The organism is Vibrio mangrovi (assembly GCF_024346955.1).
In the GTDB taxonomy this organism is placed as follows: domain Bacteria; phylum Pseudomonadota; class Gammaproteobacteria; order Enterobacterales; family Vibrionaceae; genus Vibrio; species Vibrio mangrovi.
In genome coordinates, this window is record NZ_AP024883.1 from 3,114,257 (window position 1) to 3,171,927 (window position 57,671).

At 43.8% G+C, this 57,671-nt stretch carries 54 protein-coding genes, 1 tRNA gene and 1 rRNA gene (2 of these 56 running past the window's edge); 23 read left to right on the forward strand and 33 right to left on the reverse strand.

Annotation, left to right across the window (positions count from 1 at the left end; genetic code table 11):
• The 3 genes from OCU74_RS13740 to OCU74_RS13750 form a co-directional block, all read right to left on the reverse strand.
• A 16S ribosomal RNA gene (locus OCU74_RS13740) occupies nucleotides 1-845 on the reverse strand; it reaches 697 nt to the left of the window's first position.
• Between the two features lie 320 nt (nucleotides 846-1,165).
• On the reverse strand, nucleotides 1,166-2,437 hold the full coding sequence (locus OCU74_RS13745; RefSeq protein ID WP_087482411.1) for an HD-GYP domain-containing protein: 1,272 nt from the start codon (nucleotides 2,435-2,437) through the stop codon (nucleotides 1,166-1,168).
• 184 nt (nucleotides 2,438-2,621) lie between these two features.
• On the reverse strand, nucleotides 2,622-3,443 hold the full coding sequence (locus OCU74_RS13750) for a hypothetical protein (RefSeq protein ID WP_087482410.1): 822 nt from the start codon (nucleotides 3,441-3,443) through the stop codon (nucleotides 2,622-2,624).
• 273 nt (nucleotides 3,444-3,716) lie between these two features.
• On the opposite strand from OCU74_RS13750, the gene OCU74_RS13755 reads away from it, so the two are divergent.
• Entirely contained in the window at nucleotides 3,717-4,874 is a 1,158-nt protein-coding gene (locus tag OCU74_RS13755; RefSeq protein WP_087482409.1) for an iron-containing alcohol dehydrogenase, read from the forward strand.
• Nucleotides 4,875-5,074: 200 nt separating this feature from the next.
• On the opposite strand, the gene OCU74_RS13760 is transcribed toward OCU74_RS13755, so the two are convergent.
• From OCU74_RS13760 to OCU74_RS13815, 12 genes are all read right to left on the reverse strand, one after another.
• Nucleotides 5,075-6,559, reverse strand: a complete 1,485-nt coding sequence (locus OCU74_RS13760; protein WP_087482408.1) for a hypothetical protein — start codon at nucleotides 6,557-6,559, stop codon at nucleotides 5,075-5,077.
• Nucleotides 6,560-6,736: 177 nt separating this feature from the next.
• On the reverse strand, nucleotides 6,737-7,402 hold the full coding sequence (locus OCU74_RS13765; RefSeq protein ID WP_087482407.1) for a 4'-phosphopantetheinyl transferase family protein: 666 nt from the start codon (nucleotides 7,400-7,402) through the stop codon (nucleotides 6,737-6,739).
• A complete protein-coding gene (locus OCU74_RS13770) occupies nucleotides 7,377-8,096 on the reverse strand; it encodes an N-acyl amino acid synthase FeeM domain-containing protein (RefSeq protein WP_087482406.1) in 720 nt (239 codons plus the stop codon). Before OCU74_RS13770 ends, OCU74_RS13765 begins: the two co-directional genes overlap by 26 nt.
• A 20-nt stretch (nucleotides 8,097-8,116) precedes the next feature.
• Nucleotides 8,117-8,890 (reverse strand): hypothetical protein, encoded by a 774-nt coding sequence (locus OCU74_RS13775; protein WP_087482405.1) that lies wholly within the window; start codon nucleotides 8,888-8,890, stop codon nucleotides 8,117-8,119.
• Nucleotides 8,891-8,904: 14 nt separating this feature from the next.
• Nucleotides 8,905-10,356 (reverse strand): AMP-binding protein, encoded by a 1,452-nt coding sequence (locus tag OCU74_RS13780; RefSeq protein WP_087482404.1) that lies wholly within the window; start codon nucleotides 10,354-10,356, stop codon nucleotides 8,905-8,907.
• Between the two features lies 1 nt (nucleotide 10,357).
• Complete coding sequence (locus tag OCU74_RS13785) at nucleotides 10,358-11,650, reverse strand: beta-ketoacyl-[acyl-carrier-protein] synthase family protein (RefSeq protein WP_087482403.1); 1,293 nt, start codon at nucleotides 11,648-11,650, stop codon at nucleotides 10,358-10,360.
• Entirely contained in the window at nucleotides 11,647-12,732 is a 1,086-nt protein-coding gene (locus OCU74_RS13790; protein ID WP_087482402.1) for a hypothetical protein, read from the reverse strand. Before OCU74_RS13790 ends, OCU74_RS13785 begins: the two co-directional genes overlap by 4 nt.
• Before the next feature lie 188 nt (nucleotides 12,733-12,920).
• Nucleotides 12,921-13,301 carry an acyl carrier protein gene (locus OCU74_RS13795; RefSeq protein ID WP_087482401.1) on the reverse strand — a complete coding sequence of 127 codons (381 nt, stop codon included), beginning with the start codon at nucleotides 13,299-13,301 and terminating at the stop codon, nucleotides 12,921-12,923.
• Nucleotides 13,298-14,023 (reverse strand): SDR family oxidoreductase, encoded by a 726-nt coding sequence (locus OCU74_RS13800; protein WP_087482400.1) that lies wholly within the window; start codon nucleotides 14,021-14,023, stop codon nucleotides 13,298-13,300. The genes OCU74_RS13795 and OCU74_RS13800 overlap by 4 nt, the downstream gene beginning before the upstream one ends.
• Nucleotides 14,024-14,831: 808 nt before the next feature.
• Nucleotides 14,832-16,331 carry a DHA2 family efflux MFS transporter permease subunit gene (locus OCU74_RS13805; RefSeq protein WP_087482399.1) on the reverse strand — a complete coding sequence of 500 codons (1,500 nt, stop codon included), beginning with the start codon at nucleotides 16,329-16,331 and terminating at the stop codon, nucleotides 14,832-14,834.
• Between the two features lie 9 nt (nucleotides 16,332-16,340).
• Nucleotides 16,341-17,513 (reverse strand): HlyD family secretion protein, encoded by a 1,173-nt coding sequence (locus tag OCU74_RS13810; RefSeq protein WP_087482422.1) that lies wholly within the window; start codon nucleotides 17,511-17,513, stop codon nucleotides 16,341-16,343.
• Nucleotides 17,514-17,538: 25 nt separating this feature from the next.
• Entirely contained in the window at nucleotides 17,539-19,029 is a 1,491-nt protein-coding gene (locus OCU74_RS13815) for an efflux transporter outer membrane subunit (RefSeq protein ID WP_087482398.1), read from the reverse strand.
• Between the two features lie 282 nt (nucleotides 19,030-19,311).
• Between OCU74_RS13815 and OCU74_RS13820 the strand changes: the two genes are divergently transcribed.
• Nucleotides 19,312-19,557 carry a hypothetical protein gene (locus OCU74_RS13820; RefSeq protein ID WP_143693291.1) on the forward strand — a complete coding sequence of 82 codons (246 nt, stop codon included), beginning with the start codon at nucleotides 19,312-19,314 and terminating at the stop codon, nucleotides 19,555-19,557.
• A 3-nt stretch (nucleotides 19,558-19,560) separates the two neighbouring features.
• Here the strand turns inward: OCU74_RS13820 and OCU74_RS13825 are convergent.
• A tRNA-Leu gene (locus OCU74_RS13825) sits at nucleotides 19,561-19,645 on the reverse strand.
• A gap of 193 nt (nucleotides 19,646-19,838) precedes the next feature.
• Here OCU74_RS13825 and OCU74_RS13830 point away from each other — a divergent pair.
• The gene (locus OCU74_RS13830) at nucleotides 19,839-20,330 is read left to right on the forward strand and encodes an RDD family protein (protein ID WP_087482397.1); all 492 of its coding nucleotides are present in this window, start codon (nucleotides 19,839-19,841) and stop codon (nucleotides 20,328-20,330) included.
• On the opposite strand, the gene lptG is transcribed toward OCU74_RS13830, so the two are convergent.
• Together lptG and lptF are read right to left on the reverse strand one after the other, a co-directional pair.
• Nucleotides 20,325-21,398 (reverse strand): LPS export ABC transporter permease LptG, encoded by a 1,074-nt coding sequence (gene lptG / locus OCU74_RS13835; protein WP_087482396.1) that lies wholly within the window; start codon nucleotides 21,396-21,398, stop codon nucleotides 20,325-20,327. The two genes, OCU74_RS13830 and lptG, sit on opposite strands and share 6 nt — an antisense overlap.
• Nucleotides 21,391-22,500: an LPS export ABC transporter permease LptF gene (gene lptF, locus OCU74_RS13840; protein WP_087482395.1), complete on the reverse strand. Its 1,110-nt coding sequence runs from the start codon at nucleotides 22,498-22,500 to the stop codon at nucleotides 21,391-21,393. The genes lptG and lptF overlap by 8 nt, the downstream gene beginning before the upstream one ends.
• Before the next feature lie 193 nt (nucleotides 22,501-22,693).
• Here lptF and pepA point away from each other — a divergent pair, with 193 nt between their 5' ends.
• The 3 genes from pepA to OCU74_RS13855 all read left to right on the forward strand — a co-directional run bounded on the left by pepA (nucleotide 22,694) and on the right by OCU74_RS13855 (nucleotide 27,689).
• Complete coding sequence (gene pepA / locus OCU74_RS13845; RefSeq protein ID WP_087482394.1) at nucleotides 22,694-24,202, forward strand: leucyl aminopeptidase; 1,509 nt, start codon at nucleotides 22,694-22,696, stop codon at nucleotides 24,200-24,202.
• 70 nt (nucleotides 24,203-24,272) lie between these two features.
• Complete coding sequence (locus tag OCU74_RS13850) at nucleotides 24,273-24,722, forward strand: DNA polymerase III subunit chi (protein ID WP_087482393.1); 450 nt, start codon at nucleotides 24,273-24,275, stop codon at nucleotides 24,720-24,722.
• Nucleotides 24,723-24,827: 105 nt separating this feature from the next.
• Complete coding sequence (locus OCU74_RS13855) at nucleotides 24,828-27,689, forward strand: valine--tRNA ligase (protein WP_087482392.1); 2,862 nt, start codon at nucleotides 24,828-24,830, stop codon at nucleotides 27,687-27,689.
• 64 nt (nucleotides 27,690-27,753) lie between these two features.
• Here the strand turns inward: OCU74_RS13855 and OCU74_RS13860 are convergent, their stop codons facing one another.
• The 4 genes from OCU74_RS13860 to rluA form a co-directional block, all read right to left on the reverse strand.
• A complete protein-coding gene (locus OCU74_RS13860; protein ID WP_087482391.1) occupies nucleotides 27,754-28,752 on the reverse strand; it encodes a M48 family metallopeptidase in 999 nt (332 codons plus the stop codon).
• Nucleotides 28,749-29,921, reverse strand: a complete 1,173-nt coding sequence (locus OCU74_RS13865; protein WP_087482390.1) for a YjgN family protein — start codon at nucleotides 29,919-29,921, stop codon at nucleotides 28,749-28,751. Before OCU74_RS13865 ends, OCU74_RS13860 begins: the two co-directional genes overlap by 4 nt.
• Nucleotides 29,922-30,068: 147 nt before the next feature.
• Nucleotides 30,069-31,031, reverse strand: a complete 963-nt coding sequence (locus OCU74_RS13870) for a D-2-hydroxyacid dehydrogenase (RefSeq protein WP_087482389.1) — start codon at nucleotides 31,029-31,031, stop codon at nucleotides 30,069-30,071.
• 107 nt (nucleotides 31,032-31,138) lie between these two features.
• Nucleotides 31,139-31,876: a bifunctional tRNA pseudouridine(32) synthase/23S rRNA pseudouridine(746) synthase RluA gene (rluA, locus tag OCU74_RS13875; protein ID WP_087482421.1), complete on the reverse strand. Its 738-nt coding sequence runs from the start codon at nucleotides 31,874-31,876 to the stop codon at nucleotides 31,139-31,141.
• Between the two features lie 308 nt (nucleotides 31,877-32,184).
• Here rluA and OCU74_RS13880 point away from each other — a divergent pair, with 308 nt between their 5' ends.
• Complete coding sequence (locus tag OCU74_RS13880; RefSeq protein WP_087482388.1) at nucleotides 32,185-33,462, forward strand: NRAMP family divalent metal transporter; 1,278 nt, start codon at nucleotides 32,185-32,187, stop codon at nucleotides 33,460-33,462.
• Between the two features lie 87 nt (nucleotides 33,463-33,549).
• On the opposite strand, the gene rapA is transcribed toward OCU74_RS13880, so the two are convergent.
• Entirely contained in the window at nucleotides 33,550-36,474 is a 2,925-nt protein-coding gene (rapA, locus tag OCU74_RS13885) for an RNA polymerase-associated protein RapA (protein ID WP_087482387.1), read from the reverse strand.
• A gap of 490 nt (nucleotides 36,475-36,964) precedes the next feature.
• Here rapA and OCU74_RS13890 point away from each other — a divergent pair, with 490 nt between their 5' ends.
• A complete protein-coding gene (locus OCU74_RS13890) occupies nucleotides 36,965-38,341 on the forward strand; it encodes a PhoH family protein (RefSeq protein WP_087482386.1) in 1,377 nt (458 codons plus the stop codon).
• 76 nt (nucleotides 38,342-38,417) lie between these two features.
• Here OCU74_RS13890 and OCU74_RS13895 read toward each other — a convergent pair whose 3' ends face one another.
• Nucleotides 38,418-39,335 (reverse strand): LysR substrate-binding domain-containing protein, encoded by a 918-nt coding sequence (locus OCU74_RS13895; protein WP_234993623.1) that lies wholly within the window; start codon nucleotides 39,333-39,335, stop codon nucleotides 38,418-38,420.
• Nucleotides 39,336-39,460: 125 nt separating this feature from the next.
• Here OCU74_RS13895 and OCU74_RS13900 point away from each other — a divergent pair, with 125 nt between their 5' ends.
• Entirely contained in the window at nucleotides 39,461-39,913 is a 453-nt protein-coding gene (locus OCU74_RS13900; protein WP_087482420.1) for a nuclear transport factor 2 family protein, read from the forward strand.
• A 210-nt stretch (nucleotides 39,914-40,123) separates the two neighbouring features.
• On the opposite strand, the gene OCU74_RS13905 is transcribed toward OCU74_RS13900, so the two are convergent.
• Nucleotides 40,124-41,008: a radical SAM protein gene (locus tag OCU74_RS13905; RefSeq protein WP_087482384.1), complete on the reverse strand. Its 885-nt coding sequence runs from the start codon at nucleotides 41,006-41,008 to the stop codon at nucleotides 40,124-40,126.
• A gap of 375 nt (nucleotides 41,009-41,383) precedes the next feature.
• On the opposite strand from OCU74_RS13905, the gene argF reads away from it, so the two are divergent.
• From argF to OCU74_RS13925, 4 genes are all read left to right on the forward strand, one after another.
• Complete coding sequence (argF, locus tag OCU74_RS13910; protein ID WP_087482383.1) at nucleotides 41,384-42,388, forward strand: ornithine carbamoyltransferase; 1,005 nt, start codon at nucleotides 41,384-41,386, stop codon at nucleotides 42,386-42,388.
• Between the two features lie 268 nt (nucleotides 42,389-42,656).
• Nucleotides 42,657-43,586, forward strand: a complete 930-nt coding sequence (pyrB, locus tag OCU74_RS13915; RefSeq protein ID WP_087482382.1) for an aspartate carbamoyltransferase — start codon at nucleotides 42,657-42,659, stop codon at nucleotides 43,584-43,586.
• A gap of 17 nt (nucleotides 43,587-43,603) precedes the next feature.
• Nucleotides 43,604-44,068, forward strand: a complete 465-nt coding sequence (gene pyrI, locus OCU74_RS13920; RefSeq protein ID WP_087482381.1) for an aspartate carbamoyltransferase regulatory subunit — start codon at nucleotides 43,604-43,606, stop codon at nucleotides 44,066-44,068.
• An 85-nt stretch (nucleotides 44,069-44,153) separates the two neighbouring features.
• Entirely contained in the window at nucleotides 44,154-44,540 is a 387-nt protein-coding gene (locus OCU74_RS13925) for a RidA family protein (protein WP_087482419.1), read from the forward strand.
• A gap of 106 nt (nucleotides 44,541-44,646) precedes the next feature.
• Here OCU74_RS13925 and OCU74_RS13930 read toward each other — a convergent pair whose 3' ends face one another.
• The 8 genes from OCU74_RS13930 to mlaF form a co-directional block, all read right to left on the reverse strand.
• Nucleotides 44,647-45,390, reverse strand: coding sequence for a 1-acylglycerol-3-phosphate O-acyltransferase (locus OCU74_RS13930; RefSeq protein WP_087482380.1), 744 nt, complete (start codon nucleotides 45,388-45,390; stop codon nucleotides 44,647-44,649).
• Nucleotides 45,391-45,475: 85 nt separating this feature from the next.
• The gene (gene murA / locus OCU74_RS13935; protein ID WP_087482379.1) at nucleotides 45,476-46,741 is read right to left on the reverse strand and encodes a UDP-N-acetylglucosamine 1-carboxyvinyltransferase; all 1,266 of its coding nucleotides are present in this window, start codon (nucleotides 46,739-46,741) and stop codon (nucleotides 45,476-45,478) included.
• A 9-nt stretch (nucleotides 46,742-46,750) separates the two neighbouring features.
• Complete coding sequence (gene ibaG / locus OCU74_RS13940) at nucleotides 46,751-47,005, reverse strand: BolA family iron metabolism protein IbaG (RefSeq protein WP_087482378.1); 255 nt, start codon at nucleotides 47,003-47,005, stop codon at nucleotides 46,751-46,753.
• Nucleotides 47,006-47,025: 20 nt separating this feature from the next.
• Nucleotides 47,026-47,334 (reverse strand): STAS domain-containing protein, encoded by a 309-nt coding sequence (locus OCU74_RS13945; RefSeq protein ID WP_087482377.1) that lies wholly within the window; start codon nucleotides 47,332-47,334, stop codon nucleotides 47,026-47,028.
• A complete protein-coding gene (mlaC, locus tag OCU74_RS13950; protein WP_087482376.1) occupies nucleotides 47,331-47,966 on the reverse strand; it encodes a phospholipid-binding protein MlaC in 636 nt (211 codons plus the stop codon). The genes OCU74_RS13945 and mlaC overlap by 4 nt, the downstream gene beginning before the upstream one ends.
• 3 nt (nucleotides 47,967-47,969) lie before the next feature.
• Nucleotides 47,970-48,479 carry an outer membrane lipid asymmetry maintenance protein MlaD gene (gene mlaD, locus OCU74_RS13955; protein WP_087482375.1) on the reverse strand — a complete coding sequence of 170 codons (510 nt, stop codon included), beginning with the start codon at nucleotides 48,477-48,479 and terminating at the stop codon, nucleotides 47,970-47,972.
• Nucleotides 48,480-48,481: 2 nt separating this feature from the next.
• The gene (gene mlaE, locus OCU74_RS13960; protein ID WP_087482374.1) at nucleotides 48,482-49,273 is read right to left on the reverse strand and encodes a lipid asymmetry maintenance ABC transporter permease subunit MlaE; all 792 of its coding nucleotides are present in this window, start codon (nucleotides 49,271-49,273) and stop codon (nucleotides 48,482-48,484) included.
• Nucleotides 49,263-50,066, reverse strand: coding sequence for a phospholipid ABC transporter ATP-binding protein MlaF (gene mlaF / locus OCU74_RS13965; protein WP_087482373.1), 804 nt, complete (start codon nucleotides 50,064-50,066; stop codon nucleotides 49,263-49,265). The genes mlaE and mlaF overlap by 11 nt, the downstream gene beginning before the upstream one ends.
• Nucleotides 50,067-50,717: 651 nt before the next feature.
• On the opposite strand from mlaF, the gene OCU74_RS13970 reads away from it, so the two are divergent.
• The 10 genes from OCU74_RS13970 to rapZ all read left to right on the forward strand — a co-directional run.
• Nucleotides 50,718-51,683 (forward strand): calcium/sodium antiporter, encoded by a 966-nt coding sequence (locus OCU74_RS13970; RefSeq protein WP_087482372.1) that lies wholly within the window; start codon nucleotides 50,718-50,720, stop codon nucleotides 51,681-51,683.
• A 21-nt stretch (nucleotides 51,684-51,704) separates the two neighbouring features.
• Entirely contained in the window at nucleotides 51,705-52,679 is a 975-nt protein-coding gene (kdsD, locus tag OCU74_RS13975; protein ID WP_200807778.1) for an arabinose-5-phosphate isomerase KdsD, read from the forward strand.
• A complete protein-coding gene (kdsC, locus tag OCU74_RS13980) occupies nucleotides 52,679-53,236 on the forward strand; it encodes a 3-deoxy-manno-octulosonate-8-phosphatase KdsC (protein ID WP_087482370.1) in 558 nt (185 codons plus the stop codon). Before kdsD ends, kdsC begins: the two co-directional genes overlap by 1 nt.
• Complete coding sequence (gene lptC / locus OCU74_RS13985; protein WP_087482369.1) at nucleotides 53,233-53,796, forward strand: LPS export ABC transporter periplasmic protein LptC; 564 nt, start codon at nucleotides 53,233-53,235, stop codon at nucleotides 53,794-53,796. Before kdsC ends, lptC begins: the two co-directional genes overlap by 4 nt.
• Nucleotides 53,777-54,280: a lipopolysaccharide transport periplasmic protein LptA gene (lptA, locus tag OCU74_RS13990; protein ID WP_087482368.1), complete on the forward strand. Its 504-nt coding sequence runs from the start codon at nucleotides 53,777-53,779 to the stop codon at nucleotides 54,278-54,280. The genes lptC and lptA overlap by 20 nt, the downstream gene beginning before the upstream one ends.
• A 3-nt stretch (nucleotides 54,281-54,283) precedes the next feature.
• Nucleotides 54,284-55,009, forward strand: coding sequence for an LPS export ABC transporter ATP-binding protein (gene lptB, locus OCU74_RS13995; protein ID WP_087482367.1), 726 nt, complete (start codon nucleotides 54,284-54,286; stop codon nucleotides 55,007-55,009).
• Nucleotides 55,010-55,081: 72 nt separating this feature from the next.
• Complete coding sequence (locus OCU74_RS14000; protein ID WP_087482366.1) at nucleotides 55,082-56,554, forward strand: RNA polymerase factor sigma-54; 1,473 nt, start codon at nucleotides 55,082-55,084, stop codon at nucleotides 56,552-56,554.
• Between the two features lie 24 nt (nucleotides 56,555-56,578).
• A complete protein-coding gene (hpf, locus tag OCU74_RS14005; protein ID WP_087482365.1) occupies nucleotides 56,579-56,866 on the forward strand; it encodes a ribosome hibernation promoting factor in 288 nt (95 codons plus the stop codon).
• 2 nt (nucleotides 56,867-56,868) lie between these two features.
• The gene (gene ptsN / locus OCU74_RS14010) at nucleotides 56,869-57,318 is read left to right on the forward strand and encodes a PTS IIA-like nitrogen regulatory protein PtsN (protein WP_087482364.1); all 450 of its coding nucleotides are present in this window, start codon (nucleotides 56,869-56,871) and stop codon (nucleotides 57,316-57,318) included.
• Between the two features lie 18 nt (nucleotides 57,319-57,336).
• Nucleotides 57,337-57,671, forward strand: partial view of an RNase adapter RapZ gene (gene rapZ, locus OCU74_RS14015; RefSeq protein ID WP_087482363.1) — the beginning only. 529 nt of this gene lie beyond the right edge of the window; the window shows 335 of its 864 coding nt (coding positions 1-335); the start codon lies at nucleotides 57,337-57,339; the stop codon falls past the right edge of the window.

Genomic DNA, 57,671 nt, shown 5'->3' on the forward strand with positions numbered 1-57,671 from the left:
TCTGGGTCACAACCTCCAAGTAGACATCGTTTACGGCGTGGACTACCAGGGTATCTAATCCTGTTTGCTCCCCACGCTTTCGCATCTGAGTGTCAGTATCTGTCCAGGGGGCCGCCTTCGCCACCGGTATTCCTTCAGATCTCTACGCATTTCACCGCTACACCTGAAATTCTACCCCCCTCTACAGTACTCTAGCCTGCCAGTTTCAAATGCAACTCCGAGGTTAAGCCCCGGGCTTTCACATCTGACTTAACAGACCACCTGCATGCGCTTTACGCCCAGTAATTCCGATTAACGCTCGCACCCTCCGTATTACCGCGGCTGCTGGCACGGAGTTAGCCGGTGCTTCTTCTGCAGCTAACGTCAAAGAACAGCTCTATTAAAACTATCCCCTTCCTCACTGCTGAAAGTACTTTACAACCCGAAGGCCTTCTTCATACACGCGGCATGGCTGCATCAGGCTTGCGCCCATTGTGCAATATTCCCCACTGCTGCCTCCCGTAGGAGTCTGGACCGTGTCTCAGTTCCAGTGTGGCTGATCATCCTCTCAGACCAGCTAGGGATCGTCGCCTTGGTGAGCCCTTACCTCACCAACTAGCTAATCCCACCTGGGCATATCCTGACGCGAGAGGCCCGAAGGTCCCCCTCTTTGGTCCGTAGACATTATGCGGTATTAGCCATCGTTTCCAATGGTTATCCCCCACACCAGGGCAATTTCCCAGGCTTTACTCACCCGTCCGCCGCTCGACGCCGAGAAAGCAAGCTTTCTCTCGTTTCCGCTCGACTTGCATGTGTTAGGCCTGCCGCCAGCGTTCAATCTGAGCCATGATCAAACTCTTCAATTAAAAGTTTTTTTGAAGCTGAAGCTTCGGCTCAATGAATACTGTTCGTCTCACATAAATGTAAGACTGAATTGACTGTGCTGAACTTCAATTCCCGAAAGAATCTCGGTTCGGTTGGTCACTCGTATCATTGATAAAATCTTTTGGATGTTTATCGACGAGTGCCCACACAGATTGATTGGTCTATATTGTTAAAGAGCAATTCTTCGAAACGTTCATCGTTTGAAGAGGCGGCCATTCTAGCGAGAACAGCTCCAGTGTCAAACACTTTTTTCCAGATGTTTTAGATTTTTTTCTGTTTGAACATTTTTCAATCACATTCACTAATCATCATTATCAAAGAAGTAAGAAATCCGTGAACGTGGATTGAGATAATCGCGAACTTTATCCGGAAGCTTTGCTGGTAGAATAACGTTGACAATCGTTATCTCTTTCTCTGCCAGGTCAACAATTGGGGCTTCAGTTCTTGGTACTGACGGGTCATAAATCAGTACACTCGGATAGAGTAATTCATTGGAGTTGATGGAAATAACCAGCCCAACCATATCATTCGATAACTGCACAACAGAACCCGGTGGATATACACCCATAAATTTCACCAGAATGCTTAAATTATCAAAATTATATAAATCCCGACAATTCTTGTACAAATGTGATAGCGCGGCATAAGGGATTTTCTGCTCACCGGGAATATTGCCATGGCACAAAGAATCAAAGGCATTTGCAACAGCAATGACCTGAGCCAGCTCATCGATCTCATCACCTTTCAGCCCTTCAGGATAACCGGAACCATTCATCAGCTCATGATGCTGACTAATAACCCGAATCGCACTTTCCGGGAATCCTTCAATACTACCGGCAATATCGACACCATACCGGGTGTGCTGTCTCAGGTAGTTTTTTTCCGGTTCTGTTAGCGGGGTCTGTTTCCGGACAATGGCCGCTGGAACTTTTATCTTTCCGATATCATGGAACAACGCAGCAAAAGCTAACTCTTTTATCTTCGCGGCATCAAATCCTTTGACTTTACCAATCATCATCGAGATAACCGACACATTCAGCGAATGAAAATAGATATCTTCAAACTCACTTTTACTATTCATTAAGTGAAGAGTAACACTCTCTTCACTCAGTAACTCGTCGACAACATCTTCAACCAGTTGAGAAGCCTCACCGACAGCATCCTGAGGGCGACTCCGAATTTTATTCATGACGCCTCTGATCCGGGCAAGAGAGCGCTCAAATTCTTTTTCACAGCGAGTGACCCGACGGCGATAAGCTTTTAACTTGTCGATCCTTCTCTGTTTTTCTTCCCAGAGTTTCTTAGCTTCATCATTCACAGGAGAGTCATCATCCGGAGTCTCCTGATTGTCCTCCTCCTCAGACTCCTGAGTTTTAGGAGGTAAGGGCTGAGTGTCACTTTGAGCCGGATTCAAATAAACATGCTGAATCCCAAGATGCTTAATGATATTGATCTGGTCTTGATCTTTGATTTTGAAACTGTTGAGCAGAAATGGATGATCATTCCATTTCACCGGTAAGCGGATATGCAACCCAGGCTGTAATCTGTCAACTGTAATTTTTATGCTTGCCACAATCGAATTAACACTCTGTCTCTATAATAATTGCCTATGACTTTTACATTGTAGATGTGAGTGTGTACAACTGCACTCACCAAACTACAAAGCTCTAAGAAAAAGCCAGTATTCTAAATTACTTAGCAATGTATAACTTTATGATAAAAATCTCAAAAAGTTGAAGGACTTCATATAATAGAGTTTATGCTTTCTTCGGACAGACAACGCGTAAAGCTTTCAGATGATACATCTCGATTTCCGGGTGACTGAAGAATCCCATCTCCCATGGATTCTTAGTGATAAACAGTTCCTGAAGTGGTGCAAAAACAGGAGAGGTTTTGGGGATCTGGTAGACCTCACCGCGAATGATACTGTAGTTCCATTCTATGGCCTGTTCAAACGTGAATGTAGCTCTGCTGTCAATTGCAAAATAGCAGCGATTATCCCTTTTCAGCAATTTTGATTTAAATGTGCTTGGCAGAGTAATAAAGAAGATATCGTCATCAACTGATGATAAGAAAGCCATCACTGTCGTATGTGGTTGTTGTTCGGATAACGTCAGCAATACTCCAATTTTGTTGTCATGTTCCTCATCGTCAATGGCAGGTACATTCGTTAATGGAGAAATAGGTAACGGTGATTCGTTTCTCTGATCATCAGGATATTGATATCCTTCTGTCCGATACTCTTTTACAACAGACATCCCGTAAAAAACCTGATATTCAACCGCTTCAATGATGACTTCATATTCAGAAATAATGGTCGCCATTCCTTTGTAAGAGAGTCGGAAAACATTGAGATCAGCGTCATACTCCGATACCCCGGTCCGATTATCCAGATGTAACGTAACCAACTCATGTTCAGTGAGTTTATGCCCTTTAGGGAAGAGTACTTTTAACCGGGTATCATGAACAATTTCTACACCACAAATATACACATCCATATCTTTTGACAAGGAAGCATAAGTGCCCAGAACGCCTAAAACACGTCGACCAATGAATTCACTGAGAGGTTGATTTTCCATATTTTTAATTCACTAAAGATGCAGGATTAAAACTGAACAGACCACCGGTTAATATCTATCGGAGCTCTGAAGACGGTATGAATAAAGTAGTTTAACTGATGCTTTAATTCGATGATTTATATCAGAGATATTGTCATCTGATTCATGGCGAGAGAATTAAGCAAAAATTATCCGATTCAGTCTCTACAACCTCCAAACTAAATGCACAAGAATGCATATATTATTTGCTATCAGGTTCAGCAAAGGAAAATACATCATTTACTGGAGGCATTAATGGACAACTTTACTTTTTACAATCCAACCCGAATTCACTTTGGCCGAGGTGAAATCGCTAAAATCACACAAGAAATCGGCCCGGAAATGAAAGTCATGATCACTTATGGTGGCGGGAGCATTAAAAAGAATGGTGTTTTGGAACAAGTTAAACAAGCTTTAAAGGGCATCACATTCATTGAGTTTGGAGGAATAGAACCAAACCCACATTACGAAACTCTGCTACGCGCCATCGATATCGTCAGAGAAGAGAAAATCGACTTTCTGTTGGCTGTCGGCGGCGGCTCAGTTATTGACGGAACCAAGTTTATTGCAGCAGGAGCAAAGTATCCGGGTCATTGCTGGGATATCATTGAATCAGGCGGTGATGTTGTCAAAGAAGCACTTCCTATCGGTTGTGTTCTGACCATTGCCGCAACCGGCTCAGAAATGAATAATGGCGCATCACTTACACGGGCTGAAACCAATGATAAAGTACTGTTCATTTCCCCTGAAGTACTTCCCCGATTCTCGATATTAGATCCAGAAACCACTTTCAGCCTCCCTGCAAATCAGACCGGGAATGGCGTCATTGATGCTTTTGTTCACGTTCTCGAACAGTACATTACCTATCCTGTCCATGCCAAAGTACAGGATAGATTAGCAGAAGGCTTACTCAATACACTCAAGGAAGAAGGTCCGAAAGTTTTGAAAAATCCGACCGATTATGATGCCCGGGCCAATATCATGTGGGCTGCAACTATGGCACTGAATGGCCTATTGAAAACCGGAATTCCAAATGACTGGGCAACTCATATGATCGGCATGGAACTCACCGGCTTATATGGATTGGATCATGCTCAGACATTAACGATTCTGATGCCTGCACTCTGGAAATATAAAAAGGCGGAGAAACTTGAAAAATTAGCTCAGTATGCCGCAAATGTCTGGGGAATCGAGGAAGGAAGTGATGAAAGTAAAGCCGATCAGGCGATTGAAGCAACAATTCATTTCTTTGAATCAATGGGATTAAAAACCCGTTTATCCGATTATGACTTAGGTTCGCAGGCAATTACAGAGGTAGTCGCCAAGCTGAAAGAACATGGCCTGACGGCTTTAGGAGAACACGCAAACATCCATCTGGATGATGTTGAGAAATTTATGGAGCTGGCACTGTAAGTTTGTGCGTTTCAAAGAACTATTTGTTTGTTGCAATATTACAACTGATTCCAAGCTCTACGTGTATAGATAAAAATTCTATATTGTCATTGTACCCGGTGAGAGAACCACAAATCATCATCACATAAAAAGGGAAGCAAATGCTCCCCTTTTCAATATATTTACAATCAACGAGTAGAATTTATCCAGCGGCAGAAAAATTACTCAACACTGAGTACCTTTTGAGTACAAATATGACCGAGGGTTACTCCGGGGACATTAGGACCACCCACACCAAGTGATGTTCCCGGAACCACGATTCTCCACATCCCAGCATCAAAACCGGTTCGATATGTCACTTTACTGTTATACACATAAGCAACCTGTGTGGTAAACAGCTCATCCTGACAATTTTTACGCCCAAGTGTAACAGTCCCTCTTGCCGTTCCTGTGTTATCTGTGTAAGCAATCGAATTCGATGGATTCCATTCACCATCAAATAAATTCACATCATACTGTAAAGCAACAGCAGCATTTGCTGCAGGTTGTCCGGCAGAGTCGGTCAGCTTAACTTGCCAGGTCAGTTGATTATAAGCTTGTGTCGTTAAATAGAGTCCCGATGGGCCACCTGTTAATACATTAGGGTACATTGACGTCTCACTCAGTTTTAAGCGGACAACATTAGACTCACCCTCGACAGAAGATGATGTCATTGAAGCAACCGAAGGACCAAGCAAAACTCTGTACTGTTTAGCAGTATCGACTGCTTTTTCCGGATTATGCGCAACCTGAAGAAGTATCTGTGTACCTTCAGTTACCGTGTAGTGATATGTGTTTTCCTCAGGTTCAACGGAGCCACTCAGCGCAGTCAGCTTAAATAACCACTGTTCAGGAGACTCACTTTGGTCGATCGTAATATCAATTTTTTTCCCTTTATCGACTGTATAGAGGTAATAATCGACATCCGTAGCAGAATCAATATTTCCCACAATCATATTACGCGTCTCAGGTAACTGACTTGAAGTCTGGGGCGTATCATTGGGCTCATAAGCATCGATAGCCGAGTTTACGGAAACGCCGAATTGAATGCTGGCATTATCTGCTGCATTGGCTTCCATGTACCAATAATAATGTCCGGGTTCAACCACAGCAGAAACATACTCATCAGCATTACCGGGTTGATCAGATGTCCCGACGATAAATAACTGATCATTCGGGCCATGCATTAGCACCGTCAGTTTCATATCAGTCGTTTCAGCCTGATTCACCAGTAGCGCGGTTATTTTCGACCGTTGTGTCACTTCAAAGTGATAACAATAAACACCATCCTTCTGCACACCATTTAACGTATATAGTGCGCCGACATTCAATGTGTCACACAGGGGTGTAAATGGATCAGAATCGTCAGCCTCTGCCAAAGTAAAAGGTGTCTGAATATTTTGTGCAGAAGTCTCCGGAGCTATTTTTAACTTTGATGTTGGAACATTCAACTCCCCCATATAAGGCTTAATCGATGCTTTGTTCCGTGTTTCAACTGATTGTGAAGATACGAAATCAGACTGAGCCTGCTCAATCGAACCTGTCTTCTGGTTGAGTTGAGCTGTATCCGCTGATAATAACTGATCTAAATAAGGAGCCTCTTCAGCGATGGCATGAATACTAAAACTTCCCTGCAATAACAAAGCACATAAAAGTCTTTTATACATATACTTCTCCGATAATAATTAGCGCAAAAGTTAACATTATCATTAATATGCAACTACATTAATTCGAAAATAAATGATTTTTCCTTTTATTTGATCAGAGTTATAACAAGTTGGCAACATACAGATAAAATAATCAATAGAGACATAAAAAACAGGAATAAAGAGATGGATACATAATTATCTCCCAGAGCATAGTACAGGTAACATTGAAGTTTGTATTTCAGAAACCGGAAGGCCGGAATAGCCGAGAATATCCAGCTCACAAGCTGGATCAGCAACTAATGAGATAACAGCAGCCCCTAACCTCATTTTTATCAACGACAACCGATAATTCATTTCCGGCCAGTAGACACCATGTGCTGTATGTATGATTGTTTTCAAATCATACATTAATCCAGCTCCTGAATACTTCACAAGTGCCTCTTTCGCTGTCCAGCATTCCCAAAAGAAGCTGCCATCAGAATCAGATTGAACCAAATTCTGCTCTTCATCAGAAAAAGTCATCTCCATTACATGCTGATAAAAACCAGAGGATTTACTTCTGATTACCTCGATATCAACTCCAACATTCCCCCAAATAGACAGGACAAACACACAACAACCTTCAGAATAAGAAATATTAAAATGAATCATATAACTCTGGCATTGAAAATATTTCTTTCCAGATGGATAATACCGTAATAAAACAGGTTCACTATGTTTAAAACCTAACTGTTCCCTGATTTTATCCATGACAAATTCATATAATAAAAGCTTATCTGGATGGTATTTAATCGAGCCGTGATGATGTCCTGTTATTTCATTGATATCATCTGCATTAAGGAAGAATAGCAACGTCTTCATGAATATATTCAACTAATGAATCATGATGTAAATTCATTAGTTCTTTATTTGTAGATAATGTAGCTATCTTGTTCCTAATCTCGTCAGAGAAAAGCTCATGAACCCTCATTCCCCGGTCATCGTCGTTGATCGATGCAGCAAAATGAATGATATTATTGATCATCGGACATAACTCCGCGACTTCCAGCCAAACATACGGTTTTTCCCCGGACAATACCGGATGAAACCCAAGACGTCGGTATGTTCTGACCTGTTTCGGTACTGCCTCTGTCATCAAAAAAAAGTTATCGTTTTGTACAGAATGCATGATTGCGAGTAAAAACAATCCCTGATTTACCGCAGGCTCCGTGATGTAAGATTTATCAATACCATATCGCCCCATATAACATAATCCGCCATACTGACGTAACCGTGACAAATCAACATTCCACATACCACTTCTTTTTAAAGTATCCGCAGGGTTATCAAGACACTTCAGCGAACCAATAATCCGATCGTCTTTATAAGCCATAAAAGTAACCGACCCATTAGACAAATCATCATCAATTGTTTTTTCCAGTGTTTCATAATCCAGATACAGAGACTGATTCTCATCTTTCAGTCTGGCTGTGTAAAATTGCTTAAAGGCTTCGACATTTGATCCATCAAGTTTCGTAAATACAATATCACCTGCACGATGTAATATTTCACGCATATAATGACCTTCTTCAAAAACTAATTATCTGTTGATTCAGAAATACTCATCACCCCTCTGGTGTGAACCTTATCCTCAGAACTAACGACAAATTTCACTTTATCTCCCTGAAGATGTGTCATTTCCAGCATATATATCGAGCCACTCTGAACAGGTTGTATAAAGCTGCTTCTTCCAACCCTGTTAACCTGTACATTGAAATGATCAGCACAAGCCTGCTTCGCCAGTCCAATAATTTGTGATGCTGGTAGAATAGGCGCTCCCGGAAAGTGCTCATAAGCCAGAAAGGATTGCTCATCAAAGGAAAAAGGGAGCTCTATTGTGTTTTCACCAGACTGACTGATCGGTTTGAAACTAAAAATTTTGGGGTCATCCAGAGCATGAGGTAATTCACGCTTAGTTTCTGTATCAGCAACATACGGAATCCGGGCCGTTTTTATCTGAAATCCACCGATCAGCCTGTCCTTGAGATCATAAATTTTACCTTTCACCACAAAGAATGTCGTAACACTTTCAACCGAACCAGAAAGTAATAATACATTCCGGATGGATTGTTCATCTGACTTCATCCAAAATTCATCAATCTGTATAGGTAACGGCGGATAAGAGTCATCCGATTGCTCTAATATATCTGATACTTTTGCAGCAAACTGATGAATGCCTTCCAGAACAGTTGAGAACAAATTCTCTTTTGAAGAAAATTTATAGTTACTTAATTTCAAATGACTTTGATATAAATTATCATCTATCTCTATCACATTATCATCACAGATCGTTAGAAAACCACTATTCATATTTATCTTCCTATTCAAGCCTGAACCAGTTTAAGTTTATTTGTAGGGGTTTGACTTAAAGAGTCCTTAACTTCAATTTCTACTTCAGAATAATTCCAATACTTATGAATAATATTTTTTAACGTCATTATATTTATGTTTTCCTCCGGTGTTTTTGACTTATCAATATATAGACACAAAGCTCCCTGTATATTTTTAGAAAATATACAACGTATTGAACCAATAGTATTGACAAATTCATTGTATATGATTTGACTTGGAAAGAAGCGCCCATTAACTTTTAAGTCTTCCTTCAATCTTCTGAGCCAAAAATAACACCCTTCTTTATTTCGATAAAATAAATCTCCAGAGGCATTCCAGGATGAATGATGAGGTAACATATTCATTTCACTATCAATATAGCCATCCATACAGTAAGGGCTTTGATAAAATAATTCACCACATCGCTCTTCATCAATATAATTTTTTGTATCAGAGAAATCTTCGAATATTGATACTTTGATCCGGTCATTTAATGCGAATCCTGTAGCAATTACCCCTCGATATGAGTATCGTTCAATATCAGACTCAGACTCAATTTTATTATGTAATAAACTTGGTCCTGACTCTGTCTGGCCAAATGTATTGCATAACGTATCACAATACTCCAAAGCTTTACGTGCCTGATTGACTAAAAGCCGATCAGATGCATTAAGAAGGATCTTAATTCTCGCATTTTTCACTTGCAATACGTGACATATATCGATGATCCAATCCCCTAACACCGTCAGAATATCAATGTTATGCTGAATACAGTAATCACAAATTAACTCAGGATTATAAGGCAGATAGCTATAGTGAATATGGCTGCCGGACAATAACGAAGCCAGTGATACCGCAAGCCCATACATGAATTGAACAGGGAACATACACAGAGCTTCAGAAGCACTTGTCATCTGTAAATAAGTGGCAAAATCCCGGGCACCTTCAAGTAATTTATCTTCAGAATGTTGAATCAACTTAGGCGCACCGGTCGTTCCTGATGTTATAAAAATCAGCGAAGATGGCGAAGCCATTTTTGCTCTTTCCAACAATTCTGCCACTCTTTCTTCAGCCAGAGATGTCCCTTTAACAAAACTGCTTCGGATCACTGTTCCTACAACACCCTCTGGTGCTCTCTGCCTGTCTGAAATCACGAGCAAACGTTTTTTATGTTCTGAAATAAGAGAGAAAAACGTCGGTGCACTATTTGAGGTCAGTAATGCGCCAGTTGTGCCAAGTAATGAATTCACACATAAGCAGATAAATGCTTCAAAATTGTTTTTAGGCAGATAGAAAATAATATCATTACCGTCATTAAGATGAAGTTCAATCTCATTGACTTTTTGAAACACAATATCTGCAATTTCTTTTGCAGTATAATGGACATTTTTATAGTCAACGGTGAATGTATGGTTATTCACTAAGTGCGATATGAATGTATTCATATTAAATCCTTGGATTCTTCATAATGACAGAAGCAGCCAGGCTTCCCATACCAAAAGAATTTTTTAATGCATATTTGATTTTTTTATGAACATTTTCTGCCGCAAAATTCAGACCTGACGGGAAATTAAAATCGATTTCATCAAGGTTGATTATTTTGGGAACGAAGTCATATCTCATTGAGATGATCACACACAACATTTCCATCGCGGCAGCAGCTGCAATTAAATGACCATGCTGTGATTTCGTAGCAGAAATTATTGGCTGAAGATCTCCAAATATTTCTTTAATCGCTTTAGATTCGTGATAATCATTCTGTTGAGTCGAAGTGGCATGAGCATTAATTAAATCAATATCTTCCAGAGGAACGCCTGAGTTCTTAATCGCTTTATTCATACAAAGCAGCATCTCAACTTCTTCTGAGTGTGGAGCGACAATATGCTCTGAACCCATTGAGGCCCCATAACCACTGATAATTGCGAGAGGTTCTACCCCTCTTTCACGTACTGCACTCAATCTTTCAACCGAAAACAGAATCGCACCTTCGGCCAGAACAAATCCGGAACGTTGCTTATCAAAAGGACGACATACTTGTTCTGGAGGGAAGTTAGGTCCGGCAGTGACACCCATACTCTCCAGACGGGAAACATTATATGGAGAGACTCGGGCAGAGACACCTCCGGTAATCACAGCTTTAGATTTACCACTATATATATCTCTGGCTGCCATAATTAATGAGTAAGCAGATGCTGCACATAGCCCCAGATGACATAAACAAGTTGAACCGATTTTAATATGATCATTCACTTCTTTTAAAATCGATGTTGTTTCAACATTCTCAAACTCATTTAATTTAAGACTTTCTACCATTGATGCAATTTTTGTATCGAAATTACGCTCAGAGCCTTTTTTCGTCACGGCCTTGCAGTAATTAATATAAGAATCAACATTGAATGAAGGTCGATCTAAACCAAGAATACATCCTATATCATCACTCTGATAATATTCGTGCAACTGACCATTAGCCAGCAGGCGCTCTATAGCTAATCTGGTATATAATACCTCTCCGTTTTTCAATGGCTTATCCAGAGGCCATTTAATATTATGCTCTCCTACATCAGGGACGCCGGCAAAGTTATTTTTCATTAAGTTTGTATCAAACTTATCGATCAACTTAATACCACTTCTATTATTAATCAGATTATCCTTAATCTCTTCAAGACTATTACCAATAGGTGTAACTGCACCGTAAGCGGAGATGCAAATCGGATCAGATAATGAATCAACTGTCATCATAACTTCCTTAATAAAATATATCCCAAGCCATAATTCAATCCCGCTGAACTCACACAAACAACGGAACCAGATGGAATAGAGTCATCACAAAATACGCAAGAGATATCTAATATCGTATGCGATTTACCACTATAACCAATCAGAGATTTATAGTTTCTTGTTTCAATACTTCCAAATACTTCATTGAATGCAGATAATTCAAATTCATTCTGTTGCTTCACACCATTGGTATAAGTAACGAAAACATCCGGTTTTACACCTGAGGCGGAAATATCCTCAGCAATCATTTTCCAGTCATCTCTGTCAAATGATGATTTCGGTAAATACTTTAACTGTGTTTTAATAATTTCACCCAAGCTATCATCGGCTTCATAGCTCAAATGCAGGCTTGCACCGCCCCAGACAGGAACAATTCCATCATCATTGTCTGATGTTTTTATTTTCCCCATCTTCAACCAGTAAGGAACATACTCCATACTATTCATGTCACCAGCAGCAGCGACAAGACATTCTGCCTGCTCACCATCACTCCGGGCATATGTCCGGGCGATATCAATCGCAGCCAGACTGCTGATTGAAGCAACCTGTATCGGGTATCCCTCGTTATGAGAATTGAGAAACTTACCGATTTGATACAGGGCATTCGTCGTTAACAATCTGAGTACATCAAGCGGATTAGCTAATTTTTTTATCTGATGTAAGTTTGCCCATACCGCAGATTCCTCGGCCTCCTGTTCATAGATCTTCAAAGTAAAATCTAATTCATCAGGCATGTCTTCCGGTCCGTCACAAGCCGAAAACATCATGGCATCACTCAGACATTTTTTGACATCCTCTCTCGAATGACCATATTGATGTTCATGATTCATAATCATGTCGTGAACAGAGTTAAGTGAAATGACAGAGATATCATTCATTACAGAACGATCTTCTCTCGAAACCATATTTTTATCTCTGAGTCTGGCTCTTCTTAATGCAGAGAGTTTATCTCCCTGAATAGCCTGTTTTTCTGCAATGATTTTTTTTAAATCCTGAGAAGAATCAGCCAGCTCATGATATATTCCAAACGATTTTATAAACATGACTTCTCCTACGGCTATTGATGTTCAAAGCCGCTTATTAAGAATTAATTAATATCAATACAACCATAAATTATGGCGTCAAAAATAATAAGACATCAGAAAGCCATGCCAACTAAACATAGTTAGACGGTAAAATATGTTTGATTAACCTTGATAATTATGACGCCATAAAATGGCAGAAGTTATTTCTATTGATTACGAATATCTTCAAGTCGCTTCTGAATATAGTTCAACGTAAAATATTTATATAAGTCATTTACTTTAGTCGATTTATCTGCAATTGGAGCATCCAAAGTAAACAATGAGTTAATTTTATCCAAACCAGCATCTGTCCATTGCAATGTTGCTGAGTCATAATAATCAGCTTCATTCATAAAACTATTGACTGGCCAAAGTGTCCCATCCGGAAAGTCCATATCTTCTTTCTTTTTGATCTCATAAGTAAAATCTATTAGATCAATAGAATTCATTTCATAATCTTCAAATATCGATGCATCAGGATCAATTTCCTCTGGCGAATCAATATACATAACTTGAGCTAGAATATCTTTCATTTCACTTAAGTTCATTTAAAAACTCCTTCTCCATTCCCTATGGATATCGTATTACCTGTTAAAACAATGTCACCATTAATAAAAGACATAATTGTATTAGAAACATCCTTAGGTGAAAGTACTTCACCGGTAGGATTGTTTTTCTTTATTTTATTGAGACTTATTCCTGATTTATCGCAATAATCTCTCAACATTTTCGAATCAATGAATGCTGGTGCAATGGATAGAGTCCTGATACCAAACCGACCAACTTCAATAGCTAAAGATGCAAGATAACGCTCAACAGCAATCTTATTTGAACCATATAAACCACCGCCAGGCTCAACCTCTCTTGCGGCCGCAGAACTAATATAGATGAGTTTATTTCTCTTATTTTTCTTTTCCAACATGCGTTTTATAGCATGATTGAATATTTCTATAGCGGATAAATAGTTAATCCATGTTGTCTGCATGATTGTTTCATGCTCAAGATCTTTACTTAATGTTGAAGGATTAACACCGGGGCAATAGACAACAACATTAGCATCTAATCCGTATACTTTAGGGAGAAATTCCAACAGACCCTCTTCAGAATCAAGACTGGCCTTAATTCCTTCAACACCATCACCAAAAGATATTTCATTACGATTGTAGGTATAGTAAATATTAAACTCATCAGTATCCATCATGCTTTTTATGATTTCTTTTCCGATATCAGATGAGCCACCTATTATGAGTGCATTTAGCTTATCGCTCATTATTAACCTCAAAAATTAAATAGTATGAACAGCTCTGACCTCTAATATATCACTAAAATTTATTTCATCAACGGGCAAATTATATATTGCACCACGGAATTAAAATAAAATTATCAGTTATAAAAAAATAAATCGGTTAATTACAAATTATACAGAACACCATATAATTACTTGTAACTATATAAGTAATTATATATTAAGGATAAAAAAAATAATAAAGCAAAGACAAAAAAACAAACATATCAACTGTATAACGTTCATTATATTAAATATATAGATAAATAGATTTAAAAAATATTTTTACTTTCACTCACACTAATTAATTAAACTTAAACTAACCCACAAATAAATACAGATCACCACTAAAAATATTCATAGGGTTTATATATCATATAATAACAATACAAATAAAAGTCTTTATAAGGAAAAATCAAATGAGAATTAAAATAGTTTAAAATACATTCACGGAGTAAGAATAGCCATTAATATATAGAATGATACTCAGTATATTGAATGGATTAATTAAATAAAAACAGAATCCAAAAATAAACACAGGGAAAAATATCCAATAACTGTGAAATTCATTCCAATATATTTGTAACAGAATGGGGAAATTAATATAAGCACATCCAAACGAAAAAATAAGAATAGAGAAACCAGCATACACTTTTCAAGGATAATATTAGCAGGATTGACTGAACTTTAATGATATTTAATGGAGAGGAGAGCTTGTTTAAGCCCTCCGGAGGGAGGTACACAGGTCTTATTCTGGTTCGGAAATGGATCAAGTGTTAAAAAACACATCGTTCTAAACAAATCCTGTTCCTGCTTTTCTGGTAAAAAATATACATGGAACTAAGAAAATAAACATCCACATCAGGATATGGAATAAATCTATCGTCGATAACATGTAAGACTGGAGTGTAATGATCTGATTAATATAAGACAGTGGATTAGTAGAATCACTATGCGTCACGAATGATGCCAGAGGATTATAGATATTCACCTGTTCTGCCAGTACAGAATGATGGACTCCAGCATTTCGGGTCCATATCCATGTACTCAGAGAAGAGGCAAAACTTGCACCAATCGTTCGTATAAAGGTAGAGAGCGATGCAGCATCTGCGGCATCGGCTTCAGATAATTCAGAAAGCAGAATTGTGGTTACAGGCATAAAAAACAGAGCAATGCCAAACCCCATGAAAAACTGAACCAGTGCAACTGTTGTAAAATCGACGTCCAAATTAAAGCAGGATCTCATATAACAACTGCCACCGATAACAATGAATGAGATGATCGTCAGTATGCGCATATCAAGCTTCGTTCGGAATGCGCCAAGAAGTGGGCTGAGAAGTACCGGTAGAATGCCCATAGGAGACGCCGCTAACCCAGCCCAGAGTGAAGTGTATCCCATCTGACGCTGTAACCATTGTGGCACAATCAAATTGATGCTGAAGAATCCGGCGAACCCTAACGTCAGTAATATTGTCCCCAGACAGAAATTCCGGTTAGAAAACAGTCTGAGATTAATCACCGGGTGATCATCTGTCAGTTCCCATATCACCATAAAAATCAGAGAAATCGCCGCGATGACGGAGCCTGCGACAATCCAGTGATTACTAAACCAGTCCAGCTCATTTCCTTTATCGAGTACAATCTGTAAGACTCCGACCCCCAAAGCCAGACTTGCAAATCCAATCACATCAAAGCGTGATTTTTCAGGAACATGGGGTAAACCCTTCAACTGAGAAAGAACCACGGCTATGGTAAAAATACCAATCGGCACGTTGATAAAGAAAATCAGGGGCCAGCTATAATTATAAGTCAGCCATCCTCCGGCAATCGGCCCGACAATAGGGCCGACAACTGCAACAAGACCAAGGATGGATAAAGCCATGCTTCGCTTTTCTTTCGGGAAAATACACAGCAACAATACCTGACTAATCGGAAATAACGGTGCAGAGGACAATCCCTGTAGTGTCCGGAAAATAACCAGTTCAGTCATTGAATGGGCAATGCCACACATAAAAGACATTGCGACAAACAATATCAACGAGCCAGCGTATAATTTTACATTACCAATCCGACGACTTAACCATGCCGTCAGTGTCAAACCGATAGCATTACTCATCGTAAATGATGTGATTACCCAGGTTCCCTGATTTAAGCTGACTCCCAGATTACCGGCTATTGTAGGTAGAGAAACATTCGCAATCGTGCTGTCAAGCACCTGCATAAATACACCCAGTGAAATGGCGAATGTACACAAAAACTCGTTTCTGGGGCGAAAACTCTGCTCCTGGCTCATGGCAAGTCCTTATTGATCCGCAATATCATTACTCTGAATGATCTGCTTGATTGTCTGCATAATGCCTGACATTTGAACCTGATAGATATCCGTCTGATAGTGGGGAAGCATGTGGGCCGATTCAGACAGTAACTGACCTTTCTGATTCTTAGTATTAATCACCACTTTCATGGATAAGCCGATCCGAAGCGGGTGAGCTGCAAGCTCTTTCTGATCAAGTTTGATCCGGACAGGGAGCCGCTGGACGACTTTGATCCAGTTCCCGGTAGCATTCTGTGCCGGCAGTAAAGAAAAAGCACTGCCAGTCCCAATTCCCAGACTTTCAACCACACCATGAAATACTGTGTCATCACCATAGAGATCGGAGACCAGTGTCACCGGCTGACCAAGGCGCATCTCTTTCATCTGGGTTTCTTTAAAGTTGGCTTCAACCCAGACCTGATCCAAAGGAACCACTGTCATCAATGCTGTTCCGGCATTCACTCTTTGCCCGACCTGAGCACTTCGCTTAGCAATATAACCCGACACTGGAGCAACCAGCTTAGTCCGTTGCTGGTTCAGGTAACTCTGGCGAAAATCAGCGGCAGCACTTTGCACCAATGGATGTGAGTCAACATCCGTATTGTAGGTCATTGCCTCTTGAGACTTGAGTTGCTGAATTGAAACAGTCAGAGCTTTCTCTGCCGAATCTACTTCATCTTTCGCATGGCTTAACTCTTCCTGTGATAAGCCACCAACCTCTACCATCTGCTTTCTACGCTGATAATCGGTTTGTGCCTTACTGAAATCAATCTGCTTTTGTGCAACAACGGCTTTTGCCTGTTCTACATTATTAAATAGAGAACGAACCTGGCGAACCGTCTGAGCCAGATTCGCTTTTGCCGTCTGAAGTGCAATATCTGCATCACTTGGATCAAAATTTACCAACGGCTGTCCCTGATGAATATAATCACCATCATCAACAAAGATCTGCGTGACAGTTCCGACAATCTGTGGCGTAACCTGAACCAGATTGCCATCAACATATGCATCTTCTGTTGATTCATGACCTGCAACAAACAAAACATACCAGGTGTAACAGAGGGCAGCGATTACAATTAAGATACTGGCTAAAATAATCAGCCCCTTTTTTCGTTTACGTCCCCGAGAAGGAGCAAGTTGACTTTCCTGCGTATTTTCCATGATGGCTAGAACCTCGGTAGCATGATTATTCAACAATAGACATATTCACCACTGGCATATATGTAGTGGCGACTGATTTCGTTTCAGATGAGGCAGAAGACTGATATCCTCCGCCAAGAGAGCGGACTAAGCTGATTTTAACTTCTTCCCGCTGATTTTTTAGATCGATCAGTTCGGATTCAGCCAGCAAAAGCTGCTGTTCAGATCTCAGAACTTCAAGCTGACTTCCCATCCCTGCCTGATAACGCTTTTCAGTAATGTGGTAACTTTTTTCAGCCAGAAGTAAACTTTGGCTGGCATCTTTCAACTGAGCCTGAATCGACTGAAGCGTTAAAATATGATCAGCAATATCTCCCAGAGCTCCAATTAAGATCTGATTATACTGAGCAACGGCCTCATCATAATCAGATGTTCTTTCTAATAAATTTGCTTTCAGTTCCCGCTGGAACAAAGGCAGTGAAATTGCCGGTGTCACATTCCAGGAACGGCTGACATCCGTAAATACCGCATCACCTAAAAGAGACTTAACTCCAGCCATTGCACTCAAGTTAAAGTTTGGATAAAACCGGGACTTGGCAACCTTGATATTCTGACTTGCAGCTTCAACCCGCCAGAGAGCAGCAATGATATCCGGCCGATGACTCATGAGATTAGCCGGCAGTTCTTCCGGCAAAGGGATTCCGGGATCAAGTGATAGTTCAGGTGGTGTGATTGTGTCAGCGATATCTGTCCCTTGCCCGACTGATATTGCCAGCGCATTTTTGATCTGGTGGATCATTAACAAACGTTTTTTTACTTTTTGCTGCGCGGTTGCCAGACTACTCTGAGCAATATAAAGCCGGTCCTCAGAAGTCAGCCCATGCTCCAATAGCCCTTGAGTAATCTCAACAATACGCTCAGAGCGGGAACGATCTTTCTTCGCTAATTCAAGTAACTTATAAGCATTTGATAAACGAACATACTCAGCCACAATATCAGTTGATAACATAATACGTGCAGACTGATGATCTACTTCGGCAGCTTTTTCACTATCTACCGCAGCTTCCCATGCTGCACGATTTCCCCCCCAGAGATCAAAGGAGTAACTGAAATCTAATCCCAGTCCTCTGGACGTCGAATACCGATTTCCCTGCATCGAATAATCTTCCTGACGGGATAACCGGGAGCGACGCATATATGTCTGAGCAGATAAGGTTGGATCGAATAAACTGTCAGCCTGAACAACCAATGCATTAGCCCGGCTTAGTCTGGCCCGGGCAAGTTGTATCGTTGGACTGTACTCAAGAGATTGCTGTATCAGATGGTTGAGTTGTGGGTCATTAAACGACAGCCACCAATGCTGTTGAGGCCATTCGGCCTGAAAAGAAGAGTTTTGAATCGTATGCTGACTATGAGCAAGAATTGGCTCTGTATGCATTTTATTCAGAGGTTGAATGTCACCAGGCACTGAACAACCAAACAAAAAAGTCACACTAGTGAATACTACGGCTGCAAAAGCCGTCGCTTTAACCACCATGGACAATGTCTCCTCCCTTCTCCTGCGTCACTCACTCAAGATTCATAAAAATCTCAAGACGAAAACGAAAGAAATATGATTCAGACTTTATTTTTCGAGAATTAGTCGGTGTGAAACACCCGGCCAAAACGGCAGAATTTGTACATTTGGTGCAGGGACCATTATGAATGGAAACAGAAAATGTACCCTCAGGAACAGTAAATATGAAGCTGTCGTTGCTCATTCTTTCAGAAAATAGAGCCTACAAATGACGAACGAAAAACAGAAACACCCACATCGTTCGTGCCGGAACGTTTTTTAACAGATTATTCAACCAGATGCAATGCGGTTTCAGGAGAAAATAATACCGACAACAAAACTGTCTTAACTCTCTTTGATAAATATCAAATCAGCTCAGGGAAAATGCCTGTGCTCACCAGCCAAGAAGTAACAGTAAAGGAGTGTGGAAAGTCAGGAGATAAAGAAAGCCCGGTTTTGATTATCCAGAAACAACAAAGCCCCGACTTTCGTCGAGGCTTTATCGTTTAAATATGGTACCGGTGGGCGGACTTGAACCGCCACGCCCGAAGGCAACGGATTTTGAATCCGTCGTGTATACCAATTTCACCACACCGGCACATCAGGGCTAGTGCCCTTTAGTGAGGTGAATTATACGGAAGAAATGAATCAGCGCAATAACAAAAAACGAAAATTCAATTGTTTGTTGATTATTTCACCACAAACACCATCTTGCTTTGTTTTCCCTCTTTTTTACCGGACCAATAATGACTATTCTCTCCAAAATCATTTTACGCAGATACAGAAAAACAATGTCACACGATTCTCATCTTCCAACCGCCGGTTTCTTTCGTCGAATCGGTGCCCTGCTTTACGATGCATGCCTGATTCTGGCTCTGGAAATAATCGCAGCAGGACTAATCATTGCCATTCTTGGAGCATTAGCCAGCACAGAGCTGATTCAGTATGGTCAGTATCAGGATGCCAGCGGCTTTTTGACACACCATCCACTCTGGAGTCCGATTTTTACAGCCTACCTAGCAATTGTCTGGATCAGTTTTTTTGTCTGGTTCTGGACCAGAACAGGACAGACATTAGGTATGAAAGCGTGGAGACTCATCGTCAGAAACGAAGATGGTTCCCCACTCACAGTAACCCAATCGTTGATTCGTCTGTTTACCTCAGGATTCGGAGTGTCTAATCTGACTGTCCCGTTTGACCCTCAGAAGCGGGGATTCCACGATATCTGGGCTAAAAGCCAAGTTTATGTCCTCCCCAAAACTGGTTCTCAAAAGCCGTTATAATTTCCGACGCAGTAATACCAGCGCAACAGAAAGAAAAACAAGACTGGGAGCAATGGCCCCAATAGCAGGATGGAAACCATACACCAGACTCAGCGGGCCAAAGAACTCACTGGAGATATAGAACGTAAAACCGGCAATCACTCCGGATAAGATTCTCGCTCCCATTGTCACACTACGCAGTGGACCGAAGATAAAAGAAAGCGCCATTAACATCATCACTGCAATGGAGATCGGTTGTGTTACTTTCCGCCACAGTGCCAGCTCGTAACGGGATGCATCCTGTTCAGAAACTTCCAGATAATGCACATAGTCATACAACCCACTGAGGGAAAGTTCTTCCGGCTTAACCGTCACAACCGCCAGCTTATTAGGCTCCAATGAAGTGTCCCAAGGATAAGAAGCGAATTGCTGTTTTGATATAACAATATCATCACTCATATTCGTGATGTGTACATTTTTCATTTTCCACTGATGACTCTCTTTCTCGTAGTCAGCCTCTCCGGCAAAAATCACTTCATATAATTTTTTGTTCTCATCAAAACGCCAGATATTCAGACCATACAACTTGTCATCGTTCACCTTATTAATAAAAATAAAGTCATTTGTATCTCTGGCCCAAACCCCCATCCGGACGGAAAGCAATTTCCCGCCGGACGTGGCAAACGCACGTAAATCCCGAGCCATTTTCTGTGCCTGAGGAGCGCCCCATTGCCCTAATAATGTAATGACGATCATCAACGGAACCGCTGTTTTCAGAACGGAAAGACCAATATCCAGTTTCGAAAAACCAGAGGCCTGCATCACCACAAGTTCAGAACTTGCGGCAAGAACACCAAGAGCAATTAAAGCTCCCAACAAAGCAGCCATCGGGAAAAACATTTCAATATCCCGGGGAATACTCAGTACGACAAAATACAGTGCCTTAATCAGGTCATAGCTTCCCTGTCCGACTTTCCGCAGTTGCTCCACATACTTGATAATCCCGGATAACCCGACAAAAGTGACCAGAACCAGACTCGTCGTCGCAATAATTGTCCGGCCTATATATAAATCTAAAATCTTAAACACGACTTGCCACCTTTCTCTGTCTGAACCGATCTTTTAAACGGCGGACAAACACACTATCCAGGCTATTGATCAGTATGGCCGTTCCCAGAAGCGCCGCATTTAATGGCCACATTCCCACACCAGGAGAAATACTGCCATCTTCAATGGCTGACTTCGTCGCACTGATCGCTAAGAAATAAGTCAGATACACCAGAATGGCCGGCCCCATTTTCGCAAATCTACCCTGCCGGGGATTGACCGCAGATAAAGGAACAACCAGCATTGTCAACAATGGAATACACACCACCAGAGAAATTCGCCATTGTAATTCAGCCTGAGCCCGGGTATCCGGATTTTTCAATAACTCCATGGTCGGAATTGCTTCCCAATCCCGTCCCCGGTTTTCAACCTTACGCTGTCCAATCAGGCCTTCATACTCATCAAACTTGGTGACCATATAACTGACTTGTGTCGGAATACCTTCATAACGCGTACCATGCTGTAAGCTAATGATCTGGCGACCATCTTTCAGCTCTTTCACTTTTCCCGTATCAGAAAAAATCACACTGGGCAGCACTGAGTCTTTCGGAGCAAGCTGAGCAACAAAAACATTACGCAATTTTTTATCTTCAATATCGTCGATAAAGACTACTGAAGAACCATCCGGCGTTCGCTGAAAGTTACCTTCCTGAAGCAGATCGACACTATTCTCTGCTGCAAGCTGATCCATGAGTAAAGCCTCACGATCCTGACTCCACGGAGAAAGCCAGAGAGAATTGATTGCTGCGGCACTGGCCGTAATGATCGCCAGATACAATGCAGCCCGTACCAGAAACTTATTCCCGATACCGGTAGCATTCATCACAGTGATTTCACTCTCCGCATACAAACGACCAAAGGTGATCAAAATGCCGATGTAGAGACTAAGCGGCAACATCAATTGGCCCATTGCCGGCATATTCAATCCAACAATCGAAAAGATCAATCTGGCAGGGATCTCTCCGTCGGAAGCATCAGCCAGGACACGGATAAATTTTTGGCTCAGAAACACTAAAAAGAGGATAAAGAAAATAGCCAATTGGCTTTTTAGTGTTTCTCTGATCAAATATCTAACGATAATCACACTGAAATTACCTATGAAAAACTTGTTTTTTTAATCGAATCACTATAATTTTTCGTTGAAACATGTATTTTTTAAAATCTTATGCCTCTCTGGAAGCTGAAGAAAAAATGATTCGGATTCAGCTGTAGTTCAGCCATTAAGAGTGCATTATCTACGATTTAGTTCTATTTGTCTTCACGATGTAGGAGTACGCATGGAGTTTAGTGTAAAAAGCGGCAGTCCGGAGAAACAACGCAGCGCATGTATCGTTGTCGGAGTGTTTGAACCACGCCGGCTTTCTCCAGTTGCTGAACAGCTTGATAAAATCAGCGATGGCTATATCAGTTCATTGCTGCGTCGCGGTGATCTGGAGGGAAAACCAGGGCAGATGCTCCTGCTGCATCAGGTACCTGGCGTTCTGTCAGAGCGAGTCTTGCTTGTCGGTTGTGGAAAAGAAAGGGAATTAGGTGAACGTCAGTACAAGGAAATTATCCAGAAGACGATTAGCACCCTGAATGAAACCGGTTCAATGGAAGCGGTATGCTTTCTGACAGAATTGCACGTAAAAAGCCGGGATACATACTGGAAAGTCCGTCAGGCAGTCGAAGCAACCAAAGATAACCTATATACGTTTGACCAGTTTAAAAGTATCAAACCTGAAACACGCCGCCCGTTGCGTAAACTTGTTTTCAACGTACCAACGCGTCGGGAGCTGAATCTGGGTGAGAAAGCTATCAGTCATGGTCTCGCCATCTCCTCCGGTATTCGTGCGTGTAAAGATTTGGGCAATATGCCGCCCAACATTGCTAACCCGGCTTATCTGGCTTCACAAGCACGCCGTCTTGCCGATGACTACGCCAGCATCACAACAAAGATTATTGGCGAAGAAGAGATGGAAAAGCTTGGCATGTCATCTTATCTGGCCGTCGGACGAGGTTCTAAAAATGAATCGATGATGTCCGTCATCGAATACAAAGGTCACCCAGATCCGACAGCTAAACCAATCGTCCTGATTGGTAAAGGTCTGACTTTTGATTCCGGTGGTATTTCACTGAAACCGGGTGAAGCCATGGATGAAATGAAATATGACATGTGTGGCGCCGCTTCAGTTTTCGGTACGATGAAAGCGATTGCGACTTTAAATCTACCGTTGAACGTCACGGGTATTTTGGCAGGTTGTGAAAATATGCCGGGCAGTCACGCATACCGCCCCGGAGACATACTGACCACAATGTCCGGACAGACTGTTGAAGTCTTAAATACGGATGCGGAAGGACGTTTAGTTCTCTGCGATGCGCTGACCTACGCCGAACGATTCGAACCAGAATGCGTGGTCGATGTGGCAACTCTGACCGGAGCCTGTGTCATCGCTCTGGGCCATCACACCAGTGCAGTGATGTCCAATCATAATCCTCTGGCTCATGAATTAATCAATGCATCGGAGCAGTCCAGTGACCGGGCATGGCGTCTGCCAATCACCGACGAATATCAGGAACAGTTAAAAAGCCCGTTTGCAGACATGGCAAATATCGGTGGCCGTCCTGGTGGTGCAATTACTGCCGGATGCTTCTTATCGAAGTTTGCTAAAAAATATAACTGGGCTCATATCGATATCGCCGGTACAGCATGGCGCAGTGGTGCATTAAAAGGTTCAACGGGACGTCCCGTACCACTTCTGGTTCAGTTCCTGCTGAATCGCAGTGGTCTTGAGAACGAAGAATAAGTGCATTTCTACCTTATCGGAAGAGGGTCACAAGACCCTCTTCATTTTTCACGTCTAAATTAACACGCCGATGAAAACAGCAACTTTTTATCTGATTCAGCCAGATAGCCAACAGGCACAGCCGGACGGGTTCCGGGAATACATTCTGTTTCTGACCCGGTTTATTGCCCGTCAGGGAGCCAAAGTCTATCTGAACTGTTGCCATCGGGAAGAAGCAGAATTATTTGCAGAATTGTTCTGGCAGGCACCAGCCGAAGATTTTCTGGCACATAACCTCGTCGGGGAAGGCCCGAGAAACGGGACTCCGGTTGAAATCGGCTATCCGCAGGTATCTCCTTCCCGGAGCCGGCAAATCGTCATAAATATTGCAGAAAACAACACAACCTTTGCGGATCGCTTTGCAGAGGTGATAGACTTCGTTCCTTGCGAAAAAAATGCCAGACAACTGGCCAGAGAACGGTATAAAATCTACCGTCAAAACGGGTATCAGCTTCAGACCGTCGAAATTGCTTACCCATGATAAACATTATCGCTCAGGTTTTCTGCCTCAGGTTTTCTGAGTATAGAGACCTCAGTCATAACGTTTAACCCCGATTAATTCAGACAGTATCCATTTAAGAGCACTATGGAAAAGACATACAACCCGACATCAATTGAACAAGCTCTCTATCAGACTTGGGAAGAACAAGGCTACTTCAAGCCTCACGGTGACACATCAAAAGCTTCTTATAGCATTATGATTCCGCCACCGAACGTCACAGGTAGCCTGCACATGGGTCATGCCTTCCAGGATACCATCATGGATACACTGATCCGCTGCCAGCGTATGAAAGGCCGGAATACACTCTGGCAAGTCGGGACAGACCATGCAGGAATTGCAACTCAGATGGTTGTTGAACGCAAGATCGCAGCAGAAGAAGGCAAAACCAAGCATGATTACGGCCGTGATGCCTTCATTGATAAAATCTGGGAATGGAAAGGTGAGTCCGGTGGGACAATCACCAAACAATTACGCCGTTTAGGCGCATCAGTCGACTGGGATCGTGAACGCTTTACCATGGACAAAGGCTTCTATGCCGCTGTGCAGGAAGTTTTCATCCGTCTGTACGAAGATGACTTAATCTATCGGGGTAAACGTCTCGTCAACTGGGATCCGAAACTACATACGGCAATCTCTGATCTGGAAGTTGAAAACAAAGATAAGAAAGGCCATATGTGGCATTTCCGCTATCCTCTTGCCGATGGCGCAAAAACAGCCGATGGAAAAGACTATATTGTTGTCGCAACAACACGTCCTGAAACCATGCTGGGAGATACCGGTGTTGCAGTAAATCCGGAAGATCCACGCTACAAAGATCTGATCGGCAAGTATGTCACGCTACCGATCGTAAATCGCCGGATTCCGATTGTCGGTGATGAACATGCCGATATGGAAAAAGGCACTGGTTGTGTAAAAATCACACCAGCTCACGACTTCAATGACTATGAAGTCGGGAAGCGTCACAATCTGCCGATGATCAATATTTTTACTTTCGATGCCAACATCCGTGCAGAAGCAGAAGTCTTTACCAGTAAAGGTGAAGCCAGTCATGATTATCCTTCTGAACTGCCGGAAAAATATCAGGGTGTCGAACGTTTTGCTGCCCGCAAACTGATCGTAGCCGAGTTTGACTCACTTGGACTACTCGAAGAAATCAAAGACCATGACCTGACCATTCCTTATGGCGATCGGGGTGGTGTCGTTATCGAACCGATGCTGACTGACCAATGGTATGTCCGTGCAGCACCATTAGCTGAGGTTGCAACCAAAGCGGTTGAAGATGGTGAAATCCAGTTCGTACCAAAACAATACGAGAACATGTATTTCTCCTGGATGCGTGATATCCAGGACTGGTGTATCTCTCGCCAGTTGTGGTGGGGCCATAGGATTCCGGCATGGTACGACAATCAGGGCAATGTTTATGTCGGTCGTCACGAAGAAGAAGTACGCAGTAAACACGGTATTGATGCAGGGATTGAACTGCATCAGGATGAAGACGTTCTGGATACCTGGTTCTCTTCTGCGCTGTGGACTTTCGGAACATTAGGATGGCCGGAGCAAACACCAGAACTGAAAATGTATCATCCATCTGATGTTCTGGTGACCGGTTTCGATATCATCTTCTTCTGGGTTGCCCGGATGATCATGATGACGATGCACTTTATTAAGGATGAAAACGGCAAACCACAGGTTCCGTTTAAAACCGTCTACGTTACTGGACTGATCCGGGACGAAAACGGCGATAAAATGTCGAAATCCAAAGGAAATGTTCTGGATCCGATCGACATGATCGACGGTATTGATCTTGAGTCACTGGTTACCAAACGCACCGGAAACATGATGCAGCCACAACTGGCGGCTAAAATCGAGAAAAATACGCGAAAAACGTTCGAAAATGGTATTGATGCCTATGGTACTGATGCTCTGCGTTTCACACTGGCTGCAATGGCATCAACCGGGCGGGATATCAACTGGGATATGAAACGTCTCGAAGGTTACCGTAACTTCTGTAACAAACTCTGGAATGCCAGCCGCTATGTTCTGATGAATACGGAAGATCAGGATTGCGGATTTGCACCAGATGCGGAACTGGAATATTCACTGGCCGATCAGTGGATCGAGTCTCAGTTTGAGCTGGCAGCCAAAAACTTTAATAACCATATCGATAATTTCCGCCTTGATATGGCAGCCAACACACTTTATGAGTTTATCTGGAATCAGTTCTGCGACTGGTATCTGGAGCTAACGAAACCAATTCTGTGGAAAGGCAGCGAGAATCAGCAGCGTGCAACTCGCCGTACACTCATCACTGTACTGGAAAAAACACTGCGTTTAGCTCACCCGGTTATCCCATACATTACCGAAACCATCTGGAAAAGTGTCAAACCACTGGTCGCAGGTATTGAAGGGGAAACGATCATGCTTCAGGCGTTGCCTCAGTATGACGAAAGCAATTTCCATCAGAAAGCCTTGGATGACATTGAGTGGGTCAAAGCCTTTATTACCAGTATTCGTAACCTGCGGGCCGAGTACGATATCAACCCTGGTAAACCGTTATCCGTTATGCTTAAAGCTGCCGATGAAAACGATGCATCCCGCTTGACTGCAAATCAACAGGTCCTGATATCTCTGGCAAAACTGGAAGATGTCCGGATTCTGACTTCCGGAGAAGAAACCCCGGCATGTGCGACAGCGTTAGTGGGTAAATCTGAGCTGATGATTCCGATGGCCGGTTTAATCGATAAGGCCGCAGAGCTGGATCGTCTGGCGAAAGAGATTGCCAAAACTCAGGGTGAAATCAAACGGATTGAAGGAAAACTCGGCAATGAAGGCTTCGTTGCCAAAGCTCCGGAAGCTGTTGTTGCGAAAGAGCGTGAAAAGCTGGAAGGTTATAAAGAAGCCTTAGTCAAACTGGAAGAACAGCAGGCAACGATTGCTGCGCTGTAATTTTAGATAACCAGTTTCACAAGTAAAAACAGCGGCATTGCCGCTGTTTTTTTATGGCTATTTCTTATGGTTTTCGCATGGCGTGAATTCGTTCGGCAAAGTCAGGGTGAGTACTCAGCCAGTCCGGTATATGCTGCATTTGCTGTTGCTGAAGCAGCTCAAACATTTCTGCCATAGGCTCACTGGTCTGATAAACCTTCAGCATCGCCTGTTTAGCAAACTGATCTGCCTGCCGTTCCATATCACGGGACAATCCGGTATTCATCACAAACACACCAGCACCGATCATCTGATGAACGACACCGGATGTATCGCCGGTCAGCGAAGCAACAACAACCGCAATCAAGCTGGATTCAACCAAGCGTTCCATCACATGACGATGATAAACATGCCCCATTTCATGCAAAATCACACCATCCAGTTGCTGATCTGACTGTGCAAGATCCACCAACGGATCCAACAGAACAATTTTCCCTCCGGGCAGCGTAAATGCATTGGCAATATCACTTCCCCGAAATTCAATCTGAACCGGGAAAGGCATATCTGGTAATTGCTGTTGCAGTAAAGCGACCCGCTTTCGGATCGCCTGCTGCTGCTCAGCCGGAATATGACTTTCCTTAAACTGCCCGCCAAGCTGCTCTAAAACTTTATCCCCAACAAACACAGGCACACTGTCAGGTAACATTCGGGCTGCGTAATGGCTTATCCAGGGAATCGCATAGCGATAACCGGCAAATAACATCGCAACACAAAAAACAACGCTGACAAAAATCAGCCAAAGATTAGATTCAATCTGGCGAATTCTGAGCGACTTTTTACCCTTTTTCTGCAACAACTCCCGGATATCGTCATTCTCTTCCGGGACAAAAACCCATCCGTCAGGAAAAGAAACTCTGACAGGAAGATTACCAACGCTATCACTCAGAGAAATCTGTTGCAGCGAAGTCTGGCTGACAATATTCCCGTCACATACAAGAGAAATTTGCCCCTCAGATATTTCCATATCAGCCGGACACCGCTGTGATAAACGAGGCGGATAAGCTGCCCCTCTGGCTAACATCATCCGATCCCTAAATCAATATCAAAGGCCTGAACCAGTTCATCTCCCAATGCTGAACGAACATCAGAATCCTGATCAACAGCAGCAATCATTGCTAAGTCTCCGATTACCCGGGTATGTTCCGCCGAATACTTCGCCATACGGACTTTCACCCATGGCCGGGCCAGACCCAGTGAGAAGACTGTCGCCAACATATTGGTCAGCAGCAGACCAACATACTTCAATACTGAGAATTCAGAATCCAGACTCACGGTCTGATCGTTAAACGACAGAGCAGTCTGAGAGAAAACGTAATTTCTTATCCGGACACTCATATAAGCCGCTGAGATCATCCCCAGGATAATAAACAGCAAATAAACCATGACGATTCCGGCTAAAAATGACGCATCCGGATAAGTCATCATATAATCTAAGTTCATGAAAATATTCATCAACCATGAATAGGCAAAAATTCCGACAAGTACCACAAGAACAACTGAACCACCAATAAAAATACCGATAGCACCCAGATTGATAAAGAAGAACTTTTTACTCTCCAGTACCGCAGAAAAATCTGCATTACCGTACCGGTATCCGTTCATGAAATAACGCCATACTCCGGTCATCACCCAAGCCTGAATAAATGCACACTGCAGGATGAAAGCAACCGTCATCACCCCAGCCGGAATCAGACTACTAGTCATTCGTGCAATGACGACAATACAGGCAACGCCGACAATCAGAGCGAGAAAAGCAAGCACACCCCGGCCCATAAACGTCATATAGGCTTGTTTCAGCGTCCCGGCAAAAGAAAAGTGAGTATTTCTGTAGCTGGTCATCGCCGCATCAAACCGGACATTACTCCACATCATCCATGGCACTAACAGATAGAACAAAAGAAACATGACTGAAGACACAACCTCAGAAACAGAGCTGAGAACCGCCCACAGCAAAAGACAAAGCAGCGCGACAATACGGCCTTTCAGAATTTGTTTGGGTGTACCATGGTATTCAAAGTTATCCTGAGCAATGTAAGTGTTGCCGTAAAAATACCGTTTTGTCCGGACTTTTGCCCAGGCCGAATATATCCCCAAGGTGAGTACGGAAAGTAAAATATTAACAATCCAGATCCCAAAAAACTCTCCGGCCCGACCATCAAAGCGAAAGAGGTTAACAGTTTTATTATCGTTCATGAATTAATCCTGACGTCATTCGTAACATACTACAACATTAAAGTGGCAATATTATCAATAATCGAAATGCACTGCATTATTCTATTTCCCGGACGAATTAATATGCGAAGTTTTACCCGAAAATAAATTAGCGCATTCATTTTTTGCTTAAACAATCCGGTTCTGTATCTGTCCCTGATGGAACACAATAATATTTTCTATCAATATATGAACGAGTTGCTGAATTGCTGAATCACTTCCCCAGGCAATGTGGGGAGTTAACAGCAGATTGGGTAAGTCGTTGTTTGCCAATAGCGAATTACTGTCATCGGCGGGCTCTTGTGTGAAGACGTCGACTCCGGCAGCAGCAATTGCACCAGACATCAGGGCATCGACTAATGCTTTCTCATCAACCAGACCGCCTCTTCCGGTATTAATCAGAATTGCAGTTGATTTCATCATGGATAACTCATGAGATGTAAGCAGATGATGTGTTGCTTCATTTAAAGGACAATGGAGCGATATCACATCGGCCTGACGCAATACGGTCTCAAAAGGCAGAAAGCCATCACGACAGGAAGATGCACCTTTGCGCTCGGCAAAAAGAACTTTCATACCGACAGCTTTCGCCAGTTGGGCTGTTGCCCGCCCCAGTGTTCCGCTCCCGATAATACCGATCGTACTACCGGCAACATCACCGATAGGATGCGTGAAGAAACAAAACTGATGGCGCCGTTGCCATTCTCCCCGGGCAATATCATTGTGATAAGCCATTAAGTTTCGCCGCAGAGCAAAAGTCATCCCGATCACATGTTCGGGAACAGAGCGAGTCGCGTACCCTTGGACATTGGTGACAGCAATCCCGTGTTCCCGGCAATAATCGATATCAACGTTGTTTACTCCGGTTGCTGCAACAGCGACCAGACGCAAAGAAGTGAGCTGGGACAAGACATCGGCATTGAGTACAACTTTATTGGTAATGATAATCTCAGCATCCCGAACCCGCTCAAGCAGTTGATCCGGTTGAGTCTCATCATAACTCACCCACTGATGCTCGAAAGGGAGTGCTGGCAGATGAATATGTGACGGAATCGTAGCCCGGTCTACAAACACAACAGTCGGTAATGACATCTCTTTCTCCTGAGTTCTGATAACCAGAGTGTGCCAGAGCGTGTTGACCTATTGTGATGGTTTTTGTAGCTCAGAGCCAGACTTTCAGTCACAGCTGTCAGCACACTCTATGGTCTTGGCAGTTTTTTGTAATCCGGAAGCTTTCTTTCCGGATCAAAGTATTCAAAAATGATCTCTTTGGCCGCAGGATAAAACTCACAAGGCACAAATATGCGCCGTAACCAATGACTTCTGGGATGATAAAAACTCAGTTCAGCGGCATGTAAATGCAATCGCGAAGCAAATTCCCGGGCTTCTTCCGGTGCATAAAACTCATCCCCGACAATCGGATGACCAATCGCCAGCATATGTACCCGCAGCTGATGTGAACGCCCGGTCACAGGGAAAAGTCGGACAACGGTCGTCTGCTCTTCTCTGGCAACAACCTGAAACAGGGTGCGGGAAGGTTTTCCGGTTTCAAAGCAGACCTTCTGCCTGGGACGATTCGGCCAGTCACAGATAAGCGGCAAATCGACTTCCCCTTCATCCTGTTCGATAATCCCCCACACTCTGGCGTAATAGACTTTATGCGTCAATCGATACTGAAACTGTTTTTTCAGTGCACTTTCAACATGTTTATTCTTGGCAAACAGCATCAGTCCTGATGTCGACATATCCAGACGATGAACAACCTGAATCTCCGGATAGTCATCCACCAGCCGGCTCCACATACTGTCATAATGCTCCGGATCTTTTCCCGGAACAGAAAGCAGACCGGAAGGTTTGTTAACTGCCAGAATATGTTCGTCCTGATAGATAATCTCCGTCCACGGCGTGGTCGGCGGAAAGTATGATGTCATTGCCATATTCAGCATCCCCAGAGAAAAACGCGCTGCATTATATACCCAAATGACCTCAAGATGCAGTCTCATTGGAAGCTTGTATAAAGCCGTAATCAGCCATCGTTACTCTTCCCTCAAAATCGATACCTGTGTCGGATTTTAAACATTTATGTATATATAAATTGACACATAGCGCAAATGTGATATTCATGAGCATTATTGACAAAATAACAAAGCTGCACATAAAGGGCTATGGAAATATCCACGCCACAATAATCAGCGATAGCACAAACACAACAAGCAACAACATTTCTTCAATCTAAGGAACAACAATGGAAAATGCTGCCGCGTATCCCTCTCCTCAGGGATCCTCATTATCCAGAATGATCAAATCTCTCGGTCCCGGCATCATGATGGCTGCTGCGGCTGTAGGCGGATCTCATCTGGTTGCCTCAACAAAAGCCGGTGCAATCTACGGCTGGCAACTTGCTCTACTCATCCTGCTCGTGAATCTCTTTAAATATCCCTTTTTCCGGGCGGGTATTCAGTACACCATGGGAACCGGAGAATGTCTGGTTCATGGTTATGCTCAGCTAGGCCGCCCTTATCTCTGGATCTTTATGCTGCTGAGCGTGATCTCGGCGGTGATCAATACAGCAGCTCTGACGCTTTTTAGTGCCAGTCTGCTGGGATATTTTATGCCGTTTGAACTATCCAATATGGCTTTATCGATCATTGTGGTGATCACCTGTCTGGTCATACTGTTCGCCGGACATTACAAGGCTCTGGATTCTCTTTCAAAAATCATCATGGCTGTTCTGACGCTTGCAACCCTGTCGGCGGTCATCATTGCCGTTGGTCATCCGGTCGCGACTGTTGCCGATGCTCCGGATCCTTCACCATGGACACTGGCCGCTATCGGTTTTCTGGTTGTGACTATGGGATGGATGCCAGCTCCGATTGAGATCTCAAGCCTGACATCTATCTGGCTGAAGAATCAGTGTGACCAGCAGATTGTTACGCCTAAATCCGCCTTGTTTGATTTCAATATCGGCTATATCGGAACTGCAATTCTGGCGATTGTATTTCTTTCTCTGGGTGCATTGCTGATTCACGGAACCGGCACTGAATTGTCAAAATCAGGGATTGGATTTACCCACCAGCTGGTCGGGCTGTATGCATCCACGATTGGAGAATGGTCTCGCTACCTGATAGCCGTGATCGCCTTCTTCTGCATCTTTGGCAGCACCATTACTGTCATTGACGGTTATTCGCGGGTCATCGCAGAGTCACAACGCCTGTTAAAACAAGAGAGTACAGAGACGAAGAAACATCGCTACCTGACCCCCTGGATGCTGATTGTTTCGATTGCCTCACTCAGTATTCTGGCCTTTGCCAAATCAGCACTGCTTCCGATGTTGAATTTTGCCATGATCATGGCATTCGTCACCACGCCGGTCTTTGCACTACTCAACTATATTCTGGTCACAAAAACACCATTGCCGGAAGCGCTGGCTGTCGGACCTAAAATGAAATGGCTGTCGATTGCCGGTCTCATTTATCTGTTCGGATTCTTAGCACTTTTCCTTTGGTGGAAATTTTTGATGTAATTCCTTTACCGGCTTATAACGGAACCGATAAAAAAAGCCATCAGAAATGATGGCTTTTCGTTTTGAACGACATGACTCAGAGCAACATTACTGGTGTGACACCACAATTAAACGCAATGAATCCAACTGATACTGGGCCTGTTGAATCAATACCGACAGTTCAGAAATCTGTTTTCCCAGAACCTCAATCTCTTCATCCCGAATATTAGGATTCACCGCTTTCAGCGCCTGTAAACGTTCCAGTTCCCGATTCAGAACTGACGCCATTTCCTGCTGAGCTGCTTTCCGGATATTCTCTACCCTGGATTGCACCACATCTTCACTCTTCTGAATCAGCTGGTGTACCTCTTGCTGAACAGACGTCACCAATTTATTGGCTAAATGCCGGCTCACCGGGCTTAACTGACGGTTGAATCCTTCAAATTCCACCTGTGATGATAAATCATTCCCCTGAGCATCCAGCATCAGACGAATCGGAGTCCTCGGTAAAAAGCGGCCTATCCCACTGCGTTTCGGCGCCTGAGCATCCACAACATAAACCAGCTCCAGTAAAATCGTTCCAACCGGTAATGCTTTATTTTTCAGTAATGAAACCGCAGAGACTCCCACGCCTTCACTCAGCAGCAGATCAATTCCACCCTGAATCATCGGATGTTCCCAGGTCATAAACTGGATATCTTCTCTGGATAGAGCTTTATCCCGGTCAAATGTAATCGTCGCCCCTTCATACGGCAACCCCGGATAACTCGGAACCATCATATGTTCAGACGGTGTAACAACCAGTGTATGTTCGCCACGGTCATCCTGATTCAGTCCGATGGTATCAAACAGGCTTAACGCGAAAGCGACTAACTGCGTATCACCATCTGTTGCTGCAATAGAGCGGACAATTTCTTCAGCCTTTTCCCCACCGTGAGAGTGCATTTCCAGTAAGCGATCGCGCCCGTGCTCAAGCTCAGTTTTCAAAGCCTGATTCATTTTCCGGGCATCCGCGATCAAATCGTCCAGCGTACCGTGCTCCGGTGCAGACACGAGATCAGGTGAAGACACTAATGTCATCAGACGTTCGGCAAAAGATTCGAAAACCGCGCTTCCGGTCGGACAGGTCTCAGCAAAAGCATTTAATCCTTCATGGAACCAACGGGCAATAGCTTCTTGTGCCGTCCCCTGAAGGTAAGGAACATAGATATCGACGTCGTTCTTCTGACCGATTCGGTCCAGACGTCCGATCCGTTGTTCCAGTAAATCGGGATTCATCGGTAAATCAAACATCACCAATTGACTGGCAAACTGGAAGTTTCTGCCTTCCGAACCAATTTCACTACAAACCAGCACCTGTGCGCCGCCTTCATCCTGAGCAAAATAAGCGGCTGCTTTATCCCGTTCAATGATCGACATACCTTCATGGAAAACTGTCGCACGAATACCTTCTCTTTCCCGCAGAGCCTGTTCAATCTGAAGTGCAGTTTCCGCTTTGGCGGCAATGACCAGAATTTTTTCACTCCGCTTCGTTTTCACTTTGTCGATCAGCCAGTTCAGACGTGGATCGAACATCCACCATACAGACTGACCATGCGGCTGGGACTGGTAGGAAATCTCCGGATACATTCCCGTCTGCACTTTTTGGGCATTTTCGATATCCGGAGCGGATAGACACTGCTGAAACAGTTCAATATAGTCCTGAGGCTGAGGTAAAGGTATCAGACTTACACAACGTTGCGGAAATCCCTGGATCGATGAACGGGTATTGCGGAACAGGACACGACCGGTTCCGTGGCGATCCATCAGGTTACTGATTAACTCTTCTCTGGCACTGGTTTTCTCTTCATCATTGGTATTTCCGTCGATGATGCGGAATAAAGGTTCAACATCCTGCTCAGAAAGAAGCTCAACAATATGATTTTTTGCTTCATCAGATAAAGTCCGGTCTTCCGCCAGAGCCGTTACCGCTTCGGCAACGGGTTCATATGATGCTTCCTCTTTCACAAAGGCATCAAAGTCGTAAAACCGATCCGGGTCCAGCAAACGTAAACGGGCAAAGTGACTCTCCCGGCCAAGCTGCTCCGGAGTTGCCGTTAACAGCAACACGCCGGAGATTTGCTGAGCCAGAGCTTCAACAATCAGGTACTCAGGACTAGGCTGATCAACCTGCCACGCCAGATGGTGTGCTTCATCCACCACCAGAAGGTCCCATTTTACCGCCAGTGCCTGCTCAAAACGGCGCGGATACTGGCGCAGAAAATCAAGAGAACACAACACATACTGTTGTGTTTCAAACGGGTTATCCGCTTCACTCAGGGATTCGATGCATCGCTCTTCGTCAAAAATAGAAAAGTGCAGATTAAAACGTCGCATCATTTCAACCAGCCACTGATACTGAAGCGTTTCAGGAACAACAATCAAAACTCTTTCAGCTCGTCCCGACAGCACCTGTTGATGGATTACCATCCCGGCTTCAATCGTTTTCCCCAAACCAACTTCATCGGCTAGCAGAACACGGGGCGCGTGACGCCGGCCAACCTCATGAGCAATATAAAGCTGATGGGCTATCAACCCGACCCGGCCACCACAGAGACCACGCATCGGGCTCTTATGCTGTTCAAGCTGATTCAGCAATGCCCGGTAGCGCAACGCAAAATTATCCATCCGGTCAATCTGACCGGCAAAAAGTTTGTCCTGCGGCTTATTAAACCGAATCTGGTGACTTAAAAATATTTCCCGTAATTCGACATCTGTAGCCTGATTATCCTGGCGGGTTCCGATGTAGGTTAAAACCCCATCATCTTCTTTTACCTGTTCAATCTGTAATGCCCAACCTTCCTGGCAATCGACAATATCACCGTGATGAAAAATAACCCGGGTGACAGGCGCATCGTGGCGTGCATAAACACGATTCTCTTCTGACGCAGCAAACATTAACGTGACGGTTCTGTCATCTAATGCCACAACGGTTCCTAATCCTAAATCGCTTTCTGTATCACTTATCCAACGTTGCCCCAACGCAAAAGCCATGAATCGACTACCTCATTCTGTTCAAAATTTTACAGGGAATCTGCCCCTTACCAACCCACTTTATTATGACTGTGATTACATCAGGGTGCAGAAAATGGGGGCTCATCTTACTTGATGCTGTGATACAGGTCACGTGAAATCCACTGAATCACAACATGACATAAAAATGTAAGAAATCGATGTCATTTGTAAAGAGATGATTGCTATACTTATGCCATTCGGTATACAAGCAATAACTTTCAGAATTTGGTGTTGTGGCTGCACAATGGATGTGCCCGGATAAGGTCATGAAGTTGGCATAAAGCCTGCAACAAATAATGTAGTAAGTTGAAGTAACTAAGTTTGTTGAAGTAACAAGGTTTGTTGAATTAACAACAGGTTTGCAGTACGTCGCTGAGACATATAGACCAAACCAGGATTGATATGACTCTCGACCTCTGCTGACAAGCACCCTCTTCTTAGTAAGCCGCTTGACGGCAAGGAGACGCTTATGGGCGATACCGACCGGAAACTGTTTGTCCTGGATACCAATATCCTCCTCCATGAACCTCTGGCTATTTATTCCTTTCAAGAACATGATGTGGTCATCCCAATGACCGTCCTCGAAGAACTCGACCGAATCAAAGACAGCAAACGCGATGTGGCAAGGGATGCCAGAGTTGCTATCCGCGCTTTGGAAAGCCTGTTTCATGATGCGACACCGGATGAAATCTCAGAAGGAATTCCTATTGCCAAAAATGGTGAAGCACAGGGAACAATCTCGATTCTGGCTGATTTCGAACTGCAGGAAACAGTGAAGGCGTTTGCCGATAAAGCCGGAGATAACCGGATCTTAAATGCCGTTCTTTATTTACAGAATAAACGGGCTCCGCGTCAGGTTGTCCTGATCACCAAAGATATTAATATGAGGCTGCGTGCTAAAGGTGCAGGCGTGCTCTATGTTGAGGATTACCGAACCGATCAACTGATTGATGATGTTCAGTATCTGACCAAAGGATTCCAGCTCCGCCCCGGAAATTTCTGGAATTCAATCACAGAAGTGAAAAGTTATACCGCTGACGGCAAGACATTCCACCAGCTGGATCGCGCCCCTTTTGATCCGACGTTCCTCAATCAGTATGTACTGGATGAAGAAAGTGACTTCGCCGCCCGGGTCGAAGCTATCGAGGATGATCAGCTCATTCTCAAAGATATGAGCCGCGAACGCATGATGCATCGTAAAGCCTGGGATATCACACCGAAAAATATCTATCAGGCTATGGCACTGGATGCTCTGCTGGATCCGGAAATCGATCTGGTCATTCTGACCGGTGCAGCCGGGAGTGGGAAAACCCTGCTGGCACTGGCATCTGCACTGGAACAGACCATTGAAAAAAATATGTTCGATAAAATCATCGTCACCCGGAATACGCCGGATATCGGTGAGTCGATAGGATTTTTACCCGGCTCGGAAGAGGAAAAAATGATGCCGTGGCTGGCCGCTGTCACCGATACGCTGGAAGCGTTACATAAACATGATCACTGTACGGAAAGCTCACTGAAGTACATCTGCGATAAAGCGAATATCCAGTTTAAGTCGATAAATTTCATGCGTGGACGTTCGATTCAGAATGCCTTTGTACTACTGGATGAGTGTCAGAACCTGACAGCATCGCAGATAAAAACCATCATTACCCGCTGCGGTGAAGGGACAAAAATTGTCTGTTCAGGAAACCTGGCACAGATCGATTCTCATTATCTGACTCCCGTAACATCCGGACTGACCTATATGGTCGAACGGTTCAAAAACTTCCCAGGAAGTGCCAACATACACCTCAATGGTGTGGTCAGAAGTCGTCTGGCTGAATTTGCAGAAGAGAATATGTAATAAAACCGGCGGGATAATATAAAATATCCCGCCATTAATCTCCGATGTTCAGTGAATCAAAAAGTTCGGGCTTGGCCTATAACTGATAAATTGACGTCGACTTCTCTGCATCTTCAACAAGAGCATCAATGACCACCCGTTGTCTTGGTTTCAGGTAACGGGAACGTGGCCACAGCGCATGAATTGGCATTTCAGCACCGGAGTAATCCTCAAGAATAGTAACTAATGCACCACTATCCAGATGCTCATTGATTAGCCATGTTGGTAATTGAGATACTCCCATCCCATCGAGTACCGCAGATAACATGGCATCACCATCACTAAAACAATATCGCCCATGAATGATGTGAGAGAAACTCTCCCCATTAGAGTGCCGAAACAACCAGGCTGGCTGGCTACTTCTCTGACCGCCGACAATACAGTCATGCTCTGTCAATTCAGTAACTAACTTCGGTGTTCCTCTGCGTTTCAGATAATCCGGGCTTGCACACACAACTAAGCGCTGACGGCCCAGTCGTCTTGCTATCAAATCTGCATCATCTTCCAACGTTCCGATACGGACCACAAGATCGACACCTTCATCAACCAGATTGATACGTTTTTCACTAAATGCTACTGCAAGATCAAGATTCGGATACTTTTTGGTTAAACCCAGTAACAGAGGCATAACGTGCCTTCTTCCAAAAGCAGCAGGCAGATGGACATTTAACCTTCCTGATACCTGAATACTGCCAGCAACAACACCTTGCTCCAAACTATCGATTTCATCCAGAATCGCGATCCAGCCATCGAAATAGCGCTGACCTTCCGGTGTCGGAGTCAGATTGCGAGTGGTTCGGTGCAACAATTTTGTACCCAACTTTTTTTCTAGTCTTGTGACACTTTTCCCGACAGCTGATCCGGTCAAACCTAACCGTTCTCCCGCAGCGGTAAAAGAACCACTTCTTAAAGTTTCGACATACTCAATCACACCAGAAAACTGTGTCTCGTTCATCTCAATTATGGAACCATAGGACTAAATAAATGGAATTTAAACTGTATTATTATTTTGAAACAAGTCAATACAATGTCCCGGTAAAGAAAAGCAAACTGAACCAGATCATGAATTGGAGAAAGAACATGACTGATAACAATCAACGTATTAACGCCCTGCTCGATCGCGAAGAAATCCGTGAATTAAGATTACGCTACAGCCAATTATTAGACGGAGGACAAGCCGAACGTATGGGTGAAGTATTTACCGAAGATGCCGAAGTGAAAGTCACCGTCGGGACAATGAAAGGATTAGCCGAAATCAAACAAAGCCTACAGGCTGCGTATCACACATTTGATACCCAAAATCGTGCTCATTTTCCGTTTGTTCATGCTATCACCAATCACAATATTACTCTGATCGATGAGAACAACGCTTCAGGTAGCTGCTATCTGCTGGATTTTGTAACTGACCGCGACCAGGCACAACACCCATTCCTGCTTCTTGGTCACTATGTCGATCGCTACGTTCGGGTCAATGGCGAATGGCGAATTTCTCACAGTGAACTAGATGTTGTATGGCCAGCAGAATCTCATTAATTGATAAGATTGATCAGTAAACAGCCCGGCGCATCACTTGTACACTGTTCTCCCGTAGCTGAACGTTACAGTCTGAACAAACATTGCTCACAGAGCAGGTCATGTGGTTACATGACCTGCTCTGATTCATTTATTTTTGCAGCTCACGACTCACTATAGTGTGAGTAACGACAGCAAGTTGTAGTAAAAACCATCACGCAAACTTCCTGCCTAAATATTGACTAACCTTTCACGATAAGCACGTAATGAATCTTCGTCTGTTTGTGTAAAACGCTGCATTGTTGTTTCCAGCATCGATGTCAGTGCTTCATAGTCTTGCGGGAGCGATGCGATAAAATTAACCGGGTTTGCAACACTTTGTCCAAGTAACACAATAGGGTTTATCAATTGTCTGACTAACATAAGCATTTCTTCTATACGCTCATATTCAGTCGCCTCAGTAAAACGTCCTTCTAACACATCCTGATACAATAGAGATTCAGGCTGAACGGCAACCGAAGTCATATACATATGGGATGGCTGGAGTTGGTTCAGTACCTTTGCGGTGTTTCGTGCATTCCGCTCACCATTTCCCTGCCCTGATAAGCCTCCCAGAAAAATCACCCGATAGGATATACCGGCTTCTTCAAGTTTCTTGCACTCCCGAATGATATCCTGAGACGTATAGCCTTTATCCATTTTTTCCAGAACAGCATCATCTCCACTTTCGATACCAATCACTAAGTCATTAATACCTTCTTTTTTCAAACGCTTAAGATCTTCAACCGTTTTGTTGTACATGCTATCGACACGCGCATACATACCAATATTTATATCCGGAAAATGGTGGCGAATCATCTGAGCAAGATCGATCAATTTTGCAGTTCTTAATGTAAACGGATCGCCACCAACGGCATATATCCTTCTGGCGTTTGGATAATGTAACTTCGCTTCTCTGAGATCATTTTCAATTTGTTTCTTCGGAGCAACACGATAAGGCGTATCGTAATAAAAAGTACAAAATCGACATGAATTATGAGTACACCCAACCGTGACTTCTAATAAAATACTATTTGCTTCGTGCGGAGGACGTATGACCGGACCCGTGTAATGCATTATCTTTATTCCTGTTTCTCTCGTCGCTTGACGACGACTGCTCTGACTTATGCAGTCCTACGTTGATCTAAGAAACTCGATCATCACCTAGTCGTAGAAAGTGATAAAGAGGGAAAAAGTTCCATGAATATGGAATATAATTCCACAATCAGCGTATGGACAAATAGATTCAGAAGTAACATCTATGGCGGGTAATCCAGGTCATGGTGGATTAGAAATTACCTGCTGAGTTTACAGAAGAAAATATGCAATAAAAAATCAAGAATATTGGTAAAATATGAATATATCATCATTTTTCAAAAATAATTATTCACATTGATGGGAATTCTATGGTTTACTAGCGTTATTCGTTGTGATCTTTAGCAGGACTGAGGTATGGCTTTTAACTTACGTAACCGCAACTTTCTCAAACTTCTCGATTTTACGCCAACCGAGATTCAATTTTTGCTGGATCTGGCTACTGATTTGAAGAAAGCAAAGTATACAGGAACCGAGCAGAAAAATCTGCTGGGAAAAAATATTGCACTGATTTTTGAAAAGTCCTCGACAAGAACCCGCTGTTCTTTTGAAGTTGCAGCTCATGATCAGGGAGCTCATATCTCTTATATTGGCCCTTCCGGCTCTCAGATTGGTCATAAAGAGTCGATGAAAGATACCGCCCGGGTCCTTGGACGTATGTATGACGGAATCCAGTACCGGGGCTATGGTCAGGAAATTGTCGAAGAGCTGGGCGCTTATGCCGGCGTTCCTGTATGGAATGGCCTTACCGACGAATTTCATCCAACCCAGATTCTGGCGGATTTCCTCACCATGCAGGAGCACAGCCGGGGTAAACATCTGCACGAAATCTCTTTTGCTTATTTAGGTGATGCCAGAAATAACATGGGGAATTCTCTGATGGTTGGCGCTGCCAAAATGGGGATGGATATTCGTCTCATCGCACCAAAATCATTCTGGCCGGAAGAATCACTGGTTAGCACCTGTCAGGAAATTGCCCAAAAGACCGGTGCAACCATCACGCTGACCGAAGATGTCGCATCCGGCGTCAAAGGGTGTGATTTCCTTTATACCGATGTCTGGGTTTCAATGGGTGAAGCACCGGAAGCCTGGGATGAACGGGTGGCGTTAATGACTCCTTATCAGGTCAATATGCAGACCATTCAGATGACAGGCAATCCACATGTCAAATTCATGCACTGCCTGCCAGCATTTCATAACGACGAGACTGTTGTCGGTAAAGAAATTGCAGATAAATATGGCATGCAGGGACTGGAAGTCACGGAAGAAGTATTCGAATCTGATTACTCCATTGTTTTCGACGAAGCGGAAAACAGGATGCACACCATCAAGGCGGTTATGGTTGCAACACTAGGTTCCTGATATCTCAGGAATCCTGAATATATTCGCTGAAGACACGATGTAATCGCTTGCACTCAACAAAGTTAAGCGTATAATTCCCGGCAATTTGTCTCAGAGGGAATAAGATGAGCGTCAGGAATAGCGCCGTAATACGGTCTTGCCAACGCAACATCAGGGTAAGCAAAGTCACTTACCCATCCTTGTTATTTCCCTCTGTTACTGTTTTTGAAGGCCTCCCTTATCAGGGGGGCTTTTTTATGGCTGTCGGAAAATACTAGGGAAGATGATCATGACGAACTCGCTATACAAAAAGCACATCATCTCAATTCCTGAACTCTCTCGTGATGAGTTAGAATTGATTGTCAATACAGCAGGCCAGTTAAAGGCGGCACCTCAACCGGAATTAATCAAAAATAAAGTCGTAGCCAGCTGTTTCTTCGAACCATCGACACGAACACGCCTCTCCTTTGAAACCGCAATCCAGCGTATCGGCGGGAGTGTGATTGGATTTGATAACGGAGGAAATACTTCTCTGGCGAAAAAGGGAGAGACACTGGCAGATTCAGTGCAGATTATCTCTTCTTATGTAGATGCATTTGTCATGCGCCACCCACAGGAAGGGGCTGCACGCCTGGCTTCAGAATTCTCTAACGGCATTCCGGTAATCAATGCCGGTGATGGGGCGAACCAGCATCCGACCCAAACCTTGCTCGACCTGTTCACTATCACTGAAACGCAGGGGCGTCTTGATGGAATCAACATTGCCTTTGTCGGTGATCTGAAATATGGCCGTACGGTTCACTCCCTGACTCAGGCTCTGGCTAAATTCAATAATAACCGCTTCTTTTTCATTGCGCCGGAAGCTCTGGCAATGCCTGATTATATTTTAGAAGAACTGGAAGAAGCGGGACATGAATATAGTCTGCACACCGATATTGAAAGTGTTATCCCTCAGGTTGATATTCTCTATATGACTCGGGTACAGAAAGAAAGATTTGATGAATCAGAATATGCGCATATTCGTTCAGCTTATATTCTTTCCGCCGCTCAGCTTCAGGATGCCAAAGAAAATATGAAAGTCTTACATCCGCTTCCCCGGGTTGATGAAATCACAACCGATGTTGATAAAACGCCACACGCTTATTTCTTCCAACAGGCAGAAAATGGCGTATACGCACGTGAAGCGCTGCTTGCTCTTGTGCTGAATGAAACACTGTAAACAGGGAGAAAACTATCATGCCAAAAGATACTCAATTGCAGGTAGAAGCGATTAAAAACGGCACAGTGATCGATCATATTCCTGCGCAGATCGGGATCAAAGTGCTCAAACTTTTTGATATGCACCAGTCATCTCAGAAAGTCACCATTGGCCTCAACCTTCCATCATCAGCATTAGGTATCAAAGACTTGCTGAAGATCGAGAATGTTTTCATCAACGAAGCACAGGCCAACAAACTTGCCCTGTATGCTCCCCATGCGACAGTGAACCAAATCGAAAACTACAAAGTTGTCAAAAAACTCGCACTGAACCTCCCGTATCAGATCAACAATGTATTTGCCTGCCCGAATACAAACTGTATCTCCCACGATGAGCCGGTTGAAAGTAGTTTTCATATTCTGAAAAAGAAAGATGATATTCGTCTGAAATGTAAATATTGTGAGAAAGTATTCTCAAGAGATATCGTCACAGAACGGACTTAAATCTCAATCCGATTGAGGCTTTACCTCAGCTCTGAATCAGGGCAAACTGACATTTCTTACGCAACATGGAATGGATAAAAAAACAATGACAAAAGTACTTCATACAGAATCAGCCCCTGCCGCAATCGGACCTTATGTACAAGGTGTCGATTTAGGAAATATCGTTATGACTTCTGGCCAGATCCCGGTCAATCCGGTGACAGGTGAAGTCCCGGCTGATATTTCAGCGCAAGCCCGCCAGTCTCTGGAAAACGTCAAAGCAATCATTGAATCTTCTGGTTTAAGTGTGGCAAATATCGTAAAGATGACTGTTTTTGTGAAAGACTTAGGTGACTTTGCAACTGTCAACGAAGTTTACGGTAAATTCTTCGACGAGCATAATGTTGCAAATTATCCGGCCCGTTCTTGTGTCGAAGTTGCCCGTCTGCCAAAAGATGTCGGTATTGAAATTGAAGCGATTGCCGTACGCTAATACGTTCATAGGCTTGAATATAAATACCAAGCGCTCAGAAGTAAAAAAGGTTGATGTTTCCATCAACCTTTTTTCATGACAATTTGCTAAATAGCATCAATATCAATCAGTTCGGAACCGATCCCCGCCCCTGATTCAACATCAGGACTTCCTGATCCAGAGATTCAAGTTTATCTTTCATCACCCGATGACACTCTTTTGCCAGACGGCGGACATCTTCTTTTTGCATACCCTGAGTCGGAATCGGAGCCATCATTTCAACAATAATATGTCCGTTATTCCAACGATTCAGCTTTAAATGATCTGTCGAACTACAAACAATCGGGACAACCGGAACTCCGGCTGCAATTGCGGCATGAAAAGCACCGACTTTAAAAGGCAGTAATCCCCGTCCTCTGGAACGAGTTCCCTCAGGAAACATCCAGACAGAAACATCACTGTTTTTAATATTATCGACAACCTGATCAATCGTCCCTTTGGCTTTAGTTTTATTTGCCCGATCAATCAAGATATTACCAGTCAGCCAATATAACTGTCCGAATAAAGGCAGCCAGGCCAGACTTTTTTTCCCGACGGTGACCACTTTAGGCGTCACTGCGGCAGAAACCGTAAACATATCCCAGTTGCTCTGGTGGTTGGCAATATAGATACTTTGAGCCTGCTGTAACGCATTCTCCGGTAAACGCAGATCAATCTTGACTCCGAATATTCGGGACATTCGGGCAAACATCCGGCCAAATGTATAAACATGCTTAGGATTACGGGGACTGAATAAACAGTAACCGCATCCGAAGATAAACATGAATACCGCAATTATCACGACAACCAACACACGTAATAGTGCAATCATTCTGTTCTCCTAACTAGCCTGCCGATAATACAACAGACCCACAATAAAAAAGCCGAAACCCTCTGTTTCGACTCAATATGACAAATTAACCAGCTTCGCTGAATCTTTCAATATTCGCACCCAGTGCGGATAACTTATCTTCAATACGTTCATATCCCCGATCGATATGATAAATTCGATCGACAATCGTTTCACCTTTGGCAATACATCCGGCAATCACCAGACTGGCTGAAGCCCGCAAATCAGTAGCCATAACCTGAGCACCGCTCAGACTATCGACATCACCGCAGATTACCGTATTTCCTTCAATCTCGGCTTTGGCTCCCATACGCATCAGTTCCGGGACATGCATGAAACGATTTTCGAAAATAGTCTCGGTAATAATGCCACCGCCTTTTGCCATGATATTGAGTAAAGTAAACTGTGCCTGCATATCAGTCGGGAAACCAGGATGTGGCGCGGTTCGGATAGAAACAGCCTTCAATTCACGTCCGGTCATATCCAGAGAAATCCAGTCTTCGCCAACTTCAATCAATGCACCGGCTTCTTCCAGTTTTGCCAATACCGATTCAAGCAGATGGGCATTCGTATGACGACAAACAACCTTCCCACCGGAAACAGCGGCCGCAACAAGAAATGTTCCGGTTTCAATCCGGTCAGCGACAACCGTATGTTTACCGCCGCCTAAGCGTTCAACACCTTCAATCGTGATTGTATCGGTCCCGGCTCCGGAAATTTTTGCTCCCAGCGTATTCAGAAACATTGCAGTATCAACAATTTCCGGTTCACGAGCCGCGTTATCTAAAACTGTGGTTCCTTCTGCCAACGTCGCTGCACACATCACGGTAATCGTAGCTCCAACACTCACTTTCCCCATGACGATATGTGCGCCTTGCAGGCGGCCATCAACTGTCGCTTTCACATAGCCATCTTCCAGAACAATCTTTGCTCCCAACTGTTCCAGCCCCTGAATATGTAAATCAACAGGGCGTGCGCCAATTGCACATCCACCCGGCAGAGAAACCTGTCCCTGACCGAAACGCGCAACCAGAGGACCTAATGCCCAAATAGATGCCCGCATGGTTTTAACCAGATCATAAGGCGCACAATATTGATTGATATTTCCCGGATCGACATGTACTGAACCATTTCTTTCAACTTTTGCCCCTAACTGCTGCAATAAAGCCATAGTGGTATCGATGTCCCGAAGATGGGGAACATTCGCGACTTCAATTGGCTCCTGAGCCAGAATAGACGCAAAAAGAATGGGTAATGCGGCATTTTTTGCCCCGGAAATCACCACCTCTCCCTGTAAAGGCTTATTCGATCCGGTTACTCGAAATTTTTCCATGAATCAACCTTACAAAGACATAAGTTTTCTATCCCGTTCCCATTCCGCCGGGGTATAGGCTTTGATGGAAACAGCATGAATGTCATTACACTGAATATGTTCCATTAACGGGGCGTAGATCAACTGTTGTTTCTTCACTCGGCTCATTCCGTCAAAGCACTCATCAACTGCAATAACTTCGAAATGGCTTCCTTCCCCTTTGACATGGATTTCGTGAAGATGAAGTGCCTCATCTAAAATCTCTTGTACCTGTGCACTATCCACTACTATCTACCCCTAATTAATTATTCTGAAATATGTTTTGTTACGAGCGAATCGACGTTACTCAACTGGAATAACATACGAAGTTGCTCCGGCACGAAACGGAGCATTATATGACAGTTTTGCTTTTTTGCATGCTCAATTAAATGAATCAGCAAGACCATTCCCGCAGAGTCAACCCGTCCCACATTCTGCAGAGAAACAACGATCTGGTTATGTGTCGGCTGCCACTGCTGCACAAACTGCCATAATCCGGGAACACTTTCCCGATCCAGGGCACCATTTAACTGAATGCTATCCTGTTCAAGCTGCTGCCACTGAGGATGTGTCATGACTTTCTCTCAATTTTAATCGGTTGATCAGAGAGATCTTTCAACTCATGGGCAACGGCTAAAATACCATCGTTCCGGATTTTTCCACTCCATTCCGAGCGTTTACTGGACAGTAAACTGATCCCTTCAGCAATAATATCGAAAGCCTGCCACTGACCCGACTTCGACTTTCTCAGTTTGAATTCGAGCTTAATATCCGGATTCGGTGTATCGATAATATTCACTAAAACCGTTGCAATACGATCTTTTTCACCAACTTTTGGCTCCGGACCGAACTCAATTTGTTGATCACTGTACTGAGTTAAAACCTGTGCATAGCTGGCAACCAAATACCCCTGAAACGCATCAATAAAAGCCAGAACATCTTCCCGCTTCGCACCTTTCAGATAAGGACCTAATAGCTTTAGAGCGGCATACTGTGAATTAACGTAAGGCATCAGCTCATCTTTCACGATCACTTTCAGATAATTCGGATCCTGATGAATCTGGCTCTGTTCTGCTTTCAAACGCTGAAATGTCTTTTCCGACACCTCTCTCATCATTTGATAAGGGTTGTGCATATCAACGGTCGCCGCCTGACTGCTCAGAGAGCTGAACAGAATTACCAGCAACATCATATAGCGCATCAACATACTTTACTCCTTCGTATCCGCCTGATTTTTTTTCTCATCTCCCGAATCACCGGTCCGGTAGAGGAACTGTCCGATCAGATTTTCCAGAACTAATGCAGATTTGGTATCTTCAACTTTATCACCATCGGTCAGTAGCTCAGTTTCATCTCCCCAGACAAAACCGGGCACCAAACTGATATACTGCTCGCCGATCAATCCTGATGTCAGAATCTGCAGACTGGATGTTGCCGGAAATTCCTCGTACTGACTACTGATTGCCAGTTTTACAATCGGTTTGAGTGATTCAGGATCCAGAGTGATTTCAGAAACCCGTCCGATGACAACGCCCCCGACTTTAACGGGAGAACGAACCTTCAGACTACCGATATTGTCAAACTCAGCGCTCAGTTGGTAAGTATCGTCAGATCCCAGACCTTTTACATCAGCAACCTGAAAAATCATCACCAGAATTGCGCAAATTCCGGCAATAACGAAAGTACCAACCCAAAATTCTATTGTTCGTGTTTGTTGCATGATCAATTCCCAAACATCAGTGCAGTTAAAACAAAATCAAGGCCTAAAACAGCGAGAGACGAGTACACAACCGTCTTCGTTGTCGCTCGGCTGATACCTTCAGAAGTTGGTATCGCGTCGTATCCATTAAACAAAGCAATCCAGATAACGGTAAAGGCGAAAGCCAGACACTTCACCATACTGTTGCCAATATCATGGCCTAACTCAACAGTGGCCTGAATCGTTGACCAGAAACTTCCGTCGTCAATTCCTTTCCAGTCGACACCAACCAACTGACCGCCCCAGATACCGACAGCCATGAAAATCATCGCCAGCATCGGCATTGAAATGACACCCGCCCAGAAACGGGGAGCAATCACTCGTTTCAGAGGATCAACAGCCATCATTTCCAGACTGGACAATTGCTCGGTGGCTTTCATCAAACCAATCTCGGCCGTCAGAGCAGAACCGGCACGACCGGCAAACAATAGAGCAGTAACCACTGGTCCCAATTCACGCAGTAACGACAGAGAAACCAAAGTTCCCAAACTACCTTCTGCACCATAATCAACCAGAATCACGTACCCTTGCAGGCTCACAACCATACCGATAAATAATCCGGAAACAATGATGATGGCCATAGACAGCACACCAACACTATAAAGTTGCTTCACCAACAATGGAAAATTCTTTACCGGATGAGGCCGACTCAGCAAAGCACCAAGCAACATGAATGTTGCCCGGCCAAATGCTTCACAGACATCAAATGTTCTCCGGCCAGTATGAACGGCAAACTGAATAAAACTAGCCAACATGGAATAGATCCTTATCGAGTGATGGTGCCGGATAGCGGAAAGGAACCGGTCCATCAGCTTCACCCTGTAAAAACTGTCTGACTCTCGGGTCCGTATTCTGTATCAATGATTCGGTTGTTCCTTCAGCGATAATCTTACCATCAGCAAGAATATAGACCCAGTCGGCAATGCTCATCACTTCAGGGACGTCATGAGAAACAACTATCGATGTCACTCCCAACGCATGATTCAGATTACGGATCAACTCAACCAGAACGCCCATCGTCATCGGATCCTGACCGACAAACGGTTCATCAAACATTATCAAATCAGGATCCAGCGCAATCGACCGTGCGAGCGCAGCCCGACGCGCCATCCCGCCAGACAGTTCGCTGGGCATCAGATAAGCAGCTCCCCGCAGGCCGACAGCCTCCAGTTTAAGCAGCACCAATGTACGAATTAACTCTTCACTCAGTGCCGTATGTTCCCGAAGCGGGAATGCAACATTGTCATATACGTTCAGATCGGTAAACAACGCCCCGGACTGAAACAGCATACTCATTTTCTTACGAGCCTGATAAAGTTGCTTTCGTCCCAGAGCAGGAATATTCACCCCATCAAACCAAATTTCTCCAGACTCCGGAAGCAACTGCCCTCCAATCAAACGGAGTAACGTCGTTTTTCCTATCCCGGAAGGTCCCATGATTGCAGTCACTTTTCCCTGAGGTACACGCAGTGACACATCATCAAAAATTTTTCTGTCGCCCCGGGAAAATGTAAGATTGTTAATCGTTACCAGATCAGACTCGGACATACACAGCCTATCGTTCCTTTGTAATGCTCGTTTATCATCACATCAATCACAGTGAATTTGATGAGCAATCATAAGCACAACATCAAAAAATTTAAAGCGTCGCTTCATTGTACGTTACTTCACGACACATTCAGAAATACCAGTACTGAACATCACTTTGGAAAACTCAACGAGTAATATTCTTTCATGACCTTTTTGTCACGATTTGTTACTGATAACATCACTTGTAACTGACCTATCTTAAACCGAAAATATTTCCGGCCCCAAGAAATCAGGCCATTCCGTCCTTTATCATACCATCACTGGAGCAAGAATCATTGACTTACTTTATCTGCTCAAACCCCAGCGTCTTTCTTCCTGTTGAAAAAACGCACTGATTTAACCGTATTGGCATCCATCTTTTCAATTTTGATGGTAATATACTTCCCCTTTGTCAGAGCGCTTACAGATGTCCGACAATATAGACTGATGTTCAGCCCCGGAGCAGGTTCATCCATGCTAAAGCTGCATCCTGAAACTTCGGGGAAAGAGAAAATAAACCAAAACTGCAATGATTTGGTGAAGAAATAGAGAGGTTTCACTTTTCTTTTTCAGACCAAAACGTCAAAATCGACGGTTAAATATTTTTATCTTTATTCACTAGGAATACACATGCTTACAGCTGTTGCTTTATTGATTGTCGGACTCATATTACTGGTATGGAGCGCAGATCGACTGGTATTTGGTGCCGCAGCTCTGGCACGAAATGTCGGAATCTCCCCGCTGGTCATCGGTATGACAATCATCGCAATGGGATCATCTGCACCGGAAATGATGGTATCGGCAACAGCAGCATTAGCGAACAAAACCGACACTGCCGTCGGTAACATTCTGGGCTCCAACATTGCAAATATTGCATTAATTCTGGGTATCACAGCGCTCATCAAGCCACTATCGATCAATTCTGAACTCCTACGCCGAGAACTTCCATTCATGATCGGAGTCACACTGTTATCAGGCGTGATTCTCTGGGATGGTCATCTGGGCTTCTATGAGGGCATTCTGCTATTTATTTTGTTTGCAGTCTTTATTCTGACGATGATCAAAATCAGCCGAAATGAGAAAAATAAAGATGATACTCTTCTGACTGAGCAAGAGTCCGAAGTCCCGGAGGGAGTCAACAGTAAAATCGCTGTCTTATGGGTAATCTTCGGCTTGGTCGTACTTCCGCTGTCTGCTGATATTCTGGTGGATAATGCTGTTATTATTGCAAAATATTTTGGCATGAGCGATTTGATCATCGGCCTGACCATTATCGCAATTGGTACCAGTTTACCGGAGCTTGCCGCATCACTGGCCGGGGTTTTGAAAGGCGAAGACGATATGGCAGTCGGTAATATCATCGGCTCAAATGTCTTCAATATTCTGGCAGTCATGGGGATTCCGGGGATTCTGAATCCCTCAACAATCAGTGAATACGCTATGGGAAGAGACTTTTGGGTCATGCTCGGGCTTTCCCTGCTTCTGGTTGTGATGGCATTAGGAAAATCACGGAGCATCAACAGAATCGAAGGTTTTATTCTGTTCACCATATTTATTGTCTATCAAACTTACCTGTTCATGAACATGAGCGCCTAACAAGCGGGAACGGAGTTGAGAATGTCACAGAATTTTAACTACACTCAGTCAGCAAAACAGGTTTTAAATACAGAAATCAAAGGGTTACAACAATTAGAACAATACATCAATGATGATTTCTGTCAGGCCTGTGACATGATACTGAGCAATACCATCGGCAAAGTTATTGTCATGGGAATGGGTAAATCCGGCCATATCGGCAAAAAAATGGCAGCAACATTAGCCAGTACCGGAACACCTTCATTCTTTGTCCACCCCGGAGAAGCTGCTCATGGGGATTTAGGAATGATCTCTGAGGGCGACATCGTCATTGCGATCTCCTATTCAGGAGAGTCATCTGAAATATTGCCCCTCTATTCCGTACTGAAACGGCGCTCAATTCGCATTATCAGTATGACCGGTAACCCCGCTTCTAACATGGCCAGACTTGCCGATCTTCACTTACAGGTGTCCGTTCCGGAAGAAGCATGTCCACTGGGACTCGCACCGACATCCAGCGCAACAGCCACATTAGTAATGGGAGATGCTCTGGCAATTTCTCTGTTACAGGCCCGGGGATTTACTCAGGAAGATTTCGCATTGTCTCATCCGGGCGGTGCATTAGGCCGTAAGTTATTACTCAAACTGGAAGATATCATGCACTCGGGAGCTGATCTGCCTAAGGTAAGCCCGGATGCTTTAATCCGTGATGCTTTAATGGAGATTAGCCAGAAAGGACTGGGGATGACCGCCATTGTTGATGAACAACAAAAACTGCTCGGAATTTTTACCGATGGCGACCTACGGCGAATTCTGGATAAACGCGTTGATCTTCACAGTGCGAAGATTTGTGAGGTCATGACCCGGAACCCAACAACGGCTTCACCTCACATACTTGCTGTGGAAGGACTCAATCTGATGCAGGAGAAACGGATTAACGGTCTGGTGCTGGTTGAAAACGATCATCTGGTTGGTGCTTTAAACATGCACGACCTTCTGAAAGCAGGAGTCATGTAGTGTCAGATATGGTTGAAACCCTTTACGGTCCGGTTGAGTCATCCGTTTGGGAGCTCGCCAGACAGATCCGGCTACTGATCTGTGATGTCGATGGTGTTTTCTCCGATGGACGTATCTATATGGGTAACCAGGGAGAAGAACTCAAAACCTTTCACACCAGAGACGGATATGGCATCAAATCGCTGATGAATGCAGGGATTGAAGTCGCGGTCATTACCGGCAGACATTCAAAAATTGTTGAAAACAGAATGAAAGCTCTGGGAATTTCGCTGATTTATCAGGGACAGGATGATAAAGTGAAAGCGTATTCGGACATCAGTCAGAAGCGACAGATCTTACCGGAACATACGGCCTACATCGGTGATGATCTCATTGATTGGCCAGTCATGGAGCAAGTCGCTTTAAAAGTCTGTGTCGCCGATGGTCATCCTTTACTGGCCCGGAAAGCAGACTACGTGACGAAGATTCCCGGTGGTTATGGTGCCGTACGAGAAGTCTGTGATTTGATTTTGCAGTCCCGGGGCGAGCTGGAAATACACAAAGGTTTGAGTATATGAGTCTCCCCCGTACTATCTATATACTCTTATTTTTCATTATTTGCTGGTCACTTTATTACCTGATAGATAATGAAAGAAAAGCGGATATGCAGGTCGCTCCGAATACGGAGCTGCCGATGTTTAGCGGAGAACATCTGTCAAATACTTCATATGGTACAGATGGAGTCAGAAGTTATGCCATAACTTCTACCCACCTGGATTATTATGCCAAAAGTGGCAATACGATTTTTGAACACCCGATTTTACGGGTTTACCGTGACGGAAAAGTCCTTGAGTGGGAAGTAACGGCCCAGCGGGGAATTCTGACCAAGAACAAGGTTTTGACACTTTATGACAACGTTCTTGGTAAAAATTTACTTGAAAGTTCCAGTTTCGATTCGCTCGAAACAGCACGACTCAGCATGCAACTGGATAACCGGGATTTCTGGACAGAAACTCCGGTTTTGCTGAAAGGGCCACTATTTGAAACACAAGGTCAGGCGATGAAAGGTAATTTTGCCCGTAACAACGCCTTACTTTATAACCATGTACAGGGTAGATATGAAAATCTCGCACCTTAGTTTGATCGCTTGCCTGTTTATATCAAGCGGTGCTTTGGCATTATCAACCGATACCGAACAGCCGGTTTACATCGATTCAGACAGTCAGCAACTTGATTTAAAAAGTAATCAGGTTACTTTTTTGGGAAATGTGACACTCAAACAAGGCAGCATTAATATCCACGCGGATAAATTAATTGTCACCCGGAATCCTCAGGATGGACAAATCCAGGAAATTCAGGGTTACGGCGACCTGGCAACATTTTCTCAGTTAACAGATGACGGAAAAACGCTTTACGGAGAAGCAAAAGTGCTGAATTATCAAATGGCTGCCGATCAATTAACCATGACAGATAAAGCAATGCTGTCTCAGGATGACAGCGTCATCCGTAGTACTAAAATCCGTTACAAAATTTCTGCACAGAAGTTGATTGCAGACGGAAACTCGAGCGAGCGTGTTTCAACAATCCTGCAACCGCAGGCAACAAATACAACGAAAGAATAGACAATGGCCGTACTAAAAGCAGAACATTTAGCCAAAAGCTACAAAAAGAGAAAAGTCGTCTCTGATGTCAGCCTGCAGGTAGAATCCGGACAAATCGTCGGTTTACTCGGCCCGAATGGTGCTGGGAAAACAACGTCATTCTATATGATTGTAGGTCTGGTTGCCCGGGATGAAGGCGTAATCCAAATCGATGATAAAGACATCAGTGTTCTGCCAATGCATCAACGTTCCCGTATGGGAATCGGTTATTTGCCGCAGGAAGCATCAATTTTCCGTAAGCTCTCCGTCGAAGACAATATCATGGCGGTCTTACAAACCCGGGAAAAACTTTCCAGAGAAGAACGTCAGGATAAACTGGAAGACCTGCTCGAAGAATTCCATATCGGACATATCCGTCATAGTGCGGGTATGGCTTTGTCCGGCGGGGAAAGACGGCGGGTAGAAATCGCCCGGGCACTGGCTGCAAACCCACAGTTCATTCTTCTGGATGAACCGTTTGCCGGTGTCGATCCTATCTCTGTCATTGATATCAAAAAAATTATTGAACATCTCCGGGATCGGGGGCTTGGTGTTTTGATTACTGACCATAATGTCAGGGAAACCTTGGATGTTTGTGAAAAAGCCTATATCGTAAGTCAGGGACACCTAATCGCGGAAGGAACACCCCAACAGGTCCTTGATAACGAGCAGGTCAAACAGGTTTATCTCGGTGAACAATTCCGTCTATGATTAAATAAAGAGCGGGATTTGAGCCAGACAGTATCAGAACACGAGAAAACAAAATAAGGCAATCGGAACTGAATGAAACCTTCACTACAACTCAAGTTAGGTCAACAGTTAGCCATGACACCCCAGTTGCAGCAAGCAATCCGTTTGCTGCAACTTTCGACGTTAGATCTCCAGCAAGAGATACAGGAAGCACTGGATTCCAACCCGCTGCTTGATGTTGAAGATTCATATGAAGAAGTCACATCTCAGGAAGAAAAAACTGAAACGGTAAAAGAAGCGACTGCTGATGTTGCCGATGCAGAACCGGAACCCCAAGACAGTTCGGAGATGATTGAAAAATCAGAAATCAGTAATGAACTGGAAATCGATACCACATGGGACGACGTCTACAGTGCTAATACCGGTAGCACCGGTATATCGCTGGATGAAGATGCGCCGGTCTATCAGGGTGAAACCACACAGACACTTCAGGATTATTTGCTGTGGCAGTTGGATCTGACGCCTTTCAGCGACACGGATCGGGCGATCGCTCTGGCAATCATCGATGCTATCGATGACTACGGTTATCTGACACTTTCCCCGGAAGAGATTCTGGAGAGTGTCAAAAGCGAAGAAGAAGACGATATAGAACTGGATGAAGTTGAAGCTGTCAGAAAACGGATCCAGCAGTTTGATCCTTTAGGTGTCGCATCTCTGAATTTACAGGATTGTCTGTTGCTGCAACTGGCAACTTTCCCAAGTGATACACCATGGCTCAATGAAGCCAGACAACTCCTGACGGATCATATCGACCAACTGGGTAACCGCGACTACAAACTGATTCAGAAAGAGACCAAGCTGAAAGAAGATGAACTCCGAGCTGCGCTGCAACTGATTCAGGAACTCAACCCACGTCCGGGCAACGATATCAATGCAGAACATGCAGAATATGTCATTCCTGACGTTTCTGTCTTCAAAGATCGGGGCAAGTGGATGGTCACGATCAACCCGGACAGCATCCCCAGACTAAAAATCAACCAGCAATATGCCGAGCTGGGACGGGGAAATGGTGCAGACAGTAATTATATTCGGACCAATTTACAAGAAGCCAAGTGGCTAATTAAAAGTTTGGAAAGTCGAAACGAGACTTTGCTCAAAGTTGCCAAGTGTATAGTTGAACATCAGCACGATTTCTTCGAGTATGGGGAAGAAGCGATGAAACCGATGGTTCTGAACGATGTCGCCCTTGCCGTCGACATGCATGAGTCAACCATCTCACGGGTAACAACCCAGAAATTTATGCATACCCCACGGGGTATATTTGAGCTGAAGTACTTTTTCTCTAGCCACGTAAGTACAGACAATGGTGGAGAATGTTCATCAACCGCAATTCGCGCACTGATAAAAAAACTGGTTGCCGCAGAAAATCCGGCGAAGCCACTCAGTGACAGTAAAATTGCAACACTACTGGCTGACCAGGGGATTCAGGTCGCTAGACGTACCATTGCAAAGTACCGGGAATCTTTGGGAATTTCCCCGTCGAGTCAGCGAAAACGCCTGCTATAAAGGCCTAACAGAGAAGGAAAGTCTATGCAAATCAATATTAATGGCCATCACATTGATCTTACCGATTCAATGCAAGACTATGTTCACTCAAAATTTGATAAACTTGAGCGATTTTTTGATCATATCAACAGCATACAAGTCATTTTACGTGTTGAGAAACTCCAGCAAATCGCAGAAGCAACGCTTCATGTTAATCAGGGAGAGATCCATGCGACCTCCGAAGATGAAAACATGTATGCAGCAATTGATAACCTGATTGACAAATTAGTACGTCAACTCAATAAGCATAAAGAAAAATTAAGTAGTCATTAATCATGCAACTCAGTGAAGTACTATCTCTGGACTGCACTAAAAGTGCAGTCCAATGTTCAAGCAAGAAACGTGCGTTAGAGATTATCAGCGAAATTGCTGCCAATCATACCGGCCAGAATGCCACTGAACTCTTTGAAAATATGCTCTCCCGGGAAAAAGTCGGTAGTACCGGGATCGGTAACGGTATCGCCATTCCCCATGCCAGAATGTCCATCAGTGAAAATGCAGTTGCGGTACTGATCCAATGTGAAGAACCCATCGATTTTGATGCGATAGATAACCGTCCTGTCGACATTCTGTTTGCCTTATTCGTCCCGGAAGAACAGTGTCAGGCTCACCTGAAAACACTCTCCAGTATGGCTGAACGTCTGAACGATAAACAAGTTTTAAAGCAGTTGCGTAAAGCTGAAAACGATCAAAAACTTTATGATATCATGGTTAACCAATCCTGATTTTCTGAGTGTGTTACGATGCGCTTAATTGTTGTTAGTGGTCAGTCCGGTGCCGGGAAGAGTGTCGCCCTGAGGGTGCTGGAAGATCTTGGATACTACTGTGTCGATAACCTTCCCGTCGATCTACTGGACGCTTTCCTCCAGTCCGTACAGGGAAGCAAACAGAATGTTGCGGTCAGTATTGATATTCGTAACTTACCGCATGATCCATCGCTACTCAGTGAAACGTTCCAGTCTCTGAAAAATTCGGTGACGCATGATGTCAGCGTTCTGTTTCTCGATGCCACCGAGGATGCGCTCCTCAAACGATATAGTGAAACCCGCCGTATCCATCCTCTCTCCCTGCACAACAA

Excerpts from the sequence above, each read along its gene's own strand:
- OCU74_RS13895 (WP_234993623.1), bottom strand. The coding sequence starts at position 39,335 with ATGAACGAGACACAGTTTTCTGGTGTGATTGAGTATGTCGAAACTTTA.
- OCU74_RS13815 (WP_087482398.1), bottom strand. The coding sequence starts at position 19,029 with ATGGTGGTTAAAGCGACGGCTTTTGCAGCCGTAGTATTCACTAGTGTG.
- OCU74_RS13945 (WP_087482377.1), bottom strand. The coding sequence starts at position 47,334 with ATGACACATCCTCAGTGGCAGCAGCTTGAACAGGATAGCATTCAGTTA.
- OCU74_RS13850 (WP_087482393.1), top strand. The coding sequence starts at position 24,273 with ATGAAAACAGCAACTTTTTATCTGATTCAGCCAGATAGCCAACAGGCA.
- hpf (WP_087482365.1), top strand. The coding sequence starts at position 56,579 with ATGCAAATCAATATTAATGGCCATCACATTGATCTTACCGATTCAATG.
- OCU74_RS13880 (WP_087482388.1), top strand. The coding sequence starts at position 32,185 with ATGGAAAATGCTGCCGCGTATCCCTCTCCTCAGGGATCCTCATTATCC.
- OCU74_RS13775 (WP_087482405.1), bottom strand. The coding sequence starts at position 8,890 with ATGAATAGTGGTTTTCTAACGATCTGTGATGATAATGTGATAGAGATA.
- OCU74_RS13765 (WP_087482407.1), bottom strand. The coding sequence starts at position 7,402 with ATGAAGACGTTGCTATTCTTCCTTAATGCAGATGATATCAATGAAATA.
- rluA (WP_087482421.1), bottom strand. The coding sequence starts at position 31,876 with ATGGCAATGACATCATACTTTCCGCCGACCACGCCGTGGACGGAGATT.
- OCU74_RS13855 (WP_087482392.1), top strand. The coding sequence starts at position 24,828 with ATGGAAAAGACATACAACCCGACATCAATTGAACAAGCTCTCTATCAG.
- OCU74_RS13870 (WP_087482389.1), bottom strand. The coding sequence starts at position 31,031 with ATGTCATTACCGACTGTTGTGTTTGTAGACCGGGCTACGATTCCGTCA.
- OCU74_RS13925 (WP_087482419.1), top strand. The coding sequence starts at position 44,154 with ATGACAAAAGTACTTCATACAGAATCAGCCCCTGCCGCAATCGGACCT.
- pepA (WP_087482394.1), top strand. The coding sequence starts at position 22,694 with ATGGAGTTTAGTGTAAAAAGCGGCAGTCCGGAGAAACAACGCAGCGCA.
- OCU74_RS14000 (WP_087482366.1), top strand. The coding sequence starts at position 55,082 with ATGAAACCTTCACTACAACTCAAGTTAGGTCAACAGTTAGCCATGACA.
- OCU74_RS13805 (WP_087482399.1), bottom strand. The coding sequence starts at position 16,331 with ATGAGCCAGGAGCAGAGTTTTCGCCCCAGAAACGAGTTTTTGTGTACA.
- argF (WP_087482383.1), top strand. The coding sequence starts at position 41,384 with ATGGCTTTTAACTTACGTAACCGCAACTTTCTCAAACTTCTCGATTTT.
- OCU74_RS13900 (WP_087482420.1), top strand. The coding sequence starts at position 39,461 with ATGACTGATAACAATCAACGTATTAACGCCCTGCTCGATCGCGAAGAA.
- OCU74_RS13890 (WP_087482386.1), top strand. The coding sequence starts at position 36,965 with ATGGGCGATACCGACCGGAAACTGTTTGTCCTGGATACCAATATCCTC.
- OCU74_RS13865 (WP_087482390.1), bottom strand. The coding sequence starts at position 29,921 with ATGAACGATAATAAAACTGTTAACCTCTTTCGCTTTGATGGTCGGGCC.
- OCU74_RS13750 (WP_087482410.1), bottom strand. The coding sequence starts at position 3,443 with ATGGAAAATCAACCTCTCAGTGAATTCATTGGTCGACGTGTTTTAGGC.
- mlaE (WP_087482374.1), bottom strand. The coding sequence starts at position 49,273 with ATGTTGGCTAGTTTTATTCAGTTTGCCGTTCATACTGGCCGGAGAACA.
- mlaD (WP_087482375.1), bottom strand. The coding sequence starts at position 48,479 with ATGCAACAAACACGAACAATAGAATTTTGGGTTGGTACTTTCGTTATT.
- OCU74_RS13785 (WP_087482403.1), bottom strand. The coding sequence starts at position 11,650 with ATGATGACAGTTGATTCATTATCTGATCCGATTTGCATCTCCGCTTAC.
- pyrI (WP_087482381.1), top strand. The coding sequence starts at position 43,604 with ATGCCAAAAGATACTCAATTGCAGGTAGAAGCGATTAAAAACGGCACA.
- OCU74_RS13905 (WP_087482384.1), bottom strand. The coding sequence starts at position 41,008 with ATGCATTACACGGGTCCGGTCATACGTCCTCCGCACGAAGCAAATAGT.
- OCU74_RS13970 (WP_087482372.1), top strand. The coding sequence starts at position 50,718 with ATGCTTACAGCTGTTGCTTTATTGATTGTCGGACTCATATTACTGGTA.
- lptC (WP_087482369.1), top strand. The coding sequence starts at position 53,233 with ATGAGTCTCCCCCGTACTATCTATATACTCTTATTTTTCATTATTTGC.
- pyrB (WP_087482382.1), top strand. The coding sequence starts at position 42,657 with ATGACGAACTCGCTATACAAAAAGCACATCATCTCAATTCCTGAACTC.
- mlaF (WP_087482373.1), bottom strand. The coding sequence starts at position 50,066 with ATGTCCGAGTCTGATCTGGTAACGATTAACAATCTTACATTTTCCCGG.
- OCU74_RS13795 (WP_087482401.1), bottom strand. The coding sequence starts at position 13,301 with ATGAACTTAAGTGAAATGAAAGATATTCTAGCTCAAGTTATGTATATT.
- OCU74_RS13770 (WP_087482406.1), bottom strand. The coding sequence starts at position 8,096 with ATGCGTGAAATATTACATCGTGCAGGTGATATTGTATTTACGAAACTT.
- OCU74_RS13800 (WP_087482400.1), bottom strand. The coding sequence starts at position 14,023 with ATGAGCGATAAGCTAAATGCACTCATAATAGGTGGCTCATCTGATATC.
- lptA (WP_087482368.1), top strand. The coding sequence starts at position 53,777 with ATGAAAATCTCGCACCTTAGTTTGATCGCTTGCCTGTTTATATCAAGC.
- ptsN (WP_087482364.1), top strand. The coding sequence starts at position 56,869 with ATGCAACTCAGTGAAGTACTATCTCTGGACTGCACTAAAAGTGCAGTC.
- lptB (WP_087482367.1), top strand. The coding sequence starts at position 54,284 with ATGGCCGTACTAAAAGCAGAACATTTAGCCAAAAGCTACAAAAAGAGA.
- OCU74_RS13830 (WP_087482397.1), top strand. The coding sequence starts at position 19,839 with ATGTCACACGATTCTCATCTTCCAACCGCCGGTTTCTTTCGTCGAATC.
- OCU74_RS13760 (WP_087482408.1), bottom strand. The coding sequence starts at position 6,559 with ATGTATAAAAGACTTTTATGTGCTTTGTTATTGCAGGGAAGTTTTAGT.
- OCU74_RS13755 (WP_087482409.1), top strand. The coding sequence starts at position 3,717 with ATGGACAACTTTACTTTTTACAATCCAACCCGAATTCACTTTGGCCGA.
- mlaC (WP_087482376.1), bottom strand. The coding sequence starts at position 47,966 with ATGTTGATGCGCTATATGATGTTGCTGGTAATTCTGTTCAGCTCTCTG.
- OCU74_RS13860 (WP_087482391.1), bottom strand. The coding sequence starts at position 28,752 with ATGATGTTAGCCAGAGGGGCAGCTTATCCGCCTCGTTTATCACAGCGG.
- rapA (WP_087482387.1), bottom strand. The coding sequence starts at position 36,474 with ATGGCTTTTGCGTTGGGGCAACGTTGGATAAGTGATACAGAAAGCGAT.
- OCU74_RS13930 (WP_087482380.1), bottom strand. The coding sequence starts at position 45,390 with ATGATTGCACTATTACGTGTGTTGGTTGTCGTGATAATTGCGGTATTC.
- murA (WP_087482379.1), bottom strand. The coding sequence starts at position 46,741 with ATGGAAAAATTTCGAGTAACCGGATCGAATAAGCCTTTACAGGGAGAG.
- OCU74_RS13780 (WP_087482404.1), bottom strand. The coding sequence starts at position 10,356 with ATGAATACATTCATATCGCACTTAGTGAATAACCATACATTCACCGTT.
- kdsD (WP_200807778.1), top strand. The coding sequence starts at position 51,705 with ATGTCACAGAATTTTAACTACACTCAGTCAGCAAAACAGGTTTTAAAT.
- OCU74_RS13790 (WP_087482402.1), bottom strand. The coding sequence starts at position 12,732 with ATGTTTATAAAATCGTTTGGAATATATCATGAGCTGGCTGATTCTTCT.
- OCU74_RS13810 (WP_087482422.1), bottom strand. The coding sequence starts at position 17,513 with ATGGAAAATACGCAGGAAAGTCAACTTGCTCCTTCTCGGGGACGTAAA.